We start from the raw sequence: 56,090 nt of genomic DNA on the forward strand, positions 1-56,090 counted from the left end.
GGGCGGCCGTCGCCGGTTCGCTGGAGGCGGGGGAGATCTGGGACGAGGACGCGCTCGACGGCGACGAGCTGGCCGAGACCGTGCTCACCCTCGTCCGGGACGCCGAGCTGGCCCCCGGCGACGAGCCCTGGCTCGGCGCGCTCGCGCTCCCCGACGAGGACGGCGAACCGGCCCCGGCGGGTGAACTCGTCCTGCCCGGGAGCGCGTTCGCGCAGATCATGCGCGAGGGGGAACTCGCCCTCACCGAACAGGAGTTGGCCGACCGCTGGGGCGAAGGCCCGCTCACCGCCTGCGGGGTGCTCGCCACCTTCGCCCTCGTACGGGCCACCGACGTCGTCCTTGACCCGGACGAACTGGAGCCCTGCGACAGCGACTTCGCCGAACCCGACGACGCCGGGCTGCTGGACGCGGTGGACGTCTGGTGCGAGGACCTCCTCGACCAGCTGCCGGAGACCCCCGTGCCGCCCGTCGCCACCGAGATCGTCGCCGTACGGGATCTGGACCTGGTCGACGACGACGCCTGGCCGCAGGCGCTCGCGATGCTGGCGAAGCCGCCGCTGCGCGACGCGCTGACGCAGCCGGTGCGGGTGCTGCTGCCGGACGGGACGACGCAGTCCGTGCGCCCGTACACCGCGTGGTGGCTGCGGGACCACCCCGTGCTGGACGGCCGCCGCCCGGCCGGACTGCGCGCGGCCGGCGGCGACCCCCGGCTGGCCGGGCTGTACGACGCGGTGGACGCGACCGGCTTCGACGACGCCCAGGTGCTGCGGGCCCTCGGGGTGCGCACCTCGGTGGCGGCCCTCCTGGACGAGCCGGGCGGCGCGGCCGAACTGCTGGGCCGGCTCGCCGACGAGGACCGCCCCGTCACCCCCGTACAACTGCACGCGCTCTACACGGCGCTGGCCGAACTGGACCCGGACCGGGTGACGTTGCCGGACGAGCTGCGCGCGGTGGTGGACGGGGACGTGGCGGTGGTCGACGCGGCGGACGCCGTGATCGCGGACGCCCCGGACGTGCTGCCGCTGACGGAGGGCCTGCCCCTGCTCCCCGTAGCCCCGTCCCGCGCCGCCGAGCTGGCCGAGCTGCTCCAGGTGCGGCGGCTCGGGGAGACGATCGAGGCCGGCGTGACGAGCGAGGGCGAGGAACACCGCGTACCGGAGCCGGTCCGCGTCCTGCTCGGTTCCGGCACCCCGGACACGTACGTCGAGCACACCGAACTCCGTGCGGGCGGCGTCGAACTGGACTGGCGCCGCACCCCGGACGGCGTCGTCCACGCCGCGACCCTGGAGGGCGTGGCGGCCGGCCTGGCCTGGGCGGCGGGTCAGTGGCCCCGCCGCTTCGAGGTCGCGGCCCTGCTGGAGGACCCGTCCCGGACGAAGGAGCTGGCCCGGGACCGCTGGTTCGACTGACCGGCCGGAACGGCGGCCGGGTGAGGTGAGGGCGGCGCCGCCCCGGCAGCCGCCCTCACCTCACTGTCCCGATGTCACTGTCCCGATGTCACTGTCCCGATGTCACTGTCCCGATGTCACTGTCCCGATGTCACTGTCCGGATGTCACCGTCCGGATGTCACTGTCCGGTGGTGATCACTTCACTTCGACGTAGTCCGCTGCCGAGGAGGTCGCCGTGGCGGCGGGGTCGCGGCGAAGGCCCAGCGCCAGTCACCGTTCTTCCACGCCCTGAGCGTCGTCGTGACGGACCCGTCGGCGCCGCTGGTGTGACCGGCTCGGGTGTGCGGTCGCTCCGCGGGCCGCCTGCCGTTTCCGTCCGGTATGACCTGTTCTGTGTGTGTCATCGAGTCAGGTCCTCGCACCCCGCAGGCCGGTAAATCTCCTCCGGCCGTCTGAGATATTCCCAGGAAATTCACGCATTCATACAACCGTTTACATCGTTCGGCTATCTGTTCCTGTGAGTCAGCAGACTCATCGACCACATGGGACCTGGTGGCCGCAGTTGACGCGCCCCAGGCTCCCTTCCTCCACTTGGGGACACATGCGTATTCGTGCCACCGTGGCCGCCGTTACCGGCGCCCTGGCCCTTTCCGCTCTCGCAGTACCGGCCGTCCAGGCCGACGAGAAGCCCGACGCCGGTCTGAGCGTGCCGTCCGGCGCCGACGTCTTCGCCTCCGAGCCCGGCGCGCCCGCCGCCGAGGCCCGCGCCGCCAAGGCGGCCGAGACGCCCGTCATCAAGAAGGTCGTCGTCAACGGCGGCGAGGACATCGTGGTTGGCACGCAGTCCAAGAAGAAGTTCACCATCGCGGTCACCGCCTCGTCGCCGTCCGGCATCGCCGACGCGGACGCCTACCTGTGGCACGGTCACATCGACGAGGTCGACGGTTTCCTCGGCACCACGCAGTCGGCCACGTGCAAGGTCTCGGCCGACCCGACCACCTCCACGTGCACCGTCTCGATCACGGTCGACCCGCGATCCGACGACCTCTACACGAGCAGCCTCGCCGGCACCTGGAAGGTCGCCGTCGGAGCGCTCGCGGACACCGGCAGCGACTATGACTTCATCTGGAACGACACCCAGGCCAAGACACGTGTCCAGCGCTTCTCCAAGCTGACCGTCAACGCCTCCCCGGAGCCCGTGAAGAAGGGCAAGACCATCACGGTCACCGGCAAGCTGACGCGCGCCAACTGGGACACCAACACGTACAAGGGCTACACCAAGCAGCCTGTGAAGCTCCAGTTCAAGAAGAAGGGCGCCAAGAGCTACACGACGGTCAAGACCGTCAGGACGAGCTCGACCGGCACCCTCAAGACCACTGTCAAGGCCTCGGCCGACGGCTACTGGCGCTACAGCTTCGGCGGTACGTCCACCACCCCGGCCGTCTCGGCCAAGGGCGACTTCCTCGACGTGAAGTAGGGCCGGCAGCAGCCGGAACAGCGGGAAGCCCCCGGGAGGACCACCGTCCTCCCGGGGGCTTCCGGCTGTCCGCGCCCTACGCCCCGAAGCGCCGCCCCACCCAGCGCCAGACGAACTCCAGCAGGGCGGCCGCCGCCACCGCGATGCCGACCGCCGCCCACGGCATGGTCGTGCCGACCAGCTTCAGCGCGAAGAAGTCCTGCAGCCACGGCACCACGAGCACGATCAGGAAGCCGAGCCCCATCGCCGCCACCAGGCCGATCCGCCACCAGGTGTACGGACGGGCGATGATCGCCAGCACCCACATCGCCACCAGGAACAGCGTCAGCGTCGCCGCGCTCGTCTCGGCCGCCAGCGCGTCCTCGCCGCTGTAGTGGTGCCGCGCCACCAGGTACGTGGTGAAGGTGGCCGCCGCCGCGATGACGCCCGAGGGGATCGCGTACCGCATGACCCGGCGTACGAAGTGGGGCTGGGCCCGTTCCCTGTTGGGCGCGAGCGCCAGGAAGAAGGCGGGGACGCCGATGGTCAGCGTGGCCAGCAGCGTCAGGTGCCTCGGCAGGAACGGGTACTCCACCTGGGTGCAGACCACCAGGATCGCCAGCAGCACGGAGTAGACCGTCTTGGTGAGGAAGAGGGTCGCGACGCGGGTGATGTTGCCGATCACCCGGCGGCCCTCGGCGACCACCGAGGGCAGTGTCGCGAAGCTGTTGTTCAGCAGCACGATCTGCGCCACCGCCCGCGTCGCCTCCGAGCCCGAGCCCATCGACACCCCGATGTCGGCGTCCTTGAGCGCCAGCACGTCGTTCACCCCGTCGCCGGTCATCGCGACCGTGTGGCCGCGCGACTGGAGGGCGGCCACCATGTCCCGCTTCTGCTGCGGGGTGACCCGGCCGAAGACAGCGTTCTGTTCCATGGCCGTGGCCATCTCGTCCGGGTCGGTGGGCAGCCTGCGGGCGTCCAGCGTGTTCTCCGCGCCCGCGAGGCCCAGCTTTCCGGCGACCGCCCCGACCGAGACCGCGTTGTCGCCGGAGATGACCTTGGTGGCCACGTTCTGGTCGGCGAAGTAGGCGAGCGTGTCGCCCGCGTCCGGCCGCAGCCGCTGCTCCAGGACCACCAGGGCGGTGGGGGCGGCTCCGGCCGCCGCGCCGGGCGCGTTCAGCTCGCCCTCGGCGCGGGCCAGCAGCAGCACCCGCAGGCCCTGCTCGTTGAGGTGCTCGATCTCGGCGAGGGTCGCGTCGCCCTCGGACAGCAGGACGTCGGGGGCGCCGAGCAGCCAGGCGGAGGCCGTTCCGTCGGCCTCCGCGAACGCCGCGCCGCTGTACTTGCGCGCCGAGGAGAACGGCATCGCGTCGGTGACCGTCCAGCTCTCCGCGTCGCCCCCGGCCGCCGGAGACGCCTCGCCGTCGCCGCGGCCCGCAGGGTACGCGTCGATGATGGCCTGGAGGCTGGCGTTGGGCCGGGGGTCCGAGGAGCCGAAGGCCCGCAGCACCCGCGTCACGTACGCCTCGTCGTTCCCGTTGAGCGGCCGTACCTCCGTGACGTCCATGCCGCCCTCGGTGAGGGTCCCGGTCTTGTCCAGGCAGACCACGTCGACCCGGGCGAGGCCCTCGATCGCGGGCAGCTCCTGCACCAGGCACTGCTTGCGGCCCAGCCGTACGACGCCGATGGCGAAGGCGACGGAGGTCAGCAGGACCAGGCCCTCGGGGATCATCGGGACGATGCCGCCGACGGTCCGGGCGACGGAGTCCTTGAAGTTGTTGTCCTTCACGACCAGCTGACTGATGATCAGCCCGATCGCCGTCGGCACCATCATCCACGTGACGTACTTCAGGATCGTGCTGATGCCGCTGCGCAGCTCCGAGTGGACGAGCGTGAAGCGCGACGCCTCCTCGGCGAGCTGGGCGGCGTACGCCTCGCGGCCCACCTTGGTCGCGGTGAACGCCCCGCCGCCCGCGACGACGAAGCTGCCGGACATCACCGGGTCGCCGGCCCGCTTGATCACCGGGTCGGCCTCCCCGGTGAGCAGCGACTCGTCGATCTCCAGGCTGTCGGCCTCGGCGACCGTGCCGTCCACGACCACCTTGTCCCCGGGGCCCAGTTCGACCAGGTCGCCGAGGACGATCTCGGAGGTGGAGATCTCGGCGGCTACCCCGTCGCGCCGCACGGTCGGCTTCGCCTCGCCGATCACCGCGAGGCTGTCCAGGGTCTTCTTGGCCCGCCACTCCTGGATGATGCCGATGCCGGTGTTGGCGACGATCACGAAGCCGAAGAGGCTGTCCTGGATCGGCGCGACGAACAGCATGATCACCCAGAGCACGCCGATGATCAGGTTGAACCGGGTGAGGACGTTGGCCCGGACGATCTCGGTGACCGAGCGCGACGAACGCACGGGTACGTCGTTGACCTCGCCGCGCGCGACCCGTTCCGCGACCTCGGCGGTGCTCAGGCCGTCCGGCCGACGGGCGGGCGGCGGCTCCCCGGGGTGCGCGGGGTCGAGTTCCGCCCCCGCGTCGATCATGGCCGGCCGGGAGGTCCCGGGGGTCTGCTCCCCGGAGGAGTCGAGTGCCCGCTGCGTCATGGTTCCGACGGTACGGGCGTGCGCGCCGAATCACCCACCGGAGGGTCGAAGATCCGACCAGAGGGGGACGAAGACGGTCCCGTGGTCGTACGGGAGTGAGACCGAAGCGGTCGTACGGGAGCGAGCCCGACGTGGTCAGGCGGGGCGAGCCCGACGTGGTCGGGCGGGGCGAGCCCGACGTGGTCGGGCGGGGCGAGCCCGACGTGGTCGGGCGGGGTGACCGGCGCGGCCTGTGCGGTGGCCGCCGTGGTCGGGCGGGGTGATCCGTCGCGCCCGGGCGGAGCGAGCCCGACGCGCTCAGGCGGAGCGATCCGTCCGGTCGGTGCGGCCCGCCGTCCCGCCGCCCAGTGCGCTGTCGGTCGCCTCGGCCCCCACGGCGTCCTTGGCCTCGGCCTCGGCCGCGTGCCGCTTGATGGCGGCGTCGCGCCCACGGACGTACCAGATGCCGATCAGTCCGAGCCCGGCGCCGGCCAGCGGGGTCCACACCCACCAGGTGTGGCCCCGGTCGGCGAACCAGCCGTAGAAGGGGAGCTGGGCGAGGAAGAGGACGAACCACAGGATCGTGCCGCCGACGACGGTGGCGACGACGGGGCCCTCCAGGGGCTCGGGCGCCTCGTGCTTCGGTGTCCACTTCTCCATGAGTTCAGTGTATGGGGGCCGGCTGACCGGGGGTGTACGGCCCGGACGGACCAAGGGGCCACGCGGGTCTACGCGCGGAGATAGCGATCTTCGCTTGATGTATTCATACTGAATCTGCTTTGGGTTGGCTCGATTTGTTCGTTTGAACATCCAATTTCGATCACCTTTCGCCCCATCGCACCCGCCCCCTCTACGTACGACTGAGGTCACCCATGCCCCCCTCGGCCACCGCTCCGGTCGACTCCCCGCCCCCTGCGGCCCCGCAGCCCCAGGGCAGCCTGGACCGGTTCTTCAAGATCTCCGAGCGGGGGTCGACCGTCGCCCGCGAGTTCCGCGGCGGGCTCGCCACGTTCTTCGCGATGGCGTACATCATCGTGCTCAACCCGATCATCCTGGGCAGCGCGAAGGACATGTACGGCAACCAGCTCGACAACGGTCAGCTGGTCACCGCGACCGTGCTGTCCGCCGCGTTCTCCACGCTGCTGATGGGTGTCATCGGCAACGTGCCGATCGCGCTCGCCGCCGGCCTCGGCGTCAACACGGTCGTCGCGCTCCAGCTCGCCCCCAGGATGAGCTGGCCGGACGCGATGGGCATGGTCGTCCTCGCGGGCATCGTGGTGATGCTGCTGGTCGCCACCGGGCTGCGGGAACGCGTGATGAACGCCGTGCCGAAGTCGCTCCGCAAGGGCATCGCGATCGGTATCGGCCTCTTCATCCTGCTGATCGGCCTCGTCGACTCGGGCTTCGTCTCGCGCATGCCCGACGCGGCCCACACCACCGTGCCGCTCCAGCTCGGCGGCGACGGTCACCTCACCGGCTGGCCGATCCTCGTCTTCGTCCTGGGCGCGCTGCTCACGCTCGCGCTGATCGTGCGCAAGGTGCCCGGCGCGATCCTGATCTCGATCATCGCCATGACGGTCCTGGCCCTGGTCATCGACGCGGTGGCCGGCCTGCCCGACGGGGCGTGGGGTCTGACGACGCCGTCGTGGCCGGGCAACCCGGTCTCCGCGCCCGACTTCGGGCTGCTCGGCGAGGTCAGCCTGTTCGGCGGGTTCGGAAAGGTCGGTCTGCTGACCGGCATCCTGTTCGTCTTCACCGTGCTGCTGTCCTGCTTCTTCGACGCGATGGGCACCATCCTGGGCGTCGGCGACGAGGCGGAGCTGATGGACCAGGACGGCAACTTCCCCGGCATCAACAAGGTGCTGTTCGTGGACGGCATCGCGGTCGCCGCGGGTGGCGGCAGCTCCTCCTCCGCCACCACGTGCTTCGTGGAGTCCACCGCGGGCGTCGGCGAGGGCGCCCGCACCGGACTGGCGAGCGTGGTGACCGGTCTGCTCTTCTCGGTGGCGCTGTTCCTCACACCGCTGGCGACCATGGTCCCGTCGCAGGCGGCCACTCCCGCCCTGCTGGCGGTCGGCTTCCTGATCATCGCGGGTTCGGTGCGGGACATCGACTGGAGCGACTACACGCTCGCGGTCCCGGCGTTCCTCGCGATGGTGATGATGCCGTTCACGTACTCGATCACCAACGGCATCGGCATCGGCTTCGTCGCCTTCTCCGTGCTGCGCCTGGCGGCCGGCCGCGGCCGCGAGGTGCCGGTGGCCATGTACGTGGTCTCGGCGGTGTTCGTCTTCTACTACGCGATGCCGGCGCTCGGCCTCACGTGACCGGTTCCTCCGCGGTGTCGCTGTCCCGGCCTCCCTCACGTGACCGGTTCCTCCGCGGTGTCGCTGCCCGGCCTCATGTGACCGGTGGCGTCACGCTCCCCCGGGCGTCGCCGTAGAACTTCTCCGTCTCGTCGACGGCCGCGTTGAAGCGTTCGTCGAAGTCGTCGCGCATGAGCGTCCGGACCACATAGTCCTGGACGCTCATGCCGCGTTTCGCGGCGTGCTGCCGGAGCCGGTCGAGCAGCTCACCGTCTATCCGCAGGCTGAGCACTGTCGATCCCATGTCCAGCAGGGTCGCCGCCCTGGCGTGCTCCGTGCGTCGCTTTCCGCTCCTAACTCACTCGTTCGGGTGATCAGCTCCCCGCGCGTGTACCACCAGGTGGTATTTAGGTTGGGTAATGAGTTACGCTAACAAACATGCCTGACCTGATCCACGACGGCGACAGTGCCGCCGCCGTGAGCTCCCTCCGCTCCGCCGTGATGCTGCTGGGCCGTCGCCTGAAGCACCAGCGTGTCGACGAGTCGCTGAGCCCCACCGAGATGTCGGTGCTCGGCACCCTGGCCCGTTGCGGCTCGGCCACCCCCGGTGAGCTGGCCCGCAAGGAGCACGTGCAGCCCCCGTCGATGACCCGCATCGTCGCGCTGCTGGAGGCGAAGGGGCTGGTCAGGCTGGAACCGCACCCCGATGACCGTCGGCAGAAGAGGGTCAGCCAGACCGAGCAGGCCGAGGCCATGCTCGCGGAGAGCCGCACCAAGCGGAACGCCTGGCTGTCCCACCTCGCCGAGGGCCTGGACGAGGACGAGTGGGAGACGCTTCGGGCCGCCGCGCCCGTGTTGGAGAAGCTCGCCCACCTGTGACCCCGCGGGCGCGCCGACGGTGATCCGCCGCCGGACCGGAAGCACGAGCCGGTCCGGCCCGGATCACCGCCGGAGCGCCCGTCGTCACGTCCTCGTCGGACCGAACGCCGCAGACGCCCGAGGAGGCGAACCCTTTTGAGTACGGGATCCGGAGCAGACTCCGCCCCCGCACCGACTTCCACCCACGAGAGCAAGACCGGCGGGACCTTCTCGTCGCTGAAGATACGTAACTACCGCCTGTTCGCCACGGGCGCCGTGATCTCCAACACCGGTACCTGGATGTCCCGCATCACGCAGGACTGGCTCGTGCTGAGCCTCACGGGTTCCGCCACCGCCGTGGGCATCACGACGGCTCTGCAGTTCCTCCCGATGCTGCTCTTCGGCCTGTACGGCGGTGTCATCGCCGACCGTCTGCCCAAGCGGCAGATCCTGCTCGTCAGCCAGGCCCTGCTCGGCCTGTGCGGCATCGCGCTGGCCGTCCTGACCCTGTCCGGGGTCGTGGAGGTCTGGCACGTCTATCTGGTCGCCTTCCTCCTCGGCATGGTGACCGTCGTCGACAACCCGGCCCGCCAGTCGTTCGTATCCGAGATGGTCGGCCCCGCGCAACTGCGCAACGCGGTCAGCCTGAACTCGGCGAACTTCCAGTCCGCCCGGCTCATCGGCCCCGCCGTCGCGGGCGTCCTGATCACCACGGTCGGCAGCGGCTGGGCCTTCCTGCTCAACGGGCTCTCCTTCCTGGCCCCGCTCATCGGCCTGCTGATGATGCGCACCACCGAGCTGCACGCCTCGGTGACCGTCCCCCGCGCCAAGGGGCAGCTCCGCGAAGGCCTGCGCTACGTGAAGGGCCGCCCCGAGCTGATCTGGCCGATCGTCCTGGTCGGCTTCGTCGGCACGTTCGGCTTCAACTTCCCGATCTGGCTGACCGCCTACGCCGACGAGATCTTCGACGGCGGCGCGGGCATGTACTCGTTCTTCAACATCCTGATGGCGGCCGGTTCGCTGGCCGGCGCGCTGCTCTCGGCCCGCCGCCGCTCGACGCGGCTGCGGATGCTGGTGATCGCGGGCACGGCGTTCGGGCTGCTGGAGATCGCCGCCTCGCTGTCCCCGTCGGTCTGGCTCTTCTCGATCCTGCTGGTCCCGATCGGCATGCTCGGCCTGACCACGAACATCACCGCGAACACGAGCGTCCAGATGGCCGCCGACCCGGAGATGCGGGGCCGGGTGATGAGCCTGTACATGATGGTCTTCGCCGGGGGTACGCCGGTGGGCGCCCCGATCGTCGGCTGGATCAGCGACACGTACGGCGCGCGCACCGGCTTCGCGGCCGGCGGCGTGATCTCGGTGATCGCCGCCCTGGGCGTCGGCTTCGCCCTCGCCCGCGTCGGCGGCCTCCGCCTGAAGGTCGACCTCCGCCCGGGCCGCCCGCACGTCCGCTTCGTCCCGCGCGAGCAGCTGGCGACGGCTGCGTGAGCGACGCGAAAGGCGCCCTCCCCGGGGGTGGGGAGGGCGCCTTTCGCGTGCGGGGGCGCGGGGTCAGTCGCGGGGGAAGGCGTCGGTCGCGAGGACGAGGCCGACGACGGTCGAGGTGAGGTCGACCGGGGTGCCGAAGTCGAGGCTCAGCACGCTGCGGTACTCGTCTTCCTTCGGGAGGGTGTGCAGGTGCCAGGTTCCGGTGTACGGGTCGACGATGAGGTAGACGGGGACACCGGCGAGGGCGTAGGTGGCCTTCTTGGAGCCGTAGTCGTTGGCGGCCGTGCTCCTGGAGATCACCTCGGCGACGAATTCGATGTCCTGGTGGCGCCAGCGGCCGTCGGCGTTCTTGGACGCGTCCTTCGTGACAGCCGCGACATCGGGCGCGAAGCCGTTGAGCAGCCCGGGAAAGTCGATGCGTACGTCGGTCTTCAGCTGCCGGCGTCCGTAGGTGGTGCGCAACTGCTCCAGGATGTCGAAGGTGATCTCCCAGTGCGTGTCCCGCTGCGGCGACATGTGGACGGTCCCCTCGACGATCTCGACCTTGAATCCCTCGGGGACGGGCTCAAGCCACTCGAACATCATGTCCAGGGTGCGCTCGTCGCTGGTGTCGGCCATGTCGATCCTGTCGGTGTCTACGACGGTCATCGTGCCGCTCCTCCCCGCTGCCGCACGGGCGTGCGGGCAGCCGCGTAGTACAACGATAGGCCCGGCTTCCCGGACACGCCCGGACCTGCCGGACTCCGTACGGCCCTGGCCCCGGAGCGACCCGTCGGTGTCCGGGGTGCCGGGGGAGCGGCCGCGCTACGGGGTGGTGCGGGCCTGGCCGCTCGGACGGTGAGCGGTGCCGTTACGCTCGAAGGGTGGACCCGAAGACCAGAAACCGCATCATGGCGGCCGTGCTCGTACTGATGTTCGTCGTCGTCGCCGTGGGGGCCGCCCTGGGCGGCTGATACCGCCGGCCGCCGACCGCCGGGAAGACATGCCCGTCCGGCGCGTCCGGGGCACACACTTGCCTGGAGTGGACTCGAAGGAGTTGGCTGGGGCGTCATGAGGTACACACAGCTCGGACGCACAGGACTCAAGGTCAGCCGCCTCGTCCTCGGGACGATGAACTTCGGCCCGCAGACCAACGAGTCGGACAGCCACGCGATCATGGACTCCGCGCTCGACGCGGGCCTGAACTTCTTCGACACGGCCAACGTCTACGGTTGGGGCGAGAACAAGGGCCGCACCGAGGAGATCATCGGCACCTGGATCGCGCAGGGCGGCGGCCGCCGCGACAAGGTGGTCCTGGCCACCAAGATGTACGGGAACATGGCCGCCGACGGCGACGCCTGGCCGAACCACGACAAGCTCTCCGCCGTGAACATCCGGCGCGCGGTCGACGCCTCGCTCAAGCGGCTCCAGACCGACCACATCGACCTGTACCAGTTCCACCACGTCGACCGGGACACGCCCTTCGACGAGATCTGGCAGGCGATCGACGTCCTGGTCCAGCAGGGCAAGATCCTGTACGCCGGTTCCTCGAACTTCCCCGGCTACAAGATCGCCCAGGCCAACGAGCAGGCCGCCCGGCGGGGGTCGCTCGGCCTGGTCAGCGAACAGTGCATCTACAACCTCGTCGAGCGGCGCGCCGAGATGGAGGTCATCCCGGCCGCGCGGGACTACGGCCTCGGCGTCATCCCGTGGTCGCCGCTGCACGGCGGCCTGCTGGGCGGCGTCATCAGGAAGACGGCCGAGGGCGGCCGCCGCGCCTCGGGCCGCGCGGCCGACGCCCTGGCCGACCCCGCCACCCGGTCCCAGCTCCAGGCGTACGAGGACCTGCTCGACAAGCACGGTCTGGAACCCGGCGAAGCGGCCCTGGCCTGGCTGCTGACCCGCCCCGGCGTCACGGGCCCGATCGTCGGCCCGCGCACCGCCGGCCAGCTGGACAGCGCCCTGCGCGCCCTGGAACTGGACCTCCCGGAGGCCGTGCTCACGGGCCTGGGCGAGATCTTCCCGGGCCCGGGGCCTTCGCCGGAGGCGTTCGCCTGGTAGGGGCATGAGCGCGGAGAGAACCGGGGGCCTCCCGTCGCGGTGACGGGAGGCCCCCGGTGCTTTCGGCCCGTCCGTCAGCTGAGGGCCTGGAAGTCCAGCCAGCCGCTGGTTCCGACGGCTACGCCGCTCCCGGAGAGGTTGGGGTACAGGTAGAGCTTGTCGTCACCACCGGTGGCGAAGATGTCCGCCTTTCCGTCCGAACTCGCGTCGGGGAAGGCGGTCACCAGCGGTCGGTAGGCCCGGGTCCAGCCGGTTCCGATGGCGGCGGAGGCGGCACCGTCGCCGAGGCCTTCGCCTGCGGGACCGGTCCCCTGGTAGAGGCGGAGCTCGCCGTTGGTCTTGTGGCGGGCGATGAGATCGACGCGGCCGTTGCCGGTGCGGTCGCCCGGTGCCACGAGGTCGTAGTTCGACCAGGATTCGTTGCCGATGAGGACCGGGGCTCGGTCGGCGTCGAGAAAGAAGAACTCCGAACCGAAGTACAGCCAGATCAGGTTGCCTTCCTTGACGAGGAGGTCGGGGTAGCCGGCGACATCGACGGTTCCGTCGTTGTCGGTGTCCAGAGGGCCGTCGACGTCGCCAATGGCGAGGATCTGGTCGGCGTTCTTCCAGTGGTTGTTGGCGGGGTCGAAGACATCGAGTTCCTGTCGGTCGTACTGGCAGGAACGGGAGTGTCCGTCGGCCTGTTCGTCCAGCGCGGTGCAGGCCCAGCCGGCCCCGTTGTTCGGGTACAGGTGGAGGGACTTGCCGCCGTCTCCTGGAATAGCCGCGATGAGATCCTCGAAACCGTCGCCGGTCCAGTCCCCCCGGTGCGTGATGTCGGCTTGGCTGAAGTCACCGTTGCCCGCCATGGTGCCGGCTCCGATGTAGCCGTTGCCCTGGCCGGGGTACAGCCACAGCTCGCCGCTGCCGCGCACGCCGTAGAGGTCGGCGTTGCCGTCCCCGTTGAGGTCGCCGGCCTTGTCGGGGACCGAGAGGCCGTTGGCGTAGAAGAAGTAGGAAGCCTGGTCGGAGCGGTTCTGGGCGGCGTCGAGGCTACGGACGTGAAGCCGCTGTGATCCGGCTGCCGGCGGGGTAAGGACGAGCTTGGCGTCGATGCTTCCGTCGCCATCGAGGTCCGTACCCGGTGTGACCTTGCGGACCGTGGGGTCCCAGTCACTCCAGTACTCGTAGGACGTCACGTCAGCGACGCCCCCGTTGCCGAGGATGAACGTTCCTGCGGTTCGGGCCTGCCCGGTGGTGGACGGCCAGCCGTCGGAGCCGTCGGGAAACTGCTGGGAACTGATGGTGGGTGGAGTGCTGGGCCGGGTGGGATCGAAGTTGAAGCGGCATGTGCCCGGATTGGGATTCCAGGACGAATGGGCGCTCGCGTCGAGAGCCTGCACCTTCCAGCCGAAATTGCCTTTGGCTGCTGTCAGGTACTTCTGCAGGGTCGTCTTGGGGACCTTGACCTTGGCGACGGTGCCGGAGGTGGCGGAGACGATCTGGTTGAAGATCTCGGCGCCGCCGGCGAGGTCATTGGTGCCCCAGAGGCGGAACTGGGCGCGGACTGTTCCGCCGTCCGGGTCGGAGACCTTCGCGGTGAGCGTGACGTCGGTGTTTCCGATCGTCGTGTACGGGGCGACCATGTCGCATCCGCCGGAGCTGGGGATGGTGTCGAGGCTGTTCGGCAGGTTGGGCACCGTGTTGTACACCGTGGAGAGCCTGGCCGAATTGGCGTCGAACTTCTTCCACCCGAAGACGTTGTTCTCATCGCTGTCGGGTGCCTGCATCCCGAAGGTCAGGGTGTTCCACTTGTTGGCGATGCCGTCCTTCGCCGCCGCTGTCACGTCGAAGGCGAGATCGCCCGCGGGGCAGTTCGAGCCCCAGCCGAGCGACTCGTTGACCGTGTCCAGCTTCTTGCGCCGCTCGGGCCGGTTGTTCCAGGTGGTGGACGCGGAGATCGCGCTGGTCGCCCAGAGCTCGACGGGCTTGTTCGTGCACGACCAGGACCAGGTGTTCTTGATCCGGAAGGTCGAGGACGAAACGATCTTCTTGGTGGACCACAGGTTGGACGAGTTCATGCGGAAGTAGGAACGCGCCAGGCCGTTGGTCTCGTTCTCGTACCCGACGCGGGCGGTCGTGGTGCCCTTGACGCCGTTCCAGTTGGCCCCGTTAAAGTAGGAGCTGTTCGGGTTTCGCTTGTAGGCGATCGTCCAGGAGTGGCGGGAGCCGGAGACGGCCGGGTCCAGCAGGACCGGGTACTGCGTGTCCTTGCCCGTCAGAAGGTCCTGGTCCGGGGTGAGGCGCAGCTTCCCGTCCGTGACCGCGAGCCCCATGTTCGCCTGCTGCGCACCGTATCCGGGCTCGAACTCATCGGCAGGCGGCGGCGGTCCGGTGGGAGCGCTGCGGGCCGAGAGGGCGGCGGCGGGCGCCGCGGCGGTGCTGCTGTCCCACATCATGGGGGAGGGCGCGGTGAAGACCGTCTCGCCCGCCGGGTTGACCGCCGTGAAGTTGCCGTGGGCGTCCGTGCTCGCCTTCAGGCCGTCTGTCTCCAGGCCGAAGTGGACCTGCCTGAGTGCCGGATCCGCGGCGGCTTCGGGGGTCTTGACGACCAGGAGACTGGTGAATCCCGCGGGGTTCGCCTTGACCTTGAGGTCGACGTCGGTGAGGACGTTGCCGTAGGTCACGGTGTCGCCGTCGACCTCGGGTTCGGGCAGTGCGTCGGGCCAGGTCCAGGACATGCTGCGGCCGTCGCGTACCACCGTCGCCAGGGGCCCTTCGCCGCCGCCGGACAGGCGGACGTCCACTTCGGTGGCTTTCGGCGACAGGGAGCCGTCCGGGCGTGACTTCAGCGTGGTGTCGATCGAGACGAGTTTGCCGTCCTGGCGTACGAACTTCGGTAGCGCGTAGGTGTCCTGGGTGAAAGTCCCGTCCGCGTTGGCGAACACCTGAGTCGTCTCGGTGCGCTGACTGAGGACTTCCGCCGGCCGGCCGGTTTCCGCGGCCTCGGCCTGTGCCGCGGCCTCGGGGTCCGGCTTCTGCCCCGCCGAAATCGTGGCGCCCTCGGGCTCCGCGGCGGAGGCGTCGGGCAGTTGCTGGGGTCCGCCGAGCGTCATGAGTGCGGCGAGGGCCGCAACGCCCGTGATTCCCCCCTTTGTTCTCCATCTGGCCTTGCGTCGCAATAGTTCCATTGAAGAAGTCCCCTCCCGGATCAGTTCGAGTCGCACCCTAGAACGTGAGGGAAGCGTGATGAAAGTGGCTGCCCTGTGACGTTGCCGCAGCTCCTGCGGTCTGAGGTCTTTATTTCGCCATCTTTGTTTCATATGCCAATGAATTGCACATGTTTTCTTTCGGTGTGAGTTGGGGAGCGTCAAATCGTTACCCCTTCCCTGTGCTGATGCTGTGAAAATCCTGCTAACTTCCGTGCTCAGCTATGGCCTTTGAGTAATAGGTGGGGAGTTCTGCGCATGGTTTCGGGTGGGGGCGTCAGCAGGGGACGTTTGAGAAGACGGGCGCAACCGGTGGCGGCCACGCTGGCCGCGCTCATGTTCGCCGGACTGTTGGGTGCGCCGCTCGCGGCAGCCGCCGAACTCGACCTGCTGAGGCTGCAGAAGCCTGACCCGGTCAAGACCGGCGAGGTCGAGAGACGCGGGCCGGCGAAGCCCGACCAGACCGCGCGGCATCCGTGGAAGAAACCCGACGTCACCTGGCCCGAGGCCGGCACAGCGACGTCCGCCCTGCGCGAGACCGGCGCGCGGGTGAAAGCCGGCTCACTGCCCGTCAGCGTGAGCCGTTCCGCACCCGGGGCGGAGAAGTCGTCCAAGGCCCCCTCGCGGAGGTCCGCCTCCGAAGCGACTCGGGAGTCCGGTCCGCGAAAGGTCCAGGTCCAGGTCCTCGACCGTGCCACCACCGAGTCGTTGGGCGTCGAAGGCGTCGTGCTGGCCCTCCGTCCCGCGGAAGGCACCGAAGGCACGGTGGACGTCAAGGTCGACTACGCGAACTTCCGGCATGCCTACGGCGGCGACTGGGCCTCCCGGCTCACGCTGAAGACGCTTCCGGCCTGTGCGCTGAACACCCCGGGCAAGAAGGGCTGCGCCACCGGCACGCCCCTTCCCACCACCAACGATGTGAAGGCCGGCTCGATCGAGGCGGCCGTCGACCTGCCCGCCGCCACCGAGGCCACCGCCTCCCGAGCCGCGACCGCCGACCCGGTAGCGCCGAAGGCAGGCGCGCGTGCCGTCTCCGGCGGCACCGTGCTGCTGGCCGCGACCGCCACCGCGGGGGGCCCGTCGGGCAGCTTCAAGGCCACATCCCTCTCCCCCTCCGCGTCCTGGTCCGCGGGCGGCTCCAACGGCGCGTTCTCCTGGACGTACCCGATCTCCGCACCGGCCGTCGCGGGCAGCGCGGTCCCGGACCTGAAGCTCGGCTACTCCTCGCAGTCGGTCGACGGCCGCACCGCCTCGACGAACAACCAGGCCAACGCCATCGGCGACGGCTGGTCCATGGAGCCGGGCTACATCGAGCGGCAGTACGTCTCCTGCACCGAGGACACCAAGGACAGCACCACCACGGCCAAGGTCGGCGACCTCTGCTGGAAGAAGGACAACGCCGTCATCAACCTGGGCGGCCAGTCCAACACCCTGATCAAGGACTCCACCACGGGGAAATGGCACCTGGAGAACGACGACGGCACCAAGGCCGAGAAGCTGGCCAGCACCGCACGGGCCAACGGCGACAACGACGGTGAGCACTGGCGGGTGACGACCCCGGACGGTACGCGCTACTACTTCGGCTACAACCGCCCGTCCGGCTGGGCCGCCGGCAAGGACGAGACCAACTCCACGTGGACGGTGCCGGTCTACGGCAACCAGCCGGGCGAGCCCTGCTACGCGGCGGCGTTCAAGGACGCCTGGTGCCAGCAGGCCTGGCGCTGGAACCTGGACGCGGTCATCGACCCGCACGGCGACGCCATGACGTACTACTGGGACAAGGAGACCAACTACTACGGCCGCAACGTCAACCCCAGCACGGGTGCGTCCACCGCGACCCCGTACATCCGCGGCGGCTCCCTGAAGCGCATCGAGTACGGCCTGCGGAACAGCAACTTCTACGCCCAGCCCGCGGCCAGGGTCGACTTCACGAACAGCGAGCGCTGCCTGAGCGACTGCGGCACCTTCGACAAGGCGCACGCGAAGAACTGGCCCGACGTCCCCTTCGACCGCTACTGCGCCTCGGGCACGGAGTGCAAGGACCGCTACTCGCCGTCCTTCTGGAGCCGGACGCGCCTGACGAAGATCGACACGTCGGTCCTCGTCGGCACCGCCTTCAAGCCCGTGGACACGTGGGCCTTCACCCATCAGTTCCCCACGACGGGCGACGGCAGTTCCCCCGCACTGTGGCTGGCCTCGATCACGCGCACCGGGCACGGCGGAACCGGCCCGGTCACCCTTCCCGCCGTGACCTTCATGGGCAAGACCATGCCGAACCGGGTGGAGGGCGCCACCACGGGCGGCGATCCGGACCCGGTGCCGCCGCTCTGGCGCTACCGCGTCCACGGCATCAACACCGAGACCGGCGGAACGATCGGCATCACTTACTCCGAGGCCGACTGCAAGGCCGGCAGCGTGCCCACCCCGGCCTCGAACACCCGGCGCTGCTACCCGGTGAAGTGGTCGCCCCCGGACGCGCCGGCGGCGAACTACGAGCCGTACCTCGACTGGTTCCACACCTACGTCGTCACCCAGGTCCTGGAGACCGACCGGACCGGCGGGGCTCCCGCCAAGCAGACCGACTACACGTACCTGGACGGCATGGGCTGGACCAAGTCCAAGGACGACGAGTTCACCGACGCCAAGCACCTCACCTACGGCGACCGCAAGGGGTACGGCCGCGTCCAGGTGCGCAGCGGCGTCGCACCCGACCAGCGGACTCTCAAGGAGTACCGCTACTTCCGGGGCATCGACGGGGCCGCGGTCAAGGACCACGAAGGCGTCTCCGTCACCGACAGGGAAGCCTTCGCCGGGATGACCCGTGAAGAGGCCACGTACAACGGGGACGGCGGCAAGCTCGAAACCACCACCAGCCACGTACCGTGGCGGTCGGCCGCGACGGCCACGGAAACCCGTGCCGAAGGGCTGCCCACCCGCTACGCGTACGCCACGGCCGGCAAGAGCGAGCAGACCCGCACCGCCGTCGGCACGGGCTGGCGCACCACGCGCACCGAGCGCACCTTCGACGCACTGGGCCAGACCCTGACGGAGTCCTCGCTCGGGGACACGACGAAGACGGGCGACGAGCAGTGCACCACCACCACGTACGCCCGCAACGCGTCGCTCAACATCCTCACCACGGTCTCCGAGACGAAGACGGTGGCCAAGGCCTGCGGCACCACGCCGTCCCTCCCCGCGGACCTGATCTCGTCCGCGCGGCACTTCTACGACGGTGCGACGAGCCTGTCCACCCCGCCGGTCAGGGGTGACGTGACCCGGCTGGACGAGCAGGACGCCAAGGGCACGGGACACCTCACGACCGCCACCCACACCTACGACCAGCACGGCCGCGAGGAGACCTCGACGGACGCGCTGGGGGCCACCACGCGGACCGCCTACACCCCGGCCACGCTCAAGGCGCCGACGACGGTCGCCGTGACCAACGCCAAGGACCACGTGGTCACGACCACTCTCGACCCGGTCCGGGGAGCCGTCACCGCGACGGTGGACGCGAACGGCAAGCGCACCGACGCCGTCCACGACGGTCTCGGCCGCGTCCTGAAGGTATGGGAGCCGGGCTGGCCCAAGGCCGCCCACGAGGACAAGCCCTCGGCGGAGTACGGCTACGTCATCTCCAGGACCGAGGCGAACGCTGTCATCACCAAGACGCTGAAGCAGAACGGCGCCTACCGCACCACCTACGCGCTCTACGACGGCCTGCTGCGCGAGCGGCAGACGCAGGCCCCGGCCACCGGCACGCAGGACCGGATCATGACCGAGACCCACTACGACACCCGTGGCTGGGCCTGGCAGACGTACGCCCCCTACTACGCGAAGGGCGCGCCGTCGGCGAAGCTGGCCTCCGCCGCGGTGAACACCGTGCCGGCGGCGGTGCGGAACCACTTCGACGGGCTCGGCCGGGTCACGGACGCTCTGTCGGTGAAGTTCGGCGACGAGCAGTGGCGCAGCAAGACGGTGTACGAGGGTGACCGCACGACCGTCATCCCCCCGAAGGGCGGAACGGCCACCACCACGGTGACCGACGCGCGCGGGCGCACGACCGAGCTTCTGCAGTACACGAACGCCCAGCGCACGGCGTCCCAGAAGACGACGTACACGTACGGTAAGTACAGCGAGCCGAGCACGGTCACGGACCCCGACGGCAACGTCTGGAGCCAGACGTTCGACAGCCGGGGCCAGAAGACCAGGAGCGACGACCCGGACAAGGGCGTCACGGACACGACGTACGACAACCTCGGACGGCCGGTCACCACGACCGACGAACGCGGGGTCACGCTCACCACGGAGTACGACGTGCTGGGCCGCAGGACCGAGGTCAAGCAGGGCGGCACGACGCTGTCGAAGTGGACCTACGACACGCTCGCCAAGGGGCAGCTGACCAGCAGCACGCGTTACGCCGGAGGGGCCGCGTACACCACGGCGACCGACGGCTTCAACGACCGCTACCAGCCGACGTCCACGACCACCACGGTTCCCTCCGCGGCCGGCGGCCTGGCGGGCACGTTCACCTGGACGTACGGGTACAAGCCGGAGACCGGGGCGCTGCTCTGGACGCTCAACCCGGCCGTGGGCGACATTCCGGCCGAGCGGGTCGTGACCAACTACAACAGCGACGACCAGCCGTTCCGCACCAGCGGTCAGCGCGGTGCTCTCGTCGCCAACACGCAGTACGACGTCTTCTCCCGGCCGGTACGCCTGGAGTACAGCGCCACTCTCGACCAGAAGGCGTACCAGACCAAGGTCTACGACGAGCACACCGGACAGGTCATCCGGCAGACCACCGACCGGGACGTCGCCCCCCAGCGCGTCGACGACACGACGTACGCCTACGACCCGGCGGGCAACGTCACCGGCGTGACCAGCGTCAGCGGCCAGGACGCACAGGCATCCACCGACACCCAGTGCTTCACCAACGACCCGCTGGGGCGGCTGACCGAGGCGTGGACGGCCAAGACCGACTGCGCGGCGGCCCCCTCGGCCTCCACGGTCGGCGGCCCGGACGCGTACTGGCACACCTACGGCTACGACAAGCTCGGCAACCGCACGAAGCAGACCGAGCACGCCACCTCGGCCGGGACGACGGACGCCGTCACCGACTACACCCAGCCGGCCCCCGGCGGCGACCGGCCGCACGCGGTGCAGCAGGCCTCCGTCACCGGCGGCCCGGACAACGGGCGTACGAGCACCTTCGAGTACGACAAGACCGGCAACACGACCAAGCGCACCACCGGCTCGACGGTCCAGTCCCTGACCTGGGACGCCGAGGGACACCTGGCGACCCTCACCGAGGGCGGCAAGCAGACCGGCTACACCTACGACGCCGACGGCAACCGCATCATCGCGAAGAACGGCGACGGGTCCAGCACCCTCACGCTCCCGAACGGTGATCAGCTGAACCTCGCGGCGAACGGCACGAAGACCGCGACCCGCTACTACACGCACAACGGCGACACGGTCGCGGTGCGCAACGGGAACGCCATCGCTTACCTGATCAACGACCATCAGGGCACGGCGATGACGGCCATCGCGGTCGGCACGCTCGCCCTGACCCGCAGGAAGCAGCTGCCGTTCGGCGGCCTGCGATCCGAGCAGTCGACGGCGTTCGGCAACCGCGGCTTCGTCGGCGGGACGAACGACCCCACGGGCCTCACGCACCTGGGCGCCCGAGAGTACGACCCGGTCCTGGGACGCTTCCTCTCCGTCGACCCGGTCATCGACTTCGACGACCCGGCCCAGATGAACGCCTACAGCTACGCCCACAACAGCCCGCTCACCAAGTCCGACCCGACGGGCCTGCGCCCGGACGGCCCGGTGGGCGGCAACTCGTACAACGACGAGCGGTGGGCCAACGAGCGGGGCATGACGGCGGGGTACACGAAGAAGAGCGGCAAGTGGGTGTGGAAGCAGACACCCAAGAAGGACCCCGTTTCTCAGCGGCGGTACAGCAACTACCGCGCGAACCCTGCCCATTACATGATCGACGACAGCCACGCACGCAAGTACGCGGCTGCCGCCAAGGCGCAGGCGAAGAAGGCCGCTGAGGCCCGGGCCAGGGCTGCGGCGGCGGAGCAGCGCAAGAAGGACGGCATCTTCGGCAGCATCATGAAGGGCAACTGGAACGACGCGGCCACCAACCTGAAGGAATCCGGTCCAGTGCGTTGGGTGGCCGAAAACGCAGACACGATAAAGACGGTCGTGGGGGCTGCCGCGCTGACTGTCTGCGTTGTGGCATCTGCAGGCGTCTGTCTGGCCGCGGGCGGTGTGGTGATCCTTGCCGGAATCGCGGTCGACGGCGCGTCGGGTGCCGAGATGGACGGCGCGTACTGGAAGGGCACGGCAATTACAGCAGGCATCACACTGGCAGGCGGAGTCGCTGGCAGGTGGGCTTCGGGTGGAGGGAAGTGGGCCTCGGGCGGCTGGTTGAAGTCTCCCAAGGTCGTCACCAGAGGGCCTAGGCATGCGGCTGGACGTCCACGCCACGCCACCCGGACGGACGTGGGCCCCACGGCAAACGCCTACATGCAGAACGGGTTTCTCGCTGGAATGGGTTGTGGCGCTCCCTCCGCGAGCAGCATTAATGCGGGTTATTGCCCGTGAGGTCTTCGTGGACGAAAGTCCCGGGAGTCTTCGTGAGGCGTCGGGGAGACGGCTCCATCCACCTGCGAAGGAAGGGGACGGTGGTATTCGGGTGGGCTGCGATTCTCTCCCTGTGTCCTGTGCTCGTCCTGTTCGGCCTCGCGGACGTGGAGAAGTACGGGTTCCGTGGGGTAGGCGTCCTCTGGGTGACTGGATTTGTTTCTGCGTTGATAATTCGTGGAACTATCAGACCGCGGGTCATTCTCGAACCGGATGGGTCCATCAGGAACATAGGGCCATTCCTTGAGATGGTTGCATCCAGAGACGAAGGCCTGTCGGTCACGTGTGAAAACAACGGGTTGGTGATCGTGTGTGCGGATGGTGAGCAGGGTGCTTGGTCATTCTCGCAAAGCCTTTTGGGTGGAAGGTCGGCTCGAAACGCGCGCAAGTTTATCGGTACGTGGCTGAAAGAAGAGCGGAAATGCTCTTCCGGGCGTGCGGTCGCGGGCAGGAGAGGGAGGGTGCACGTCGGGCTCGTCGATGTGTTCCTGCTCGTGGCGCCCTTGGCCGCTCCCGTACTCATGAAGCTCTGACCAGCTTCCTCTGGCGGCCCGTCGGTTCTCCGGCGGGCCGCCGGTCCGTGTCCCTCGCCCCGCGCAGCCGTCCAGTGCCCCCAGCACAGTTGGGGCGCCCGCTGCCTAATGGGTAGATCCTGAGTGGGTGGTTTGTTGTGCTTCTCTTCTTTTCTCTCGTCATGGTTCTGATGGGGTTCTCTCTGAGGAGGAACTGGTGGGGTATGGCGGATCAGATGTCCGGCAGGCACCTAGCTTCGAGTTCGATCGAGCACGAAAGGTCCCGCCGGCTGGGGGCGGTCAGAATCTTTGGTGGTATTCTCATCGCCTTCGGTGTTTTTATGGCTTTGACTTTCTCCTATCTCTTGATACGTGGAGTCTCCTGAATGATTCTCCTCTGCGTCCTACTCGTTTTCCTGCCCATCGGTGTTCTGGTGCAATACAGCCCGCGAGGGTGGGGAAAGGGTTTCAGGGAGGCTCTGCGCGGGACGGGGCTCTCTGATTTTTCGGTAAGCGCCTTGGCCGCGGGATGGATGGTGGTCGGCGTGGCGGCGCTCGCCGCTCTGCTCGCACGCATCTTTTGAGGATCGCCCCGGGGCGGCCCGGTGCAGCTTCGACCCACCGGGCGCGTTCACGAGGGCATTCCCAGAACGCTCACTGCCTGGGGCAGCCGCCGCGGCTTTCCGCGAACCCGTCCAGCGCCGCCAGCACCGCTCGCCGGGTCTCCGTGCCGCCCGTGTGGCCCGCGTTGTCGATGATCGTCAGCTTGGCGTCCGGCCAGGCCCGGTCCAGTTCCCAGGCGGTGATCAGGGGGCCCGCGAGGTCGAAGCGGCCGTGGATCAGGGCGCCGGGGATGCCGGTGAGGCGGTGGGCGTGGGCGATGAGTTGGCCTTCCTCCAGCCAGGCTCCGTGGGCGAAGTAGTGGGCGCAGATCCGGACGAGCGCCTGCTGGGCGTGGTTCGGGCGGCTGCTGTACGGGGGTGGGCCCCCGGTCGCCTCCATCAGGGCACGGCGATGACGGCCATCGCGGTCGGCACGCTCGCCCTGACCCGCAGGACGGCGTGGACGCTCGCCGGAGGGGGCGCCGCTCGACTGCTCGCAGGCAGTTGGAGAACCTCGGCGTTCAAATATCGAACTCGCGTCAAGTCCGTATTCCAGGCGCCCAACGTCTCCATCTACGGATACCGCAAGACGATCGATGCGGGCGCCACGTACGCTAACGTGAGTCTCCACACCGGACTCGCGGCGACATTTTGCTGTGCCGGAAAAGCGAGCCCCTGGAGTGCTTCCGGTGTTTGCTGATGCCTGTGCGCCCGGCTGGCGATGTCGTCATCTGAACGAAAGACAGGAACCAGATCGCCATGGAGCAGATTGTGCTGCGCCGGAATTCCTGGGTGGTGATCTCCTGGGTGGTTGTGATCGGCCTCGGGCTCAGCATGCTTGCGGCAGTTCTCAAGGTCAGTTCGGTGAATGGATTCCGAACCGGCTGGCAAGGGATCCCTGTCTTTCTGGCGCTCGTGGTGCCCATCGGGAGGGTCGCAAACTGCAAGATCGTTCTTCGGGAGGATGTACTCGTAGTGGTGAATCCGCTGCGTACCCACATTCTCCCGGTGGCAGCGGTTCATGACGTCTCGGTAGGCGACGACGGCACTCTTGACGTGCGTCTCGACCACCATCGAGTCGTCTCGGTCTTCGCCTTCGGGGGCTCCCTGATCGATCATTTCAAGGGTTCGAGCGGTGAGGCGGCACGCAAGGTCAACGCATGGCTCGGTACTGCCCGTACGGAGAGTGGGCGGCGCGACGTCGCTCCGCGGGTTCGCTGGACGCGCTGCCTTCTTGCGGACGCGGCTCTCGGTCTGGGCGTCGTAGTTACCGCCGCAGGCTTTGCATGGATGGCCTTCAGCGGCAGTTGACGTCACCCGCAGCACAGGTCGGGCTCGACCACGTCGGCCGCCGGTTCCTTGAGGAACCGGCGGCCGGAGTCGTTCATCAGCCTCACCCGCCACTGTCCGCCGGGTCTCCGTGGCGCCCGTCGTCGCGCGCCCGCCGGGAATTGCGGGACAGTCCTTAGCTACGCCCACAACGGCTCCCTCGCTGATTACCCCCTTGGGGCCGTTGGCGGTCGGGCGCTCTGTCTAACCCTTGCTGTGGCAACCACTGCGGAGGCATGCACCAGAAATGATCGGAATGGGTGTGCTTCAGCGCTGTGGGGGTGGGTTTCGTGGGTGCGGGGTTCGGTGCGGCCAGGGCTGCGAACGCTCTGCGGCGTGATGCTCTGAATTATGGGCCCGGAGCCATCAAGGGAGGAGCGCTCATCATGGCAGGCGCCGGCAAACCGGCTGATGGGGCAGCCGTATTGGCCACTTGGCTGGGTATACACTCGCCCGTGATGGATACGAGTTGAAATCTGGCATGAAGTAGGGTGTAGATGTCGAAAAGTCAGCCCCTGAAGGTTGAGCCCATCGGTCGCGCCGAATCGCTCCCCTGGTCTGTGAGGGCGATTCTCCGTAGATCGAACAGGCGAGGCAGGACGGGGCTGATTTTTCGATGCGTGATGCGTGATTCTTTTCGCAGCGTGACGCGTAAGTGGTCAATCGTCTCCGTCGAGTGTGAAGGCAATACCATATGCGAGATGAGCAATACCAGCGTCAAGCGTCCGGTCTTCGTCGACCTTCCGCCGGGGCGGCATGAGCTGACCTTTCGCGTGATCCGGGCGAAGCGGAGCCGCCATACTGTGTTTCATGAGGAAATCCACCTTCGTGAGGGAGACGTTTTCCTGGCCCTCTGCGAACCGATTCAACCCGACGTCTTCTACAGGAAGAGTCCGACGGAAGACACCTGGAGGATCGGAGTGGTGGATTCCGTCTCGGGCAGCGGTGGATCTGCTGAGTCGGGGATGTGATGCCGCTGATCGCGTCCGGAAGGGGAAACATGTACGAATTGATTATCGCGGCCCGGACTTCTCATTCGGTGAGCTACGGCGAACTGACCGTCGGAGTGCTGATCGCCTTTTTCGGGACCCTGTTGGCTTTGAATGTGAAGGGTTGTGCCGAAGTCGCTTCTGACTTTCTGGGGAGGGGGATGTTTTCAGCCTTCTATCACAACGATCACATCCTGAGGATTCCTGCCGGGTTTTTTGCGGCCTTTGGGGTAATTCTGGTCTTGATCAATCTGAAGATTCTCTTCTTCGGGTTCTGAGGCGTCGTATTCACCGGCCGATGGCGCCGTCCGCGGCGTACCTCGCACCCGGCGGCCCTGGTCGCCGTCGCCCCGAGGGGCCGACCGCCGGGAACGTCGCCGGGAGTGTGTACAACAGATGTGCCGTCGCCGATGGTGAGAGAGCTCGCAGGAAGGGGACGCGGAGATGCGCACCAAGGAGACCCGGGTGTTCCGTCGTCCCGTGTACATGTGGTTTCCCGTGGTCGCGGGTGTCGTGGCCTGGATCTGTGCGGTTCTGGTCGTTGGGCTGTTGGGCTCGGCGCCGGTGCCGGCGTTCGTGGTCGCCGGATTCGCGGTCTTCTTCTGGGCGATCGGGTGGGACTCCGCCATTCGCAGCACCGACTGCCATGTGTCCTTCACCAACATCCTGCTGACCACGACGGTCGCCTGGACCGACGTCAGGCGGGTGAACATCCAAGGTGGGCTGACCGTCACCTTGAGAGACGGGAGCGAGCTGAACTCGATAGCATTCGGCGGTTCGCTGCTGGGGGACCTCACCGGCTACCGGACTCACCGGCCGGCCTTCCGGCAGCTTCGGCAGATCCACCGCACGGCACACGCGTCGGAGCCCGGGGGCGGCCGACAGGGGCCGGTCCAGCGGAAGGTGTCCTTCGCCTGGCGGCGGCTCCTGTGTGCCCTCGCCGTCGTTTACGTGCCGCTCGTGGTCGCCCTCGTCCTGTGACGGGGAGGTGGTCCGGCGGGGCCCGTCCGTGCCCCTCGCCCCGCGAAGCCGTCCAGCGCCCCCAGTACCGCCCGCCGGGTCTCCGTGCCGCCCGTGTGGCCCGCGTTGTCGATGATCGTCAGCTTGGCGTCCGGCCAGGCCCGGTCCAGTTCCCAGGCGGTGATCAGGGGGCTCGCCAGGTCGAAGCGGCCGTGGATCAGGGCGCCGGGGATGCCGGTGAGGCGGTGGGCGTGGGCGAGGAGTTGGCCTTCCTCCAGCCAGGCTCCGTGGGCGAAGTAGTGGGCGCAGATCCGGACGAACGCCTGCTGGGCGCGGTCCGGGCGGCTGCTGTACGGGGGCGGGCCTCCGGTCGCCTCCATCGAGACCACCGCGTCCTCCCAGGCGCACCAGTCGGCCGTGGCCCTCTCCCGTACGGCGGCGTCCTCGCTCTCCATGCGGCGGGCGTACGCCGCGACCAGGCCGGCCGGGTCGGTCGTCTCGGGGACGCCCGCGCGGAAGGCGTCCCAGGCCTCGGGGAAGAGTTGGCCGACGCCCCGGTAGAGCCAGTCGATCTCGCTGCGGCGGGTCGTCGTCACCGCCGGGATCACCGCCTCCGTGACCCGCTCCGGGTGTTCCTCGGCGTACGCCAGGATCAGGGTCGATCCCCACGAGCCGCCGTACAGCAGCCACTTGGTGATGCCCAGGTGCTCCCGCAGGCGCTCCATGTCGGCGATCAGGTGTGCCGTCGTGTTGTGCGACATGTCCGTCGCCGGGTCGCTCGCGTGCGGTGTGGAGCGGCCGCAGCCCCGCTGGTCGAAGAGGACCACACGGTAGCAGTCCGGGTCGAAGTACCGGCGGGCGCGGGGTGAGCAGCCGGAGCCGGGGCCGCCGTGCACCACGAGGGCCGGCTTGCCGTCCGGGCTGCCGCACGCCTCCCAGTACACGTGGTTGCCGTCGCCGACGTCCAGCATGCCACTTTCGTACGGCTCGATCGGCGGGTAGAGGTCGTTCGGGTCGCGGTGCACGGCGTTGTTCCCCTCGGTGCGGCGCGTGGCGGGCGGTGGGCCACGTTACGCGGATACGGACGGTCGGAGGCGTCCCGTTTCGGCCTTGCCCATGACGACAGAACGGATCGAACGGAACTTACGGATCGATCTGGCCCGGAATCGCGCCGACGACCAACTCCTGGCCGCCTTCCGGAAGTCGGCCCTGGGTTATGTGGGCCTGCCGTATCCGGGCGGAGGCCGCACAGCCGGTGGCGGCCGGCGGGTCCGTGCCTGCGGGTCCTTGCCGGCCGAGGCCGACGAACACCGTGTGGTGATGGCCAGCCCGGAGGGCAACGGGTTCCGCGTCGCGGCGGACGCCGCGCCCACTCGGGCGGGCCGCCGCGTAGCCTGGGCGCCGTGAACGCCGCGCCCCGGATCCTCGCCGTCCTCGACGAACTGCTCGCCTCCGCCGCCCCCGACGACCGCGGTGCCCTCTGGCACCTGGCCGAGGCCGGGCGGGAGCTGGACGCCAATCTGGTGCGCCTGCCGCCGGGCGCCGAGGTCGGGGAGCATCGGGAGGACGTGCTCGATGTGCTCCTCGTCGTGCTGGAGGGCGAAGGGAGCGTCAGGACGGCGGAGGGCGGGCCGGTCCTGGAGCTGGGGCCCAGCACCGTCCTCTGGCTGCCCCGCACGTCACGGCGGGCGCTGGTCGCCGGGCCCGGCGGGCTGGTGTATCTCACCGTCCACCGCCGCCGCCCCGGCCTCGCGATCAAGCCGCCGGCCGGGGCGTACGAGGGGGGCGAGGGCCCCTGCATGCTGGACCGGGTCTGCCCGGGGTGCGGGCGGCTGTCCCAGGACCCCGCACCGGTCTTCTGCAGTCGGTGCGGGGAACGGTTCCCCGAGCGCTGAGCCCGTGAGCGGGTGGCCCGAGAGCCCGAGAGCCCGAGAGCCCGAGAGCGGGGGAGCGCGAGAGCCCGTCGATGGGTCGTGTGCTCCTCCGGCGCCGCGGCCTTCAGGGCTACTCGCACTCCGTCAGGTCCGGGCGGCCCGGCGGGTTCTTGTTGCCCACCAGCTCGGACAGGTTCTCCTTGTACATGTCCTCCCAGATCCTGCCGCCCAGGATCGTGCGGAGCGCCGAGCACACGTCGTCCTTGAGGACCGAGGACTTCGGCCGCATCGCCACGCCGTAGCCCTCCGCGCCGTTGATGGGCTCCAGCTGCCGCACCTTGTCCGGGTTGGCCTTCACGTATCCGGCGAGGATGATGTCGTCCGAGGCCACCGCGTAGACGTCGGACTTCGGGTCCAGCAGTTTGTCCAGGCAGTCCTGGTAGGTGTTGGGCTGCGACTTCGCCATGGTGAAGCCCCGCTTCGGCAGCTCCTTCTCGTACGTCGACTCCCGCGCCGTGCACACCTCGACGCGCAGGTCCACCAGGTCGCTGGAGTCGTTGATCGTGTACTTGCGCGATTTCTCGCGCACCAGGAAGCTCCGGCTGGCCTCGTAGTACGGGCCCGCGAAGTCGACGCTGTAGCCGCCGGGCGAGGCGGTCTTGCGGTCGTCGGTGATGCTGTACGAGGCGATGACCAGGTCCACCTGCTTCGTCTTCAGCGCGGTGCTCCGGTAGTCCGTGGCGACCGTGGTGAAGGCGACCTCGCCCTTGGAGTAGCCCATGCTCTCGGCGATCGCGTACGCCAGGTCGATGTCGTAACCCTTGTACGTACGCGTCTTCTTGTCGTAGATGCTCAGCCCGGGCTGGTCGTCCTTGACGCCGATCTTCAGGGTCGGGTGCTTGTCCTTCCACCGCTCCTGGGAGCCGCTGCCCGCCGCGCCCTCGCCCTGGCCCCGCGCCGAGCCGGTCCGGTCGCCGCCCCCGCCCTTCTCGCCGTCGCCCTGGGAGACCATCCAGCCCGCGCCGGCCAGCAGCGCCGCGCACACCACCGCCGCGGCCGTCTTCCAGCCCCGGTACCGGCCGGGCGGCCGGGCCGTCGCCGCGGGAGCGGGCGGGGGTGTGTGCGGCACCGGTGCAGGTGCGGGCGGAGGGGCGGCGGGACCGGGCGCGGGGGCGGGGGCGGGCGTGGAGGGGTCCGGTGGGGAGACGACCGTCGGCGGGTGTGTCGCCGACGCGGCCACTGCCGCGTTCGGCACGGAAGGGTCCGCGAGCACCTCGCGGAGCATCGCCTCGGCCGTGGCCGCGTCCAGCCGTTCTCGCGGGTCCGTGGCCAACAGCCCCTGGATGACCGGCGCGAGGGGTCCGGCGTAGCGGAGGGCCGGGTCGGGGGAGTGCCGGATGTTCTCCTGGACCTCCCAGACCTCGTGCCCGGCGAAGGGCACCCTGCCCTCGACCATCTCGTACAGGGTGATCCCTAGCGCCCACAGGTCGGAGGCGGGGGCGGGGCCCGGGGAGGCGGGGGCGAAGAGCTCGGGCGCCAGGTAGGAGGGGGTGCCGATGACGCTTCCGGACCGGGTCACCCGGTCCGCGCCCTCGAAGGTGGCGATGCCGAAGTCCACCAGGATCGCGAGTCCGTCGTCGCGGACGAGGACGTTGCCCGGCTTGACGTCGCGGTGGACGACCGATGCCGCGTGGACCGCCCGCAGGCCCTGGAGGATCTGGAGGCCGATGTTGGCGGCCCTCGGCACGGCGAGGACGCCGTCGCCGCTCAACAGGTCCCCCAGAGACCTCGCTTCGAGCAGCTTCATCACGATCCAGATCTGATGGTCGGTCTCGACCTGGTCGTGGACCGTCACCACGTTCTGGTGCTCGATCTTGGCGATGGCCTCCGCCTCGCGCCGCGCACGCTGCATCGCCGCCGTCTGCGTGGCCGCGGTCATGGCGTTCCGGTCGAGCAGGCCCTTCACGGCGACGAGCCGGCGCAGCCGCCGGTCGTGAGCCTTCCAGACCTCGCCCATTCCGCCGCTGCCGATCGGCTCCAGCAGCTCGTAGCGGCCGTCGATCACGGTCCGGGGGGCGGGCTGCGCGCCGTGCGGCGGTGGCGTGCTCGGCCACTCCGGCGGCGCCACGTCGTCCGGCCGCCGGGGGGCGTCGCCCGAGCGGCGGTCCTCGGGACCCCGGGCCCCGTCGCCCGCTCCGCCGACCCTGTCTTCGTTGTGCATACGACCCCCTGTGCACTACATGGACCACGCCAGATTAGACGCTCCGTCCTGCTCGGACGCACGGACGCGACGTGCCGGTTCGCGTCCCGGCGAGCGGTGGTGCGGGGCGGGAGTTAGGAAGCCGCGCCGCCGTTGCTCTTCAGCAACTGGCCGTTGACCCACTGGCCTTCGGGGGAGCACAGGAATCCCACCAGGTGGGCGGTGTCCTGCGGGGTGCCGAGACGGCCGAGCGGGGTGCCCCCCACCAGGGCCTCGCGCAGCTCGTCGTTCATCCAGCCGGTGTCCACCGGGCCGGGGTTGACGACGTTCGCCGTCACCCCGAGGTGGGCCAGCTCGTGCGCGGCGGCCAGCGTGATGCGGTCCAGGGCCCCCTTGCTCGCCCCGTAGGGAAGGTTGCCCACGGTGTGGTCGCTGGTGAGCGCGACGATCCGGCCCGTCGCGGTGCCGGGCGCGCTGCGGAAGCGCAGCCCGTACTCGCGGATCAGCAGCCAGCTGGCCCGGGCGTTCACCGCGAAGTGCCGGTCGAACGCCTCCACGGTGGTGTCGAGCAGCCCAGAGTCCACCGACTCCGCGTGCGAGAGGACGAGCGCGCTCACGGGCCCGCCGAGGCGCTGTTCCGCCTCATCGAAGATGCGCGTCGGCGCGTCGGGGTCGGACAGGTCCGCCTCGATCGCCGCCGTACGGGCCCCTGCCTCCGCCAGCTCCTTCGCGATGGACGCGGAGGCCCCGGGCTCGGCGCCCCAGTCCATGCGGCGGTCGTACGGCGTCCAGTAGGTGAAGGCGACATCCCAGCCGGAGGCCGCCAGCCGGCGCGCGATGCCCGCGCCGATGCCGATGCTGCGGCCGACACCGGTGATGAGGGCGATGGGGCGGCCCGGCCCGGAGGCGGGCGAGGGCTGTTCGGAGGTCGTCACGCGGTGATCCTTCGTGACTCGTACGCGTACGTCAATGGCCTTTCCGGACACGTGGGCGACGCCCTTGCGCCTGCGCTGACCTGCGGCGACCCATCCTGCTGGTGGGCCGGCCCGGGGTTCGGGTTCCCGGGGCGGGGGCGCCCCGGGCGGGAGCGCCACGTGGTTACGCGGTCCGGCGCGTCCGACATGCGGTGGCGGGCGGGCCGACAGAGACTCGGTGAGGCTCCCCGGGACGCCCGTTCCCGGACGCGCCGAGGAGGAACACGATGACCACGTCGATCAGTGACCCGGTGGTGGAGAAGTTCATCGCCACGGTGAACGCGGGCGACCGGGACGCCTTCTTCGCCGACGTCCTCACCGAGGACGCCACCATGTCCGACGACGGCAGCGAACGGGACCTCGCGGCCTGGACGGAGAAGGAGATCTTCTCCCCGGACGCCAACGGCCGCATGAAGGTCGTGGACGCCTCCGACGACGGCCGCACCCTTGTCGTCGACTACACCAACGACACCTGGGGCACGATGCGGACCCGCTGGGTCTTCACGGTCGCCGGTGACCGGGTCAGCCGCTTCGAGACGGGCCAGGCGTCGTCCTGAGAGCGACCGCGCCCGGTCCCGGTCACAGGCGGCGGTAGGTGCGGCCGCCGCGCCGGGGAAGGGCCGCCGGGTCGTCGGGCCCGGTCCGGGTGGCCGACAGCGCGAGGTGGATCTCGGCGCGCACGGTGGCGTCGGCGAGGTTCCGCGCGAGGTGTTCGGCGCACTGGGAGAGCCAGTCGGTGAGGGTGGTGCGGTGGACGTGCAGTTCGGCCGCGGCGGGGGCGGTCCGGGCGTGGTGGCGCAGCCAGCAGGCCAGGGCGATGCGCAGATGCGGCTCCAGACCGCCGACCAGGCCGACGGCCCAGGCCCGGGCCGCCTCGGTGTCCAGGAGACCGTCCGGCAGCGTCTCCAGCCGGGCAGGACCGCTGTCGCTGCCGCTGTCGCGACCGCTGGCATCGCCGGAGCCGGAGCCGGAGCCGGAGCCGGAGCCGGAGTCGGCGTCGGAGTCGGGGTCGGAGCCGGGTTCAGGGGCGGAGTCGGGGGCCGGGGCGCGGAGGGCAAGCAGCAGGTGCGCCCGCACGGTGGCGTCCTCCAGGTCCGCGCCGAGCAGCCGGGACAGGTCGCGTATCCGGGCCCGGACCGTGCCGGCGGACAGGCCGAGCGCGGCGGCGGCGCGGGGCTTGCTGCCGGTGCGGAGCCACACCAGGAGGAGGTGCCGGTGGGCCGGGGCCAGGGGACGCAGCACGGATTCTGCCCACCGGGCGTACGGGGAGGTGGGCAGGAGAGAGGTGAGCCGGGAGGCGCCCACGGCGTCGGCGGGCGCGATGCGGCGGTCGGGGGTGGCGCTGTGCCGGGCGGCCGCGGCGTCGCTGTGGGCGGTGGGCATCTCGGCCAGGGGCAGCGGCCCGGCCATGCCCGCGAGCAGGTGGTGCCGCTCGCTCAGCCGGGAGACCAGGCGCAGGATCCGCCCGTCGTCGCCGCCGTGGTGGAGCTCGGCGACGACCAGTTCGCCGTCCGGCCGGCCCAGCAGGGTGCAGGCGTCGGCGTGCGGGGCGAGTGAGGGGCGTACGGCCCGCCAGAGGACCTCGTGGGCGGCGGGGACATCGGCGCCGGAGAGCCGGTAGACCGTGACATGCGTGAGCCTGTCGCTGCCGAGGGTCTCGGTGACGGCGGCGGTGTGGCCGGCCAGCAGCAGCCGGATGAGGGTGGTGTGCAGCCGCATCTGTTCGCCCCGCAGCTCCGCCGCGCGTTGCCCGCGCACCTCCAGGAGGGCCGCGGTGGTCGTGGCGACGTGGCAGGTGTGTGCCGGGGGCACGGTGGGCGCCGGAGTCAGGACGAGGACGGCGCCGGCCGCCGGGAGCTGCGTGCTGCGCGGGTGTTCCCGAGGGGCGGCCGCCGCGTGCACCCCGCTGGCGGCCGCGGCGGCGGGGGCGCTGTAGACGGCACCGGCGATGGGATCGGCCAGCACCGCCCACCCGTGGACCAGGGACGCGGCCTCGGCGATCAGGTGCGCGCCGGACCGCGTCGCCGCCCGCAGCAGCCGGTCGGCCGTCTCCCGCTCGTGCCGGGCAGCCCGCGGGCCGTTGGCCTCGTGGTCGGTCGTGCCTGTGCTGCTCATGTGCGAGCCTCCGCGGACCGTGCGCGCCGCGCGCGGGGGGAAGCCCCTCGCGCGGCGCGGTCGTTACGGGCGTGGGTCAGGGGGTGCGGCAGTGACGGACGCGGGTCAGGGGATGCGGGCGACCGCGCCCCACCCGGCGCGGGCCGTGGTGGTGCCGGTGTTCGCGTCGGGCCGCCAGTTCGGCCAGGACACCATGCCCGGCTCCACCATCTCCAGCCCTTCGAAGAACGCGATCGTGGTCTCCGGCTCCCGGAAGATGTAAGGGATCGCGCCGCTCGCGTTGTACTCGTCCTGGACGGCGCGGTGGGCGTCGTCGGACGCGGTGGAATGGCTGAGCGAGAGGTAGCTGCCGGAGGGCAGGCGGTCCACCAGCCGACGTACCAGGGACAGGGCGTCGTCCCAGTCCACGATGTGCCCGAGGACGTCACTGATCACGAGGGCGACGGGCCGGGTCAGGTCCAGGGTCTCGGCCGCCCCGGCGAGCACGGTCTCCGTGTCGCGCATGTCCGCCTCGACGTAGGCGGTCGCCCCCTCGGGGGTGCTGGTCAGCAGCGCGTGGACGTGCAGGAGCACCAGGGGGTCGTGGTCGACGTAGACGATCCGGGAGTCCGGGGCTATCCGCTGGGCGACCTCGTGCGTGTTGTTCGCCGTCGGCAACCCCGCGCCCACATCGAGGAACTGGCGGATTCCGGCGTCCCGGGCGAGATGGGTGACCGTGCGCCGCAGGAAGTCCCGCGACTCCTTCGCGAACGTCTCGATCAGCGGGTACTTCCCCCGGTAGGCGTCGCCCGCCGCCCGGTCCGCCGGGAAGTTGTCCTTGCCGCCGAGCCAGTAGTTCCAGACACGTGCGGAGTGCGCGACGCTCGTATCGATCTGCGCGGGCAGTTCAGGCCCATTTCCGGTCGTATTCATCCTGTAACACCTCTCCTGTTCGGGCCGGCCGCATCGCCATCACGCACGACACGTCCAGCATTCCCTGATACGTCTGCACGGGGTGGGGGCTGTCCCACACCTCCGCCGTGCCGGGGAGCCCGCCCTCCCGCACCACATGGTCGGCGATCTCCCGGATCTCCACCCGGTAGAGGGTCAGCGCCGGGACGCCGGTCAGCGGGTGCGGCGGCGCGTACTCGGGGTGCAGCTGCACCGTCACATCCCCCCGCTCCGCGATGCGTTGGATCGATCGGACCTGCTCACGCATCACGTCGTCGCCGCCCACCCGGACGCGCAGGGCGGTGACGGGAAGCAGGGCCCAGAGCCGGGTCTGCTGCTCCTGGAGGCGTTTTTGACGCTCGACCAGGAAGTCCGCCCGGCGCTGCCGCCCGGCGGCATCCCGGTCGGGGCACCGGAGCTCGTCCACGGCCATGGCGTAGGCCGGGGTCCGCAGGAGCAGCGGCACCAGCGCCGGGTCCCAGGTGCGCACGACGCCGGCGGCGGACTCCACGCTCATCAGGTCCATCAGCCAGGGAGCCATCGCATCGCGCCATGGATGCCACCAGCCGGGCATGTTGGCCGCGTTGAGCCGCCCCATGATGTCGTCGGCCTCCGCCGCCCCCGCCCCGTAGGCGGCGAGCAGGGCGGACACCTGCCCCACGTCGAGGGAGGTCTGCGCCTGCTCCAGCCGCCGCAGCGTCGAGGGATGCCATCCCAGCTGCGTGGCGGCCTGGGAGACGGACAGCCCGGCGCCCTCACGCAGCCTTCGCAGGCGGGCCACCAGGACCAGATGGCGCGCCGTCCGGCCCGACCTCTCGCGCGCCACGGCTTCCCCTCCCCGCTCCGGTCCCGATCCGGTTCCGCTCCGGCTCGATCCATCCGACATTCCGCGCAGTCTGCGCACAGTGCACACAGCGCACCTTGCGACGGTCGCACGGCGCTCTCAAGGTAAGCATGTCCGACTCCACCACGCGCCAACTCGGCAAGACCGGGCCGATCTTGGTCGCTCTGCTTCAGCTCCGCCCCCGCTGTTCCAGCTCGCCCGGCTCCCCCCGGCCGTTCCCATCCTCCGCCCGCCTGTCCTCCCGTCCTCCCGCCCTCCCCCGGCCGTTCCCGTCCTCCGCCCTCCCGTTTCCGCCCTTCGTTCTCCGTCCGCCCGTTTCCGTCCTCCGTCCGCCCGTTTCCGCCCTTCGTCCTCCCTCCTCCCGCCCCAGCCCCCCGGCCGCCCCAGCCGTTCCGTGCACTGCCGTTCCGGCGGCCCGTTCTCTGGAGCCCACCGCATGAACCACCTGACCGACGCGACCGACCTGACCTGTCCGGCCCGTCCGAAGCTCCGGTCCGTCGTCGGGGTCCCGCGGTCCGTCCCGGCCCGCCCCCTCGACCTGCGCGTCCGCGCCCAGCGGATCCAGATCGACGAGCTCATCGTCGACGACCCCCGTCAGGTACTCGCCCACGCCGGGCAGGCCGCCCTCGACGAACCCGAAACGGCAGCGCTGCTCGGGCACGATCCGGCCACCCCGCTGTCGCTCCCGGCCGCGGCGGCGCTCCTGTGCGCGCTCTACGACACCGACGCCCTCACGGCCATGGGGCTGCGCCTCGCCCGCCACACCACCCGCGTCTCCGCCTCCAACCAGCAGACGGAACCCGTATCGCTGGTGCTGTCCACCACCCCGGGCCAGGAGGACTGACCTCAGGGGCCGGTGGGCAGCGCGGTCCCGGGCACCATGGCCGAACACAGCGGATCAGCTGACTGCCTGGATGCGCCCCGGCCGTCGCGGCAGAACCCAGCAGGCCCCCCGATCAGGGCCCGGGCCAGTCGCGGCAGCCCGGCCCCGCATCGATCCGGAGGACCCGTACGAGGCCGAGGGGTGCTCCGTCGGCACCGAGGGCCTGCCGGATTCCCGTACGGATACGGAGTTCGGGGGCGGACAGGGCGGTGCCGAACAGCCCCGGCGAGTACGCGGCGGTGACGTCCCGCAGGGGCTCACGTAGCTCGTGGGGCTCATGGGGCGTACGGGAAGGCTCATGGGGCGTACGGGAAGGCTCGTGGGGCTCGTGGGAACGGGAGGGCTCCCGGGGGTCGGGGGCGGGCCGTTCGTCGAGCCGGGCGGCGAGGGCGGGGGCCAGGTCCGTGAGCAGGGCGCCAGGCGCGTCGGCCGGGCCGTTGCGCGCCGGAGCTTCCACCGGCCGGTGGAACGAGACGCAGTGCAGGTCTCCGGGCTCGCCGCAGCCCTGGACCCGCCAGTCGTCCAGCCGGGCCGCGAGCCAGTAGAAGTCGTGCCGTGGCCGGTCCCAGGTCGACGCCGGGCCGGGCGTCTCGTTCCGCGCGGGGTACTCCGGGGCAGCCGGGGCGCCGTGCTGGGTGAAGGGGAGCACGGCACCGGCGCCGAAGGCCCCGCCGAGCAGGTCACCGAGTTCGGACGCGACCTGCTCCAGGACGGCCGGGCCGTCTGCCGGTGCGCCCGGGGGAGGCGGCACGATCAGCTCGGCCCCGCCGAGGAGCCGCACCCGGGAGGCCCGGGACACGGGGGCGGGGGGCAGCAGGCCCGTGAACGAGTAACCGCCGGTCGGATAGTCGCCGTGGGCCACCTGGTCGGGGGTGATGGGCTGGAGCACGTCAGTTCACCGACAGGCCGTGAGTGACCAGATCGCCCATGGCGTTGGTCACGGTGAAGACGTAGAAGCCCGTGGCGGTGGGAGTGCCGGAGAGTGTTCCGTCGTCCTGAAGGGTGATGCCCGCAGGCAGGTTGCCGTAGGACAACCTCACCGGATCCTGGTAGACGCCCTGTGTTCCGGGCGGGATGGGCAGGGAGACGAGCATGTTGGCGGCGAAGTCCGCCGCGGTGATCTGGTCGCCGTGCTGCCGGAGGGCGACATGGACGGTCTCCATGTCGAGGGTGGGCGCGAGCGACGCCGAGAAGGCGCTCTGCGCGGTGGCCGCGAACGTCGTCTGGGGGAGGAGCTGGGGCAGGAAGACCCCGAGACCGTCGTGGATCGCCTGAGCGTCGTACCCCTCCCGGTTGAGTGCGGCGTCGTGCAGCGTGCCCCCGATGTTGGCGATGGCGTGATAGGTGAAGTCCCAGCCCTGGGGGTTCCCCGGCGGGTTGTTCGCGGGATTGATGGCCTGGACACGGGTCAGCGTGTTGTTGCTCATGGCGGGGTCGGAGGCCCAGACACTGCGGCCGCCGTACATGAACCCGCCCCAGAACATCACGGCGTTGGCCTGGATGCCGAGCGCCTGGGCCAGCAGGATGTGCAGGTTCGCGAAGTCGGAGCAGACAGCCCCGTTGGGAGCCGAGGCCAGGAGCGTCAACGGGTCGGCGGTGAGTACCTGAGCACCGTTGTACGGAACGGTGGCGCTGATCGCCCCCCGTAGCGCGGTCGCGGCGTCCTGGGCCCCGGTCTGGCCATGCGCGAACCGGGTGGCCGCTTCCACCGCCTCGTATCTCGGGTTGGCGGTGGTGGGCGCGCCGAGGAGACGGTAGAGGCTGATGGGGTGGATGCCCGGGAGGGGGACCGAGGTGTTCCCGGCGTGCAGAATCCACTCGACGAATTGAACGGACTGCCCGACCGCGCCCAGGCCCGGCGCGCCCGCCAGGGGAACAGTGAAGACCCAGTTGTCCAAAGCGATGTTCTGGGGCGCGGACTGCCCCAGCACGTCGCCCGTCATGGAGTCGGTGGCCACGAGTGAGACCGGGCCGGGCGGGGTCAAGCCATCGACCTGCACCAGGACCTCCGGGACGTCCCCCGCGCGAAGGGCGGCGTGCTGGCGCATGTTGGCCGGACTCGGGTCTCCCACCATCGGGATCGAGGCGGGGATTTCGACGGCCCTGAGGGTCGGTGAGACCAGCGCCGGCGGCGCGGCTGCCGGGGCGGGCATCATGCGCTGCACCGCACCCTCACCCGCGCGTTGTGCCGTCCCCGGCCGTCCAGCGCCCGGCGTCTCGCCGGACGGGGCGCGTTGGAGTTGTGGAGCCGGACCGCTGAGGGCGGCCCGCGCGTTGGCGTCCGCCTCGCGTTCGAACCGGTCGGACGGGTCGCTGACGCGTAGCCCGCCGCCGTTGTCGGTGCCCGCCACAGGCCCCCGGCGCTGCTGGATGACATGGGTCAGCTCATGCGCCAGGGTGTGCCGGTCACCGCCGCCTTCGCCGATGACGACATGGCTGCCGGAGGTGTAGGCGCGGGCCCCGATCTCGGCGGCGGAGACCTTGGCGGCGGCGTCGTTGTGGATGCGTACGTCGGAGAAGTCGGCCCCGAGCCGGGCTTCCATGTCGGCCCGGGTCGAACGGTCCATCGGCCGGCCGGCGCCGCGCAGCACGCCGGGGACGGCGGAGCGCTGCACGGGTGCCTGGTCTGCCTGGTCCGCCTGTTCGGGCTGCTCGTGGCCGCAGCCGTCGCCGTGCTGGTGCCGGCCCTGCGCGGGCAGGCGGCCGGCGGCCCGCATCATCTGGATGACGGCCGCGTTCCCGGCGCTGCTCTGCTGGGCGAGGAGCCCGGCGGGCGGCACTCCGTACGCGACCGGGGAACGGCGGGCCTGGGCGGGTCTGTCCGCCGCATATGTCTTTTCGGTACCGGTCTGGCTGCGCACGGGGGCCTCTTCGCTGCTGAGGGAGGGGCTCCTCCTTCATACCCGCGAGCACAGCCCCGGTTCCAGGACCCCAAGGGCACAGTTGACTGGCCGTACGTACGGGACGCGACGCGCGGCAGAACCGGAACGTACGGACTCAGGGGGTCGTCGCACTGCTGGGCGGCGCCACCGGTTTTCCGCCGCGCAACGCGTCCCCGACAGTCCAGCCCCGCAGACGTCCTTGCGCTGCTGTCGACCGCGACGCGCGGACGCTGCACTCACGCAAGCCGAGGTGCTCTGCGGAAAGGACGTCCCGGAGCCGGGGGAGACGGCGGGCGCGGGGACGGTGACGTCCTCGGAGTTCCGCACGCGGACGGTGAGGTGCAGGCGGGGGTGACCTCGACGCGGTTGCCGCTCTCGGGGCCGCTGTAGCTGGGTTTGAACCGGTGGAGGCCAGTGCTCATTGTTCCGGAATGGGTCGCGACCACTTGTTCTGGAATGGGTCGCGACCACAGCGCGCGCCTTTCTGGCCAGTGCGCGCGCAAGCGCAAACGTATGACCGGCGCGATTGTCCAGCCATTTCCTTGTCCGGAACTCGTTCCCGATCGCGTACGCGCGCACAGCCTGCGTTAATCTCTCGACGCGCGGAAACGGAACGCAGGCAGACGGGGGAGCGTCGTGTTTGATTCGGAGCGCTGGCAGGAGCTGTTCGGACCGGCCGGCGACGGGCCCGCGATGCGGCTCGCCTCGGCGTCCGACGACCCCGGAGCCGGCTCGGGCGGAACGGGGAACCTCAAGTACAGCAAGAGTCCCTGGACCAGCGCTTCCGGCACCGCCGGCGATTTACGGACCAGGGCGGAGAAGAGCCGGTCGGTTCTCGGGCGCGGCCACGTGGGCGTTGAGGCGGGAGCCGCCGGCCTCAGTTCCGTCGCGGCCCTCAAGAGCGTGCTGACGTCCTGGGAAGAACGCCTTCAGACGGTACGGGACGAGTGCGAGCAGCTCGAGGGGAATTTGCTGACGGTCGCCAAGGAGATGGGGGAGTCGGAGACCGATGTCAAGTCGTCCCTCAAAGGTGTCCACGTCCCTGGCAAGGCGGATGAGGAACGATGACAGGATCCCTCACCTGGCAGCAGTTGCGCGACCTCAAGACCTCCGAGCTCACACAGGCGGGCGACAAGTGGCATGAGGTCTCAGGCCGTTCGGCTTCCGACCGGGCACAGGTCGACCGCGCGATGTCCGCGAAGCTCCGCGCGACCCAGGAGAGCGGTTCGGCGGAGGCGGCACTCGGCAGGATCCGGCGCCTCAGTCGTAACTTCCAGTACGTGCAGACCGAGTGTGGGCTGGTACGTACAGCGCTCAACGGGCTTGCCGGCGACCTCAGCGATCCTCAGCGCCAGTTGAAGCAGGCCCTTGAGGACGCAGCTGCCCTGAACTTCACGGTTCACGAGGATGGTTCCGTCAGCTACCCGGCTGTCAAGGTCGACGACCTGACCGGTGCGAAGAAGGAGGCCCCGGGCGGTAGTTCGCGAGGCAGTTCGCGTCTCCCGCTGGAACCGCCAGGCCTCGGGTCACCCGGGCAGCAGTCGCTGTATCCCGGCCATCCAGGATTCACGCCGGCCAACCCGAACGCGGCTAAGGCGCAGGACGTGGCCGACCGTATCGCCCGAGCTGTACGGTCCGCGCGGGAGATCGACGCCCGTTACGCGAAGACCCTCAACGGTCTGAAGGCGGAAAAGGGACTCGATGTCACCGCGGCCACACTGAAGGACGTCTTCCGGGACACCGCGGACGTCCGCTCCACCGCGGGCATGCACCTTGCCGAAGGCCTCCCGCAGGACAAAGAACCTGCGGAGCGCAAGAGGTGGTGGGACGGGTTGACCGACGAACAGCGGCAGGAGTACGTGAAGGTCGCACCGGACCTGATCGGCGGTCTGGACGGCATTCCGGCGGTGGTCCGTGACGAGGCGAACCGCAACTACCTGCCGGTCCTGATCGACGAGGTGGCACGACAGGGCGGCGACGACGCCAAGACCAAGCTCGACGCCCTCCGCATGATTCAGGACAAACTCGGTGAGTCGAGTCACCCGCCCATGTTCCTTCTCGGCATCGGGGACGAAGGCAACGGACGCGCGGTCGTCTCGTACGGGAACCCCGATACGTCCAGGCACGTCGCGGCGTACGTTCCCGGTCTCGGCACCAAGCTCGACGGCGACTTCGTCACGGGCACAATGAAGCGGGCCCATGACACGGCCATCGGCGCCCGGGAAGTGGACCCGTCCACTGCCTCGATCATCTGGCTTGGTTACGACGCTCCGCAGAGCGTGGACGTGATGACGAAGGGCGACGCGCAACGGGGTGCCCCGGCGTACAACGAGTTCATGGCGGGCCTCTCGACGACGAACGCGAACGAGGACCCGCATGTGACGGCGATCGGGCATTCCTACGGCTCGCTCACCGTGGGCACGGCCGCCAAGGAGTCCGGCGGGATTCCGGGCGTCGATGATGTGATCCTGCTCGGCAGCCCCGGCGTGGACGCGCAGAAGGCGACGGAACTCGGCGTGGGCGAGGACCACGTGTTCGTGGGCGCAGCTGACAACGACCCCGTCACCCACCTGCCCACGAAGGGGGAGGCGGCGTTCGGCGCGGGGCCCGCCTGGGCGCTGGGAGGCCCGGAGGCGGTCAGGAGGGCGAATGACCTCTTCGACGTCGGCGACGACGACCTGCACTTCGGCAAGGACCCGGCGAGCGCGGCGTTCGGAGCACAGCGCTTCGAGGTCGACGACGGGCCCGGGATGGTCCGCGAAGCCGGAAAGTTCGATGCCCACTCCCAGTACTTCGATCCGGAGCTGGATGATGTATCGGCGTTGAACATTGCCAAAATCGTCGGCGGGCGTCCTGAGGACATCGTGAGGGAGGAGCATCGATGAGGCCCATCCCACTTACCATTCGCCTGGCCTGTGCGGTGCTGGGCGGCGTGCTGCTCGCCGGATGCGGACTCTTGGGTGATGCCAAGAGCGGGAAAGGGACCGTGGCAGGCATGGACATGCAGGGGGCGGCGGAGCGCGCCGACGCGATTTTCTACGCGACGGTCGGGGAGATCAAGCCGGAAGTGGAATGGGTCCACCGTGCGACGACGACCGGCAGCTGTGATGTGACTCGGTACTGGACGGTGATGACGGAGATCTCCGAGCAGCGCCGGGGCAATTTCCTGGGTGTGGTGGAGCGTTCTTGGAAGTCGAGCGGCTACCGGATCAAGACAGTGAGTCCGAGCAAGGAGATGCCTTCGATCATCGTCAGGTCCCCGGACGGATTCGGTATCAGGGTCAGTTTCGGCTATAAGGGGCAGGCGTTCTTCCAGGTCACCAGCCCCTGCGTGGACGAGTCGAAGGTGGCCGCGCCCGAGCAGGTGGCGAACGGCCGTACGTACGAGGGCGAGATCCCCACCCCCAACGTCCGCTCCGGCTTCTGGTCCGCCGAGGCCCCGGTACCGGGGCCTTCCCCCTCGTCCTGACCGGTGACTCGCCGAGGCCGCATTTCGCGGAGAGCCGGACGTCCCCGGTGCTCAAGGGCGGCCTGTACGGCGCGTCCGGGGGCCCGGGCGCCGGGAGAGGGCCGGGCACGTGATCGTACGGTTCCGAGTGGCGTCGGCAGCGCTCTCACGTCCCTCCCAACCAGGAGCCGTACGCCGCCGATGCGACGAGTTCGCCCAGGCCGTAGGCGAACGGAACAGGCACCAGGAGGAAGGTGCCGGCGCGGACCAGGGACGGTCCGACGACGGAGACCATGTCATGGGGGCCGGTCGTCGTGGTGAAGTCCCGCCAGCGCAGGATGTCATCGGGGCCGCACGCCCAGAAGAACAGCCCGATCACCAGGAAGACCGCGCCGGTCACCAGTCCCAGATAGGTGGTCGCTTCCAGCAGGTCGATGCGGGTGCTGTGCTCCCGCACGGTGAACGCGGCGACGGCCACGCAGACCGCTGCCCCCACGCCGTACGCCGCGCCGCGTGCCATGACGCCGCCCAGACGCAGACGTGGTTCGAGTACCCCGTTCGCGTCTCTGCTCATGCGGCTCATGTGCTGCTCCCTGTCGTCACCACCACCACCGCCGTGCTGGGTGGTTTTCTCCCCGTCCACCGGCTTCGGCCGCCTCCGCACGGTGTCGTAACCGGGCCGCACACGCAAGGTGGGCCCGGTCGGCCTTCGGCGGCTCAGCGGCGCCGCACCGGGCGTCGGCGGAGGCAGTAGGCCGCCGTGACCACCGCGAGCAGTGGGCCCCAGGCCAGCAGAGGGAAATAGCAGGCGGTCATCAGCCAGTAGTGGAACCCTTCGGGGGACCCGGCGGCACCCATGTTGTCCGCGTCGTTCCAGTTGAACGCGCCGCTCACCGTGATGAGCGTGACGAGCGCCGCGCCGAGCGACGCGGGGATCACCACCACCGGTACGGGGATCCTCCGGCCGCCCAGGGCCGGCACCCAGCGCGGGACTTCCTCACCCCACCGTTGGACCAGGCCCAGGGTGAGCAGTCCGAGTGCCTCGGCCAGCAGGCTGAGGCCGATGAGGTAGAAGGACTCGGTGCTCGGGAAGTTGTCCGGGCTGAGGTGCTCCTCGGTGAAGCCGGAGTCCCAGCCGAAGGCGATGGCGACGCGCCACAGCCCGGAAGGCACCAGCGTCAGCGCGGCGGCGTGCGCCGCGAGGCGGAGGGACCTGGGGACGCGGGGTACGGCGGTGACGGCCGTTCCGGCGGCCAGGGTGTCAGCCACGGCGGGCCGTCGCCCCGGGCTGGGCAGGAGACTTGGTGATCTCCGCGTGGACGACCTTGTAGCCGCCCTTGATCACGGTCGTGAACGGTGCGGGCGCCATGCACGTACCTGTCCGCGGACGTACGGGCTGACCGTTCTCGTCCACGTTCTCGGGGTCGACGTTCACCACCCCCCAGGAGAAGCCGAGCCGGTCCGGCTCGCCCCTGCCGCCCTGCTGCACGCTGATGCCCAGCCGGGCGCCGGTCTCCCCGACGTTCGTTTTCGTCACGACTGCGGTCAGCGTCGCCGTCCGGCCGCTGGTGACCAGGCAGTCCACCCGGGCCTCCGCCCACCCCGTGACTCCGCTCGGGGAGGTGTGGGAGAACTTCAGCGTGCCTCGGGCGTCCGTGGACAGGCCCTGGGGGGCCCTGGGAGGCATCGGGCGGGTGAAGGGCGTCTGTTCGGCATGGATGGTGAAGCGGATGTCATGGTCGATCGACTCGACGTAGGAGATGCGCGCTTCCCCGTGGACGCTCGCGTTCTTCACCGGCTTCTTCCCGGCGGACGCGGACGTGGATGAGGACGCGGAGGCGGACGTGGCAGGGGCTGCGGGGGCGGGCCCGGCAGCGACCAGCCCGGTGATGACGGCGACGATCGCCGTGGTGCCGATTGCGGTGCTACGCATGATGAACTCCCAGGTGGCGAGGGGTATGTGTGGTGCCGTGCTCGATCGGACGGCTTAAGCCTCGCCGTCGGCGCTCTGCGATTCCATCCGCCGATCGGCACGGAGATCACGCCGCCGGCCGCCTCATCTATGCCGTTCGGCAGAGAGCCCCGCCGCCACGCACGCTCGTACGCTGACCGCATGTGGGAATCAACCGGCCCGGCCGTCCAGGCGTTCGGTGCTCTGCCGTCGCTCGCGGCGGCGGGCGCGCTGGTGTGGGCCGTCGCGCGCCCCCGAACCGCGCTCCGTCAACGGCTCGGCCGCCTCGCCCGCCCGGCCACGGTCTGCGCGGCCCTCTCCCTGATCACCACCTCCGCCTTGCCGACGGCTGGTTTCGCCTCCGTGTGGAAGCTGGTGGAGGTCGCCTTCCTGCTGATCCTCCTGACCGTGATCACCCGCTGGTCACCCCCGCACGAGCTCCGGCTGGCCCTCCCGCCGGCCGCCCTCGCGGTGACCGTCTGGCCGCTGGTGCTGGTCCCCGACGAGTCCTTCCTGGAGTCCGTCGGCATCGCCACCTTCTGGCTTCTTCCCGCAGCGGCCGCCATGGCGGCCGGCGCCCACCTCCGTCACCAGGAGGCGCGTCGTCGGCGAGCGGTGGCCGAGGCCCGCAGGGCCCAGCGACTACAGCTCTCCCGCGACCTGCACGACTTCGTCGCCCACGACATCAGTGGGATCGTCGTCCAGGCCCAGGCGGCGCGCTTCGTCGCCGCCACCGACCCCTCCCAGGCGATGCTCGCCCTGGAACGCATCGAGAAGGCGGGCCTGAGCGCCCTGGCCGCGATGGACCGGACGGTGGAGATGCTGCACGGCCCGGAGGCTCCCACCACCCAACCGCTCCCCAACGTCTCCCAACTGGGAGACGTGATCGAGAACTTCACCTCGGCGGGAGCCACCGAGGCGCATCTGGAACTGCCTCCGTTGGTCACGGAGGTGCTCTCCCGCGAGGCGGCCACCGCTGCCTACCGCATCGTCGTCGAGGCACTGACCAACATCCGCCGGCACGCCCCTGACGCCTCCCGCGCCACCGTCGCGTTCGTGCCGACGGCCACCACGGTGGAGATCCGGGTCACCAACGACCGCAGTGCCCGCGCCCCGGCCCGCCGTCGCGCCTCCCGGGGAGGCCTCGGCCTCCCCGCTCTCACCGAGCACGCACAGGCCCTCGGCGGGACCCTTGCGGCGGGGCCGTACGGTGACGACGGCTGGCGGCTCACCGCCGTCCTGCCTGCCATACCGCGCGGGTGAGCTGCGCGGCTCCCGGTGACAACCGCCCCGGGATCGCTCAGGAGGCGGCGAAGTCTACGAAGGACGTCCAGGAGGCGGGGGAGACGGCGAGCGCGGGGACGGTGAGGTCCTTGGAGTCGCGGACGTGGACGGTGTGGGGGCAGGTGGCGACCTCGACGCAGTTGCCGCCCTGGTCGCCACTGTAGGTGGACTTGGACCAGGTGAGCGCGACCTCGATGCAGTCGCCGCCCTCGCTGCCGCTGTAGCTGGACTTGAACCAGTGGAGGTCGGTGCTCATAGTTCCTCTGCCATCTTCTCGATCGTCTCCAGCGTCCTCTCCGGAGTGTATGCCTGGGCACGCAGAACGCTGTACCTTCCGAACAGGTTTCCGAGGTCTGGCTGTTCGGTGATGAAGAAGCTGCCGCCCTGACCTTCGATATACGCCAACTGCTTCCGCTCGGCCGTCTCCAGGAGAACGAAGGAGCCGTTGAGTCCTGCGTGGTCTTCGCGGTCAGGTGACATCAGTTGAATTCGCACGTGCCGGAGACGAGCTACCTCGGCGAGATGGTGCAGCTGTGCCTTAAGGATGCGCCGGTTGCCAATCGGGCGTGTGAGCGTGCTCAGTTCCAGTACGAAGCTGATGTCAGGGAGCGGCCTGCGGCCCAGCAATGTTTGCCGTGCCAGCCGCGCGGCTACCTTCTCTTCGATTTCATCGTCATCGTAGGTCGGGTGGGCGCTGGCGAACACGGCTCGCGCGTAGGCCTCGGTCTGGAGCAGCCCTGGCATCACGTGGGTCTCATATTCGTGACGGGCATGGGCTCCCGTCTCCTCCTCCGCGAACGGCGTGAACCAGCCCGGCAGCGGGCTGCGCTTCTTCGGCGGCTTCGGCGCGGCGACGATCAGTGCACCCTGTGCACCCAGGACCTCGTCCGCCCGCTGTACGAACACGCCCTTCGGCGGTCGCGCGCCGCGTTCCACCATCGCCACTTGCGACTTGGAGTAGCCGATCCGTTTGCCCAACTGCTCCTGGGACAGTCCGGCCAGCACGCGAAAGTGCCTGAGCAGCAGGCCGAACATCTCGGCGGCGCTTTCAGGCTGATCACTGGAGTGCACGGGCTCACCTCGGATGTACACCACTGTTCACAGCTTGCCTGTGACCCTGGTCACGGTACGTGTTCGGCGCAAAGCTGAGCGCATGGAACTGAAGAATTCACCGGATCCGGTGCCCTCCTGGATCCCCGCCGCCGGCCACGCCCTCCGCCACGTCGGCATCCACTTCGACGCCGTCCGTGCCATCGGGCTGCTCGGTGAGGAAATCGCGTACGAGGTCATGCAGTTCACCGATTTCCAGGCCGGCCCCATCGTCCGCTCCGGCATTGGCGAGCGCAGCATGTACTTCCTGCTCGCGCCCGGCACCGCTGCCGAGCACCGGTGGCCTCCCGGGGTGGAGGCGATGAGCCGGAACGCGCGGGGGGACGCGTTCGTCGGGGTTCCGGCGCTCGACGGCGGCACCTGGCCGCTGGACTGGCGGTCGCGGCCCACCGCCCAGGACCCTTTCGTTGACGGTGGGTTGCTGCACGAGATGGCCTGGCTGCGGGCGGGGTGCGCCGTGCGGGAGTGAACGAGGTCATTCCGTCGTTCTCGGGTGCGTCAGGCCGCCGGTGTGTAGCGGACGACGGTGTCCTCGCACGGCCCCTCGGCGTACACCTTCAGCGCTTCCAGCTCGCGGTCGTCCGCCGTGAGCTGCCAGCGGAGCTTGGTCGACACCCATTCCCCCGTATACCGGCACTGGACCTCCGGGGACGGTGGCATCCAGTCCGCCGGGTCCTTGTCCGCCTTCTGGCGGTTGGTGCGCGCCGTCACCGCGACCAGGGAGGTTTCCGCTCCCTGGTCGTTCGCGTAGGCCTCCCGTCGCGTCGCCGTCCACGCGGAGGCGCCGGAATCCCAGGCCTCGGCGGGCGCGACCATGTGGGTCACGTCGAGCGACCCGACGTCGGTGACCTCCTGGCCGTCGAAGTAGGACTTCCACCTGCCGCCGGTCAGCTTGCAGCCGGGCCCCACGGCCGGTGCGACGACCGCTTCGGCGAGGAGGACCTCGGCCCGGGTGTCGCATCCGTCCGTCGTGTCCTCCCCCGAGTTCCAGTGGCGGAAGGCCGAAGCGGTGTAGCCGGTGCGGTTCTCCTCGGTGACCTTCAGCAGGCCGACCGCGTCGGCCAGGGTCGTCACCTCCGCCACCGGAGCGGCCGGAGCTGCCTGAGCGGCGGGAGCTGCCTGAGTAGCGGAAGTCGGGAGAAGGGGGGCGAGGGCGAGGGCGAGCGCGCAGATACCGCGCGCGAGGTTCTTGATCACCAGCGCGTTCTACCGGCCGCGCCCCGCCTTCGCGCGGCCCACGCCTCCGCAATCACCCTTACGAGCACGCGAGTTCACCGGAGAAACGCTTCCGCAGCCCGCGCTCAGCGCCCCCGGGCCACCTCGCCCCCCGCCGGGTCACCTCGCCCCCCGGGTCACCTCGCCCCCGGGGCCGCATTGCCCCCCGCCGACCGCGCCTACCGGAGGGCGACCCGGTCCCCGGACGACGAACTCGGGCCGGCCGTCGTGTTGCCGTAGTACGTCCACCGCCACGTCCCCGCGCCGGTGGCCTTCACCGTGGTCTTCAGTGTCCCCGTCTTGCTCGACGTCGCCTTCTTGACCGTCTTGTACGAGGAGGAGCCGGCCGCCTTGAACTGAAGGCTCACCGAGCGGCCCTCGTACCCCTGGTACGTGTGCGTGTCCCAGTTCGCCCGGCTGACCTTTCCGGTCACGGTGATCGTCTTTCCCTTCACGACCGGCTCGGGCGAGGCGTTGACCGTGAGACGGGTGGCCCGCTTCACCTGCAACGGGAGCTTCTCGTCGTCGATGTCCACGGCGCCCTTGGGGAGGTACAGCTGCGCGGCGGTCTTCCAGGTGCCGGCGTCCTCGTTCCCGAAGTCGTAGTGCCTCGGGTCGATGGTCAGCCACTCCTCGAAGTCGCAGATCCCTTTCGCCTTGTTCACGACCACGCAGTCGTTGACGAGGATGGAATTCCACAGCGTCTCGCTGGAGCCGAGCTTGCCCCGGTAGGGGAACACCGTCGGGTGGGACTTGTGCTTGAGTTTGGTCGTCATCCGGAAGGTCACGTACAGCTCGACCTCCTTCTTGACCCCGATCACGATCGGCTTGCCGCCGTTCACCGTGACCCGGCTGAAGGCGACTCCGCCCTCCGCCGCCCCGGCCGGCACGGCCGCCACTCCGGTGAACACGGCTGCGGCCGCACCGGCCACCACCGCTCTCCGCGTCGCTCGCTTCATGATCTTCACGTCGAAACCCGTCCTCTCCCCAGCCGCCCGGGGCCGCGCGCGCAGGCGCGCCTGCCCGAGGTTTTCCTCGCGGCTGACCAGGAGACCAGGGAGGGAGGTGCGCGGTTGTGCGCGGGGCTGCAACGATTTGGTCACCCCGGTTCGGCCGCGCTCCGGTTCTGTGGTGGGCCAAGGGGGGGCGAACGGTGAGATCAGAGGGATCGATAGATCTCGCGCCGATGGCCGACGGCGAGTACCCAGACGATGAGCCGACCGCCCTCCACGGTGTAGACGGCCCGGTAGTCACCTGCTCGGAGAGGCCATCGTGCCTCGTGGCCCTGGAGCGGCTTGACGTCGAACGCCGAGAGGTCTCCCGTGTCCAACGCTTTCTGGAGGTCTGCCAGGCGTCGATGTCCACGAGGACCGCTTCACTCTTGCCTCGGCGGGTGATGATCGTGGGCGTCTCGTCACGGCGCGCGCGGTCGGTGACGTCCGCGAGGTGCTTGCGTACCTCTGCCATGGATTCGGTCACGGGCTCACGCATGCACGCCAATGTGGCAGATGTAGCAGATGTAGCAGATGTACATATGTTTCCCTTGGTTGAGCGGAGAGTGCTGGAAGGTAACTCTCTGCGGGGCGGTGGTCGTGTCATCACGCTCCGTACGCTCGGGTTCTCGCAGCGCATAGGGCGGCCCCCGGGGGTGTAGAAGCACCTGCCCGAGGGCCTTCACCACTAGGCAGTTTCTTACGGATCACTGCGCTAGACACGAGCTGTTGGTGGTGTGATGGCTTCATGCGACCCGAGCACTGTGTGACCAGGAACCACATCGAGGTGTGGCAAGAACGGGTGCTGCCGTCGGGACCGGAACGGATCAGGTTCGGGACGGTGCTGCGGGGCTCGCTCCTGCCGATCGTGGTCTGGGCCGGAGCCGCGTGCTTCGTGTACTTCGTCTACAACCCGCTCGTGGCGACGGTCCTCGGCGGTCTCTTCGTGTTGTCGTTCATCGCGGGGTTCGCGCTGCGTCGCAGGGCGAAGCACTCGGTTCGCTGCAGCGTCTACGGTGCGCTGGGCGGAGTGCTCGACAAGTCCATGGCTGGGTTCTGAGGCGTTGCGGCACAGGCGGCCCATCGTTGTACTGAGCGTGTTGACCGACGCCCAGTGGGCCAGGCGGACGCCGATGAGGACCTGAGCTCGGTGGAGAGAGGGCTCCCGGTTACGGGACCCGGGCCACGGCCACGTAGATACCGCTGAACTCCTGGGCGGGCGCGGGCGTGCCGTTGAACCACTCCGGGGCCTTCACCAGGCCGGGGGCGACGATCTCCAGGCCCTCGAAGAACCGCGCGAACTCCTCGCGGCTCCGCAGGGCCAGCTGGATGCCGCCCTTCTTGTATTCGTCCTCGCTCTGCTGGCCGACCTCCTCGTTCACGTCGGACGCTCCGTGGGACAGCACGACGTAACTGCCGGGTGCCATGGCGTTCGTGAACGTACGGACGATGCCGATCGGGTCCTCGGCGTCAGGGAGGAAGTGGAGCAGACCGAGGAGTGACAGGGCTATCGGGCGGTCGAAGTCCAGGGTCTCGCGTGCCGCGTCGAGGATGACCGCGGGCTCGCGGACGTCGGCGTGGACGTAGTTGGTGACGCCCTCGGGCCGGCTGATCAGCAGGGCTTCCGCGTGGCGCAGGACGATGGGGTCGTTGTCGCAGTAGACGACCCGGGCGGAGGGCCGGATCTCCTGGGCCGTCTGGTGCAGGTTCGGCGCGGTGGGGATGCCCGTCCCGATGTCGAGGAACTGCGTCACGCCCTCGCCCGCCAGCCAGGCCGTCGCGCGGTTCATGAAGGAGCGCTGCTGCCGGGCGCCGACCTTCGCCTCGGCGGGCAGGAGATCGGCCACCTGCTGGTCCACCGGGTAGTTGTCCTTGCCGCCGAGCAGCGCGTCGTAGACCCGGGCCGAGTGGGGCTTGCTGGTGTCGATCGGAGGGTGGGGCGTCGCTGCCGTCATGCCGGACTCCTGATGCACGTGATGTGGACCAATCGGTCGACGCAGTCTGCCACAGCAATACCGGTGCACCGGAAGGGTGTTCGGGCCACGGCGCTTCCCCCGTGACGGCCCTGCGGTCACGCCCGTACGCACGCGCCTCCGCCCCCGCCTCCGGCCCGCCATCGTCCCTGTCTCCGCCCGCGCCTCCGCCCGCGCCTCCGGCCTGCCTCCGCCCTCGCAGGGCCTCCGCGTTGACCCCGTACGGCGTGCGCGCCGAAGATCGCTGGTGTGAACCACCCTTCTGACATGCCGCCGCCCCCGCCTCCCCCGAATCCCTGGTCCGCTCCGTCGTCCTCCGCCGAACCGCCCCGCCCGCCCGACTCGCCCTGGCAGGGCTGGGACCGGCCCCCGGAGTGGAGCCGCCCGGCAACCGGACCGGTGCGTGCGCCCTCGGGCTCCCGCTACGACGAGCAGGGGCGCAACGGTCAGGGCGGACGGTTCGGCTGGCTGGGCGAACTGCTGCTCGCCCTTCTGCTGGTCGTCCTGGGTGTACTGGCCGTCAGCGCGGTCGGCGCGGTCATCGCCCACGTGCTGGACGCGGGGCCCGCCTCGCCCGACAGCGAGATCTTCTTCGAGGACCCGGTCGCGGATCTGGCCGTACAACTCCTCGGCATCGCGATCGGCATACCCATCGTCCTGTGGGTCGCCCGCGGTATCGGCCGGCGCCCGGCCGGGACCGTGTCCTCCGTCCTGGGGCGGCTGCGCTGGGGCTGGACGGGCCGCTGCGCGGCCGTGGGCTTCCCGTTGATGGCCGTACAGATGGGCCTGCTGATCGCCTGGACCTGGGACGCGGAACCGCTCACGGAGTCCGGTGCCGGCTTCCCGGGCTGGCCGTACTTCCTGCTGAGCCTGGCCGTGGTGCTGGCGCTCGTCCCGTTCCAGGCCGCCGCCGAGGAGTACGTCTTCCGGGGCTGGCTGGTCCAGGTCATCGGGCGGGCCGTGCGTTCGCCCTGGCCCGCGATCGTCCTCGCGTCCCTCCTGTTCGCCCTGGCCCACGGGTTCGGCGAACTCTCCGGCTTCCTCCTGCTGCTCTACTCGGCGCTGTGGTGGGGCTGGCTGGTGATCCGTACCGGCGGTCTCGAAGCGGTGATCGTCCTGCACGTCGCCAACAACGTGCTGGCGTTCGGCTTGGCGGCGGGCTTCGGGGTACTCGACGACAGCGGCACCGCGGCCGACGCCCCGTGGCAGGCCCTCGTCCTCGAACTCGTCTTCGCCCCGCTGTACTGCTTGACCATCGCGAAGATCGCCGGACGACGCGGCATCGAGCGGGTCAGCCCCTGACGGTCTCTTCCTCCCGGGGGCCGGGGGGGCCGGGGGCCGCCTCACGTCGCGTTCAGCGCCACCGTCGGGTGCAGGCGGGAGGCGCGGACCGCCGGGTAGAGGCCCGCGACCACGCCGATCAGCAGGGTCGCGGCCAGGCCGCCCGCCAGGGACCAGGGCGGGACCACCGCCGTCCACCCCTGCGCCCGAGCGAACCCGTACGTGGCCACCGAACCCAGCAACGCGCCCGCGACGCCGCCCAGCGCGGACAGGAGCAGCGACTCGGTCAGGAACTGGAGCCGGATCGCGTTGCGCGTCGCACCCAGCGAGCGGCGCAGCCCGATCTCCTGGCGGCGCTCCAGCACGGAGATGACCATCGTGTTGGCGACGCCCACCCCGCCGACCAGGAGGGCCACCGCGCCCAGCCCGAGCATCAGGGTGGTCAGCCCCTTGTCGGCGGCGGCGCGGGCGGCCAGCGCGTCCGAGGGGCGCGAGACCCGGACACCGGCCTCGTTGCCGGGGCTGACCGTGCGGGCCAGCACCGCCCGCACGTCCTCGACCGAGTCGTCCGAGGAGCGCTCGAAGATCGTGGTGGGGCGCCCGTCGAAGCCGAAGTAGCGTGTCGCGGCGGGGAATCCGATCAGGGCCACCCGGTCCAGGGTCGGGGCCAGCTCGACGGGCCGGAGGATTCCGACGACGACGAACCGGGTGTCGTTCAGCATGATCGTCTCGCCGGGGCGGGTGATGCCGAGGCGGTCCGCCGCCACCGAGCCCAGGACGGTGGTGGGCAGGCGCTCGCCGGCCGGGGTCAGCCAGGTGCCCCGCGCCACCTCGCCACCGAGCGTGGAGAGCAGATCGGTCCGGGCCGCCTGGGTGGTGACCCCGGCGGTGCGCTCCTCGGGGACGACGTCGCTGCGGCGGATGCGGGCGTCGACCTCGGCGGTGGCCGTGGCGTGCCGCACCGGGCCGATCCGCTCGACCATCGCCACAGCGTTCCTGGGCAGTTCGACCGCGCCCCCGAGCGGGTCCTCGGCCGCCTCGACGGTGAGGAGGTTGGTGCCGAGCCGGTCCAGCCGGGACATCAGGTCCGCGCGGCTCGACTCGGACAGGCCGACGACCGCGACCATCGTCGCGATGCCGATGGCGATCCCGAGCGCCGAGAGCACCACCCGGGCCCGGCGCGCCCGCAGGCCGACCGCGCCGACGCGCAGGATGTCCCGGGGGGAGAGGCGGGCGGGCTTGAGGTCGTGGGTACGGGTCATGCGCCGGCCTCCGTACGTGGGGTGGAGCGGAGGTCGTCCGGTGTACGTGGCGTGGGACCGGCCTCCGTACATGGGGTGGAGCGGGGGCCATCCGGTGTACGTGGCGTGGGACCGGCCTCCGTACGTGGGGTGGAGCGGGGGCCATCCGGTGTAGGTGCGGAGGAGCGTTCGTCCGCCACGATCTCGCCGTCCCTGAAGCGGACCCGGCGCGGCAGCGAGGCCGCGATCCCGTGATCGTGGGTGATCACGCACACCGTGGTGCCGGACGCGTTCAGCTCGTGCAGCAGCTCCATGACGATCTCGCCCGATGCGGTGTCCAGCGCCCCGGTCGGCTCGTCCGCCAGCAGCAGCCGGACCTCTCCCACCAGGGCGCGGGCGATGGCCACGCGCTGCTTCTCGCCGCCGGACAGCTCGTTCGGGGTGTGCGAGGCCCGGTGGTCCAGCCGTACGCGGGCCAGCGCCTCGCGCGCCCGGTCGCGCCGCTCCCGGGAGGAGACGCCCGTGTACAGCAGCCCGTCGGCGACGTTGTCCAGCGCGTCGCGGCCCGCCGCCAGGTGGAAGTGCTGGAACACGAAGCCGATGTGGCGGGCGCGCAGGGCGGAGAGCCGGGCGTCGGAGAGCGCGGACACGTCGTACCCGGCGACCTGGACCGTACCCGTGGTGGGCCGGTCCAGGGTGCCCATGATGTTGAGCATCGTGGACTTCCCGGAGCCGGACGGGCCGACCACCGCGAGGAGTTCGCCCTCGTGGACCGTGAGGTTCACGGCGCGCAGGGCGTGAACACCGCCGGGGTAGGACTTCGTGGCGTCCCGGAGTTCGACGACGGGGGCCGGGCCGGGGGGCAGGCTGGGGGCCGGTGCGGGGCCCGGGTCGGGAGCCGGTGCGGGGGCCGGGTCGGGGGCCCGGCGGTTCTCGGGGGTCCGGCGGTTCTCGGGGGTCCGGGAGGGCGGGGTCATGGCTTCGCCACCCCCACCTTCATGCCCTCGCGCAGTTCCGCGCCGCTGACCTCGATCTGCCCGTCGGCCGTCATGCCCGTCTCCACCCGGACCATCCTGGAGGTCGTGCCCCGGACGATCTGGAGCCCGTACCCGCCGTTCTCGCCGCGCAGCGCCACCACCGCCTCGACCGGCACCGCGAGAACCCCCTCGCGGGCCTCGCTGATGAACGTCACGCTCGCCACCGCCTCGGCGTCCTCGCCGGAGGCCGCGCCGGGGCCTCCGGCGAGGACGACCTCGACGGTGATGCCCTCCTGGGTCTCGGCCTCGGTGCCGCCCTCCTCGGGGCGTACCGTCCCGGCGACCTTCCCGGCCACGGTCTTCCCGCTGGGCAGGGCCACCTCCACCTTCGTGCCGCGTGCGGTGAGAGCGCCGTCGGCCTGGTCCAGGCGGGCCCGGACGACCGGCTTGGTGGAGGCGATCGTCAGGACGGGCCCGTCCGGCCCGACCTGGTCGGCGAGGGCCGCGTCGGCGGAGACCACCTTGACCTCGCCGGGCTGGAAGACGACGTCGCCCCGGCCGACCCTGCCGGTGGTCTCCCGGTTGAGGTGCTTCTGCCACCGCTTGACGGCGGCCTCGGTGTCCCTGCCGTACTCCGTGTCGACGTACAGCCCGGCCCCGTAACCCAAGTCCCGCAGATTGCGCTCCAGTTGGAGGACATCGCTGCCCCGGTCGCCCGTCTTCATCTCGCGGAACGCCGGGACCGGCCCGTAGAGGAGCGTGACCGGCTTGTCGTTCAGCTCGTACAGGGGCTGCCCCCGCGTCACGGTCTTCCCCTCGACGGCCGCCACGGTGACCGTGCCCTCCACGGCGGCCTTGACGGCGCGGCGCTGGGCGAAGTCGATCCTGCCGTCGACGGTCTTGGAGAGGACGAGGTCGGTGCGGACGACGGTGGCAGTGGCGGGCGGCAGTCCGCCGCCCCTGCCGGAGGCGTTCGCGTCGTCGCCCTTCCCGAGGAACGGAACGCCTCCGGAGAGACCGACGGCGACCACGGCGGCGGCGGCCACCGCGCCGAGCGCGACGCAGGAGGTACGGCGCTTCACTGCATGCCGTCCAGGCCGTCGAGGAGCTTCGACGCGCACGCCTCCCGGGCCTCCTTGTACGCCGGTGACGCGGGGTCGTAGACCGGGGAGGCCGGGTTCGGGTCGCCGCCGGGCACCGCGTTGCCGCCGGACATCACCGGGTTGGTGAACCGGCTGATGCCGTTGTCCCGCATGCACTGGGCGTGCGCGAGCATCGACTCGTAGGACTTCTGCTGGTCGCGCTTGGGCTCGACCGCCATGGCCGCCTGGAGCTCGTCCACGCAGACGTTGTTCTTTCCGGCCTTGATGCCCTCGTTGCGGCCGGGCTGGGAGCCGATCCGGTTGATCTTGTCCCAGTCGAGGTGACCGCTGAGCTTGGGGTCGGGGTAGTCCTTGTAGCCGCCCTTGGCACGCATGCACCGGACGAACGCGACCTGGGCGTCGTAGTAGGCGCTCTTCCCGGCGGACTTCGCGCTCGGAGCGCTCGGAGCGCTCGGGGT

General features: G+C 70.1%; 49 protein-coding genes and 3 pseudogenes (2 of these 52 running past the window's edge). 24 read left to right on the forward strand and 28 right to left on the reverse strand.

Translation table 11 applies throughout. The features are described from left to right. Both PSQ21_RS19810 and PSQ21_RS19815 read left to right on the forward strand, forming a co-directional pair. On the forward strand, positions 1 to 1,409 hold the final stretch of the coding sequence (locus PSQ21_RS19810) for a sacsin N-terminal ATP-binding-like domain-containing protein (RefSeq protein ID WP_274035849.1). The gene continues 1,810 nt to the left of window position 1, outside the view; the window shows 1,409 of its 3,219 coding nt (coding positions 1,811–3,219); its start codon lies beyond the left edge, outside the window; its stop codon occupies positions 1,407 to 1,409. Between the two features lie 581 nt (positions 1,410 to 1,990). Continuing rightward, entirely contained in the window at positions 1,991 to 2,866 is an 876-nt protein-coding gene (locus tag PSQ21_RS19815) for a calcium-binding protein (RefSeq protein ID WP_274031960.1), read from the forward strand. A 76-nt stretch (positions 2,867 to 2,942) separates the two neighbouring features. Here the strand turns inward: PSQ21_RS19815 and PSQ21_RS19820 are convergent, their stop codons facing one another. Then, a complete protein-coding gene (locus PSQ21_RS19820) occupies positions 2,943 to 5,444 on the reverse strand; it encodes an HAD-IC family P-type ATPase (protein ID WP_274031961.1) in 2,502 nt (833 codons plus the stop codon). Positions 5,445 to 5,741: 297 nt separating this feature from the next. Next, positions 5,742 to 6,083 (reverse strand): DUF2530 domain-containing protein, encoded by a 342-nt coding sequence (locus PSQ21_RS19825; RefSeq protein WP_274031962.1) that lies wholly within the window; start codon positions 6,081 to 6,083, stop codon positions 5,742 to 5,744. Between the two features lie 212 nt (positions 6,084 to 6,295). On the opposite strand from PSQ21_RS19825, the gene PSQ21_RS19830 reads away from it, so the two are divergent. Continuing rightward, positions 6,296 to 7,750, forward strand: a complete 1,455-nt coding sequence (locus PSQ21_RS19830; protein ID WP_274031963.1) for an NCS2 family permease — start codon at positions 6,296 to 6,298, stop codon at positions 7,748 to 7,750. Between the two features lie 73 nt (positions 7,751 to 7,823). Here the strand turns inward: PSQ21_RS19830 and PSQ21_RS19835 are convergent, their stop codons facing one another. Further along, entirely contained in the window at positions 7,824 to 8,033 is a 210-nt protein-coding gene (locus tag PSQ21_RS19835) for a hypothetical protein (protein ID WP_274031964.1), read from the reverse strand. A 134-nt stretch (positions 8,034 to 8,167) separates the two neighbouring features. Between PSQ21_RS19835 and PSQ21_RS19840 the strand changes: the two genes are divergently transcribed. Together PSQ21_RS19840 and PSQ21_RS19845 are read left to right on the forward strand one after the other, a co-directional pair. After that, complete coding sequence (locus PSQ21_RS19840) at positions 8,168 to 8,608, forward strand: MarR family winged helix-turn-helix transcriptional regulator (protein ID WP_007452526.1); 441 nt, start codon at positions 8,168 to 8,170, stop codon at positions 8,606 to 8,608. A gap of 135 nt (positions 8,609 to 8,743) precedes the next feature. Further along, on the forward strand, positions 8,744 to 10,078 hold the full coding sequence (locus PSQ21_RS19845) for an MFS transporter (protein ID WP_274031965.1): 1,335 nt from the start codon (positions 8,744 to 8,746) through the stop codon (positions 10,076 to 10,078). Between the two features lie 63 nt (positions 10,079 to 10,141). Here the strand turns inward: PSQ21_RS19845 and PSQ21_RS19850 are convergent, their stop codons facing one another. Continuing rightward, complete coding sequence (locus PSQ21_RS19850) at positions 10,142 to 10,726, reverse strand: Uma2 family endonuclease (RefSeq protein ID WP_274031966.1); 585 nt, start codon at positions 10,724 to 10,726, stop codon at positions 10,142 to 10,144. Positions 10,727 to 10,838: 112 nt separating this feature from the next. Between PSQ21_RS19850 and PSQ21_RS37885 the strand changes: the two are divergent. Then, positions 10,839 to 10,919: pseudogene (locus PSQ21_RS37885) on the forward strand (RNA 2',3'-cyclic phosphodiesterase); the annotation flags it as partial. Positions 10,920 to 11,128: 209 nt separating this feature from the next. Beyond that, entirely contained in the window at positions 11,129 to 12,118 is a 990-nt protein-coding gene (locus PSQ21_RS19855; RefSeq protein WP_274031967.1) for an aldo/keto reductase, read from the forward strand. Between the two features lie 74 nt (positions 12,119 to 12,192). Here the strand turns inward: PSQ21_RS19855 and PSQ21_RS19860 are convergent, their stop codons facing one another. Further along, a complete protein-coding gene (locus PSQ21_RS19860) occupies positions 12,193 to 15,213 on the reverse strand; it encodes a VCBS repeat-containing protein (protein WP_274031968.1) in 3,021 nt (1,006 codons plus the stop codon). A gap of 405 nt (positions 15,214 to 15,618) precedes the next feature. Here PSQ21_RS19860 and PSQ21_RS19865 point away from each other — a divergent pair, with 405 nt between their 5' ends. Both PSQ21_RS19865 and PSQ21_RS19870 read left to right on the forward strand, forming a co-directional pair. Further along, positions 15,619 to 21,924 carry an RHS repeat-associated core domain-containing protein gene (locus tag PSQ21_RS19865; protein WP_274031969.1) on the forward strand — a complete coding sequence of 2,102 codons (6,306 nt, stop codon included), beginning with the start codon at positions 15,619 to 15,621 and terminating at the stop codon, positions 21,922 to 21,924. Between the two features lie 80 nt (positions 21,925 to 22,004). Next, positions 22,005 to 22,496, forward strand: coding sequence for a hypothetical protein (locus tag PSQ21_RS19870; RefSeq protein ID WP_274031970.1), 492 nt, complete (start codon positions 22,005 to 22,007; stop codon positions 22,494 to 22,496). A 633-nt stretch (positions 22,497 to 23,129) separates the two neighbouring features. On the opposite strand, the pseudogene PSQ21_RS19875 reads toward PSQ21_RS19870, so the two are convergent. Next, positions 23,130 to 23,477, reverse strand: a pseudogene (locus PSQ21_RS19875) (prolyl aminopeptidase); the annotation flags it as partial. A gap of 359 nt (positions 23,478 to 23,836) precedes the next feature. Between PSQ21_RS19875 and PSQ21_RS19880 the strand changes: the two are divergent. The 4 genes from PSQ21_RS19880 to PSQ21_RS19895 all read left to right on the forward strand — a co-directional run bounded on the left by PSQ21_RS19880 (position 23,837) and on the right by PSQ21_RS19895 (position 26,376). After that, complete coding sequence (locus PSQ21_RS19880; RefSeq protein WP_274031971.1) at positions 23,837 to 24,388, forward strand: hypothetical protein; 552 nt, start codon at positions 23,837 to 23,839, stop codon at positions 24,386 to 24,388. Between the two features lie 719 nt (positions 24,389 to 25,107). Beyond that, the gene (locus PSQ21_RS19885) at positions 25,108 to 25,377 is read left to right on the forward strand and encodes a hypothetical protein (protein ID WP_274031972.1); all 270 of its coding nucleotides are present in this window, start codon (positions 25,108 to 25,110) and stop codon (positions 25,375 to 25,377) included. 29 nt (positions 25,378 to 25,406) lie between these two features. Further along, positions 25,407 to 25,673, forward strand: a complete 267-nt coding sequence (locus PSQ21_RS19890) for a hypothetical protein (RefSeq protein WP_274031973.1) — start codon at positions 25,407 to 25,409, stop codon at positions 25,671 to 25,673. A 166-nt stretch (positions 25,674 to 25,839) separates the two neighbouring features. Then, on the forward strand, positions 25,840 to 26,376 hold the full coding sequence (locus tag PSQ21_RS19895) for a hypothetical protein (RefSeq protein WP_274031974.1): 537 nt from the start codon (positions 25,840 to 25,842) through the stop codon (positions 26,374 to 26,376). Here the strand turns inward: PSQ21_RS19895 and pip are convergent. Further along, the gene (gene pip / locus PSQ21_RS19900) at positions 26,343 to 27,380 is read right to left on the reverse strand and encodes a prolyl aminopeptidase (protein WP_274031975.1); all 1,038 of its coding nucleotides are present in this window, start codon (positions 27,378 to 27,380) and stop codon (positions 26,343 to 26,345) included. The genes PSQ21_RS19895 and pip overlap by 34 nt on opposite strands. Before the next feature lie 91 nt (positions 27,381 to 27,471). On the opposite strand from pip, the gene PSQ21_RS19905 reads away from it, so the two are divergent. Beyond that, complete coding sequence (locus tag PSQ21_RS19905) at positions 27,472 to 27,762, forward strand: hypothetical protein (RefSeq protein WP_274031976.1); 291 nt, start codon at positions 27,472 to 27,474, stop codon at positions 27,760 to 27,762. Continuing rightward, entirely contained in the window at positions 27,759 to 28,250 is a 492-nt protein-coding gene (locus PSQ21_RS19910) for a hypothetical protein (protein WP_274031977.1), read from the forward strand. The genes PSQ21_RS19905 and PSQ21_RS19910 overlap by 4 nt, the downstream gene beginning before the upstream one ends. Before the next feature lie 109 nt (positions 28,251 to 28,359). Here the strand turns inward: PSQ21_RS19910 and PSQ21_RS19915 are convergent, their stop codons facing one another. Both PSQ21_RS19915 and PSQ21_RS19920 read right to left on the reverse strand, forming a co-directional pair. Further along, a complete protein-coding gene (locus tag PSQ21_RS19915) occupies positions 28,360 to 30,450 on the reverse strand; it encodes a serine/threonine-protein kinase (RefSeq protein ID WP_274031978.1) in 2,091 nt (696 codons plus the stop codon). 113 nt (positions 30,451 to 30,563) lie between these two features. Then, positions 30,564 to 31,364: an SDR family oxidoreductase gene (locus tag PSQ21_RS19920; RefSeq protein WP_274031979.1), complete on the reverse strand. Its 801-nt coding sequence runs from the start codon at positions 31,362 to 31,364 to the stop codon at positions 30,564 to 30,566. A gap of 266 nt (positions 31,365 to 31,630) precedes the next feature. Between PSQ21_RS19920 and PSQ21_RS19925 the strand changes: the two genes are divergently transcribed. Continuing rightward, positions 31,631 to 31,960: a nuclear transport factor 2 family protein gene (locus PSQ21_RS19925; protein WP_274031980.1), complete on the forward strand. Its 330-nt coding sequence runs from the start codon at positions 31,631 to 31,633 to the stop codon at positions 31,958 to 31,960. A gap of 22 nt (positions 31,961 to 31,982) precedes the next feature. On the opposite strand, the gene PSQ21_RS19930 is transcribed toward PSQ21_RS19925, so the two are convergent. The 3 genes from PSQ21_RS19930 to PSQ21_RS19940 all read right to left on the reverse strand — a co-directional run bounded on the left by PSQ21_RS19930 (position 31,983) and on the right by PSQ21_RS19940 (position 35,274). Then, a complete protein-coding gene (locus tag PSQ21_RS19930; RefSeq protein ID WP_274031981.1) occupies positions 31,983 to 33,518 on the reverse strand; it encodes a helix-turn-helix domain-containing protein in 1,536 nt (511 codons plus the stop codon). A gap of 105 nt (positions 33,519 to 33,623) precedes the next feature. Then, entirely contained in the window at positions 33,624 to 34,430 is an 807-nt protein-coding gene (locus tag PSQ21_RS19935) for an SAM-dependent methyltransferase (RefSeq protein WP_274031982.1), read from the reverse strand. After that, on the reverse strand, positions 34,405 to 35,274 hold the full coding sequence (locus PSQ21_RS19940; protein WP_274031983.1) for a helix-turn-helix domain-containing protein: 870 nt from the start codon (positions 35,272 to 35,274) through the stop codon (positions 34,405 to 34,407). The genes PSQ21_RS19935 and PSQ21_RS19940 overlap by 26 nt, the downstream gene beginning before the upstream one ends. Positions 35,275 to 35,728: 454 nt before the next feature. Between PSQ21_RS19940 and PSQ21_RS19945 the strand changes: the two genes are divergently transcribed. Beyond that, positions 35,729 to 36,136: a hypothetical protein gene (locus tag PSQ21_RS19945; protein WP_274031984.1), complete on the forward strand. Its 408-nt coding sequence runs from the start codon at positions 35,729 to 35,731 to the stop codon at positions 36,134 to 36,136. A gap of 112 nt (positions 36,137 to 36,248) precedes the next feature. On the opposite strand, the gene PSQ21_RS19950 is transcribed toward PSQ21_RS19945, so the two are convergent. Together PSQ21_RS19950 and PSQ21_RS19955 are read right to left on the reverse strand one after the other, a co-directional pair. Further along, positions 36,249 to 37,064 (reverse strand): hypothetical protein, encoded by an 816-nt coding sequence (locus PSQ21_RS19950; RefSeq protein WP_274031985.1) that lies wholly within the window; start codon positions 37,062 to 37,064, stop codon positions 36,249 to 36,251. 1 nt (position 37,065) lies between these two features. Then, on the reverse strand, positions 37,066 to 39,036 hold the full coding sequence (locus tag PSQ21_RS19955) for an eCIS core domain-containing protein (RefSeq protein WP_443334398.1): 1,971 nt from the start codon (positions 39,034 to 39,036) through the stop codon (positions 37,066 to 37,068). Between the two features lie 714 nt (positions 39,037 to 39,750). Between PSQ21_RS19955 and PSQ21_RS19960 the strand changes: the two genes are divergently transcribed. The 3 genes from PSQ21_RS19960 (at position 39,751) to PSQ21_RS19970 (ending at position 42,526) form a co-directional block, all read left to right on the forward strand. After that, positions 39,751 to 40,125 (forward strand): hypothetical protein, encoded by a 375-nt coding sequence (locus PSQ21_RS19960; RefSeq protein WP_443334424.1) that lies wholly within the window; start codon positions 39,751 to 39,753, stop codon positions 40,123 to 40,125. Beyond that, entirely contained in the window at positions 40,122 to 41,942 is a 1,821-nt protein-coding gene (locus PSQ21_RS19965; protein ID WP_274031987.1) for an alpha/beta hydrolase, read from the forward strand. Before PSQ21_RS19960 ends, PSQ21_RS19965 begins: the two co-directional genes overlap by 4 nt. 110 nt (positions 41,943 to 42,052) lie before the next feature. Further along, positions 42,053 to 42,526 carry a hypothetical protein gene (locus PSQ21_RS19970; RefSeq protein ID WP_274031988.1) on the forward strand — a complete coding sequence of 158 codons (474 nt, stop codon included), beginning with the start codon at positions 42,053 to 42,055 and terminating at the stop codon, positions 42,524 to 42,526. A gap of 145 nt (positions 42,527 to 42,671) precedes the next feature. On the opposite strand, the gene PSQ21_RS19975 is transcribed toward PSQ21_RS19970, so the two are convergent. The 3 genes from PSQ21_RS19975 to PSQ21_RS19985 all read right to left on the reverse strand — a co-directional run bounded on the left by PSQ21_RS19975 (position 42,672) and on the right by PSQ21_RS19985 (position 44,438). Next, complete coding sequence (locus PSQ21_RS19975; RefSeq protein ID WP_274031989.1) at positions 42,672 to 43,088, reverse strand: DUF6336 family protein; 417 nt, start codon at positions 43,086 to 43,088, stop codon at positions 42,672 to 42,674. Positions 43,089 to 43,222: 134 nt separating this feature from the next. Then, entirely contained in the window at positions 43,223 to 43,774 is a 552-nt protein-coding gene (locus PSQ21_RS19980; protein WP_274031990.1) for a hypothetical protein, read from the reverse strand. Next, entirely contained in the window at positions 43,767 to 44,438 is a 672-nt protein-coding gene (locus tag PSQ21_RS19985) for a hypothetical protein (protein ID WP_274031991.1), read from the reverse strand. The genes PSQ21_RS19980 and PSQ21_RS19985 overlap by 8 nt, the downstream gene beginning before the upstream one ends. A gap of 180 nt (positions 44,439 to 44,618) precedes the next feature. On the opposite strand from PSQ21_RS19985, the gene PSQ21_RS19990 reads away from it, so the two are divergent. Then, on the forward strand, positions 44,619 to 45,719 hold the full coding sequence (locus PSQ21_RS19990) for a sensor histidine kinase (protein WP_274031992.1): 1,101 nt from the start codon (positions 44,619 to 44,621) through the stop codon (positions 45,717 to 45,719). Positions 45,720 to 45,756: 37 nt separating this feature from the next. Here PSQ21_RS19990 and PSQ21_RS19995 read toward each other — a convergent pair whose 3' ends face one another. Both PSQ21_RS19995 and PSQ21_RS20000 read right to left on the reverse strand, forming a co-directional pair. Next, positions 45,757 to 45,996: a DUF397 domain-containing protein gene (locus PSQ21_RS19995; protein ID WP_274031993.1), complete on the reverse strand. Its 240-nt coding sequence runs from the start codon at positions 45,994 to 45,996 to the stop codon at positions 45,757 to 45,759. Then, positions 45,993 to 46,811: a helix-turn-helix domain-containing protein gene (locus PSQ21_RS20000; protein WP_274031994.1), complete on the reverse strand. Its 819-nt coding sequence runs from the start codon at positions 46,809 to 46,811 to the stop codon at positions 45,993 to 45,995. Before PSQ21_RS20000 ends, PSQ21_RS19995 begins: the two co-directional genes overlap by 4 nt. An 82-nt stretch (positions 46,812 to 46,893) precedes the next feature. Between PSQ21_RS20000 and PSQ21_RS20005 the strand changes: the two genes are divergently transcribed. Then, positions 46,894 to 47,319 carry a hypothetical protein gene (locus PSQ21_RS20005; protein WP_274031995.1) on the forward strand — a complete coding sequence of 142 codons (426 nt, stop codon included), beginning with the start codon at positions 46,894 to 46,896 and terminating at the stop codon, positions 47,317 to 47,319. Between the two features lie 29 nt (positions 47,320 to 47,348). Here PSQ21_RS20005 and PSQ21_RS20010 read toward each other — a convergent pair whose 3' ends face one another. From PSQ21_RS20010 to PSQ21_RS20025, 4 genes and pseudogenes are all read right to left on the reverse strand, one after another. Next, the gene (locus PSQ21_RS20010) at positions 47,349 to 48,047 is read right to left on the reverse strand and encodes a GmrSD restriction endonuclease domain-containing protein (RefSeq protein WP_274031996.1); all 699 of its coding nucleotides are present in this window, start codon (positions 48,045 to 48,047) and stop codon (positions 47,349 to 47,351) included. Between the two features lie 197 nt (positions 48,048 to 48,244). Next, positions 48,245 to 49,024 carry a hypothetical protein gene (locus PSQ21_RS20015; protein WP_274035854.1) on the reverse strand — a complete coding sequence of 260 codons (780 nt, stop codon included), beginning with the start codon at positions 49,022 to 49,024 and terminating at the stop codon, positions 48,245 to 48,247. 200 nt (positions 49,025 to 49,224) lie between these two features. Continuing rightward, positions 49,225 to 49,395: a type II toxin-antitoxin system RelE family toxin gene (locus PSQ21_RS20020; RefSeq protein ID WP_274031997.1), complete on the reverse strand. Its 171-nt coding sequence runs from the start codon at positions 49,393 to 49,395 to the stop codon at positions 49,225 to 49,227. A gap of 2 nt (positions 49,396 to 49,397) precedes the next feature. Then, positions 49,398 to 49,532, reverse strand: a pseudogene (locus tag PSQ21_RS20025) (type II toxin-antitoxin system Phd/YefM family antitoxin); the annotation flags it as partial. Between the two features lie 273 nt (positions 49,533 to 49,805). Here PSQ21_RS20025 and PSQ21_RS20030 point away from each other — a divergent pair. After that, a complete protein-coding gene (locus PSQ21_RS20030) occupies positions 49,806 to 50,117 on the forward strand; it encodes a hypothetical protein (RefSeq protein WP_274031998.1) in 312 nt (103 codons plus the stop codon). 109 nt (positions 50,118 to 50,226) lie between these two features. Here PSQ21_RS20030 and PSQ21_RS20035 read toward each other — a convergent pair whose 3' ends face one another. After that, positions 50,227 to 51,012 (reverse strand): SAM-dependent methyltransferase, encoded by a 786-nt coding sequence (locus PSQ21_RS20035; protein WP_274031999.1) that lies wholly within the window; start codon positions 51,010 to 51,012, stop codon positions 50,227 to 50,229. 417 nt (positions 51,013 to 51,429) lie between these two features. Between PSQ21_RS20035 and PSQ21_RS20040 the strand changes: the two genes are divergently transcribed. After that, complete coding sequence (locus PSQ21_RS20040) at positions 51,430 to 52,332, forward strand: CPBP family intramembrane glutamic endopeptidase (RefSeq protein WP_274035856.1); 903 nt, start codon at positions 51,430 to 51,432, stop codon at positions 52,330 to 52,332. A gap of 41 nt (positions 52,333 to 52,373) precedes the next feature. Here PSQ21_RS20040 and PSQ21_RS20045 read toward each other — a convergent pair whose 3' ends face one another. The 4 genes in view from PSQ21_RS20045 to PSQ21_RS20060 are tightly spaced (each overlapping or abutting the next) and all read right to left on the reverse strand, a layout consistent with a single transcriptional unit that may run on beyond the window. After that, entirely contained in the window at positions 52,374 to 53,573 is a 1,200-nt protein-coding gene (locus PSQ21_RS20045; RefSeq protein WP_274032000.1) for an ABC transporter permease, read from the reverse strand. Next, the gene (locus tag PSQ21_RS20050) at positions 53,570 to 54,529 is read right to left on the reverse strand and encodes an ABC transporter ATP-binding protein (protein WP_274032001.1); all 960 of its coding nucleotides are present in this window, start codon (positions 54,527 to 54,529) and stop codon (positions 53,570 to 53,572) included. Before PSQ21_RS20050 ends, PSQ21_RS20045 begins: the two co-directional genes overlap by 4 nt. Further along, positions 54,526 to 55,611, reverse strand: coding sequence for a peptidoglycan-binding domain-containing protein (locus PSQ21_RS20055; RefSeq protein WP_274032002.1), 1,086 nt, complete (start codon positions 55,609 to 55,611; stop codon positions 54,526 to 54,528). The genes PSQ21_RS20050 and PSQ21_RS20055 overlap by 4 nt, the downstream gene beginning before the upstream one ends. After that, positions 55,608 to 56,090: the 3' portion of a hypothetical protein gene (locus PSQ21_RS20060; RefSeq protein WP_274032003.1), read on the reverse strand. It continues 189 nt past the right edge of the window; only the last 483 of its 672 coding nucleotides appear in the window; its start codon lies off the right edge, out of view; it ends in the stop codon at positions 55,608 to 55,610. The genes PSQ21_RS20055 and PSQ21_RS20060 overlap by 4 nt, the downstream gene beginning before the upstream one ends.

Source organism: Streptomyces sp. MMBL 11-1 (genome assembly GCF_028622875.1).
Taxonomy (GTDB): domain Bacteria; phylum Actinomycetota; class Actinomycetes; order Streptomycetales; family Streptomycetaceae; genus Streptomyces.

What these genes read in the sequence shown, in the direction of transcription:
- PSQ21_RS19895 (WP_274031974.1), top strand. Translation starts at nt 25,840, where the DNA reads ATGCGCACCAAGGAGACCCGGGTGTTCCGTCGTCCCGTGTACATGTGG.
- PSQ21_RS20045 (WP_274032000.1), bottom strand. Translation starts at nt 53,573, where the DNA reads ATGACCCGTACCCACGACCTCAAGCCCGCCCGCCTCTCCCCCCGGGAC.
- PSQ21_RS19930 (WP_274031981.1), bottom strand. Translation starts at nt 33,518, where the DNA reads ATGAGCAGCACAGGCACGACCGACCACGAGGCCAACGGCCCGCGGGCT.
- PSQ21_RS19975 (WP_274031989.1), bottom strand. Translation starts at nt 43,088, where the DNA reads ATGAGCCGCATGAGCAGAGACGCGAACGGGGTACTCGAACCACGTCTG.
- PSQ21_RS19985 (WP_274031991.1), bottom strand. Translation starts at nt 44,438, where the DNA reads ATGCGTAGCACCGCAATCGGCACCACGGCGATCGTCGCCGTCATCACC.
- PSQ21_RS19995 (WP_274031993.1), bottom strand. Translation starts at nt 45,996, where the DNA reads ATGAGCACCGACCTCCACTGGTTCAAGTCCAGCTACAGCGGCAGCGAG.
- PSQ21_RS19850 (WP_274031966.1), bottom strand. Translation starts at nt 10,726, where the DNA reads ATGACCGTCGTAGACACCGACAGGATCGACATGGCCGACACCAGCGAC.
- PSQ21_RS20030 (WP_274031998.1), top strand. Translation starts at nt 49,806, where the DNA reads ATGCGACCCGAGCACTGTGTGACCAGGAACCACATCGAGGTGTGGCAA.
- PSQ21_RS19815 (WP_274031960.1), top strand. Translation starts at nt 1,991, where the DNA reads ATGCGTATTCGTGCCACCGTGGCCGCCGTTACCGGCGCCCTGGCCCTT.
- PSQ21_RS19905 (WP_274031976.1), top strand. Translation starts at nt 27,472, where the DNA reads ATGACGACAGAACGGATCGAACGGAACTTACGGATCGATCTGGCCCGG.
- PSQ21_RS19990 (WP_274031992.1), top strand. Translation starts at nt 44,619, where the DNA reads ATGTGGGAATCAACCGGCCCGGCCGTCCAGGCGTTCGGTGCTCTGCCG.
- PSQ21_RS19880 (WP_274031971.1), top strand. Translation starts at nt 23,837, where the DNA reads ATGGAGCAGATTGTGCTGCGCCGGAATTCCTGGGTGGTGATCTCCTGG.
- PSQ21_RS20005 (WP_274031995.1), top strand. Translation starts at nt 46,894, where the DNA reads ATGGAACTGAAGAATTCACCGGATCCGGTGCCCTCCTGGATCCCCGCC.
- PSQ21_RS19915 (WP_274031978.1), bottom strand. Translation starts at nt 30,450, where the DNA reads ATGCACAACGAAGACAGGGTCGGCGGAGCGGGCGACGGGGCCCGGGGT.
- PSQ21_RS19970 (WP_274031988.1), top strand. Translation starts at nt 42,053, where the DNA reads ATGGACATGCAGGGGGCGGCGGAGCGCGCCGACGCGATTTTCTACGCG.
- PSQ21_RS20015 (WP_274035854.1), bottom strand. Translation starts at nt 49,024, where the DNA reads ATGAAGCGAGCGACGCGGAGAGCGGTGGTGGCCGGTGCGGCCGCAGCC.
- PSQ21_RS19885 (WP_274031972.1), top strand. Translation starts at nt 25,108, where the DNA reads ATGAGCAATACCAGCGTCAAGCGTCCGGTCTTCGTCGACCTTCCGCCG.
- PSQ21_RS19825 (WP_274031962.1), bottom strand. Translation starts at nt 6,083, where the DNA reads ATGGAGAAGTGGACACCGAAGCACGAGGCGCCCGAGCCCCTGGAGGGC.
- PSQ21_RS19835 (WP_274031964.1), bottom strand. Translation starts at nt 8,033, where the DNA reads ATGGGATCGACAGTGCTCAGCCTGCGGATAGACGGTGAGCTGCTCGAC.
- PSQ21_RS19830 (WP_274031963.1), top strand. Translation starts at nt 6,296, where the DNA reads ATGCCCCCCTCGGCCACCGCTCCGGTCGACTCCCCGCCCCCTGCGGCC.
- PSQ21_RS19890 (WP_274031973.1), top strand. Translation starts at nt 25,407, where the DNA reads ATGTACGAATTGATTATCGCGGCCCGGACTTCTCATTCGGTGAGCTAC.
- PSQ21_RS19860 (WP_274031968.1), bottom strand. Translation starts at nt 15,213, where the DNA reads ATGACGCTCGGCGGACCCCAGCAACTGCCCGACGCCTCCGCCGCGGAG.
- PSQ21_RS19925 (WP_274031980.1), top strand. Translation starts at nt 31,631, where the DNA reads ATGACCACGTCGATCAGTGACCCGGTGGTGGAGAAGTTCATCGCCACG.
- PSQ21_RS19820 (WP_274031961.1), bottom strand. Translation starts at nt 5,444, where the DNA reads ATGACGCAGCGGGCACTCGACTCCTCCGGGGAGCAGACCCCCGGGACC.
- PSQ21_RS19945 (WP_274031984.1), top strand. Translation starts at nt 35,729, where the DNA reads ATGAACCACCTGACCGACGCGACCGACCTGACCTGTCCGGCCCGTCCG.
- PSQ21_RS19960 (WP_443334424.1), top strand. Translation starts at nt 39,751, where the DNA reads ATGCGGCTCGCCTCGGCGTCCGACGACCCCGGAGCCGGCTCGGGCGGA.
- PSQ21_RS19935 (WP_274031982.1), bottom strand. Translation starts at nt 34,430, where the DNA reads ATGAATACGACCGGAAATGGGCCTGAACTGCCCGCGCAGATCGATACG.
- PSQ21_RS19840 (WP_007452526.1), top strand. Translation starts at nt 8,168, where the DNA reads ATGCCTGACCTGATCCACGACGGCGACAGTGCCGCCGCCGTGAGCTCC.
- PSQ21_RS19855 (WP_274031967.1), top strand. Translation starts at nt 11,129, where the DNA reads ATGAGGTACACACAGCTCGGACGCACAGGACTCAAGGTCAGCCGCCTC.
- PSQ21_RS20035 (WP_274031999.1), bottom strand. Translation starts at nt 51,012, where the DNA reads ATGACGGCAGCGACGCCCCACCCTCCGATCGACACCAGCAAGCCCCAC.
- PSQ21_RS20050 (WP_274032001.1), bottom strand. Translation starts at nt 54,529, where the DNA reads ATGACCCCGCCCTCCCGGACCCCCGAGAACCGCCGGACCCCCGAGAAC.
- PSQ21_RS19965 (WP_274031987.1), top strand. Translation starts at nt 40,122, where the DNA reads ATGACAGGATCCCTCACCTGGCAGCAGTTGCGCGACCTCAAGACCTCC.